Annotated in this window: 60 protein-coding genes and 1 tRNA gene (2 of these 61 cut by a window edge); 26 read left to right on the forward strand and 35 right to left on the reverse strand. The window is 68.2% G+C overall.

Annotated features, from left to right (window positions below):
- The 3 genes in view from ACZZZF_RS05930 to ACZZZF_RS05940 are tightly spaced (at most 36 nt apart) and all read left to right on the forward strand, a layout consistent with a single transcriptional unit that may run on beyond the window.
- A protein-coding gene (locus tag ACZZZF_RS05930) for a cysteine desulfurase family protein (protein WP_463497509.1) crosses the window boundary here: on the forward strand, nt 1-745 show its 3' portion. The gene continues 395 nt to the left of window position 1, outside the view; the window shows 745 of its 1,140 coding nt (coding positions 396-1,140); its start codon lies off the left edge, out of view; it ends in the stop codon at nt 743-745.
- A 36-nt stretch (nt 746-781) separates the two neighbouring features.
- Nucleotides 782-1,729 (forward strand): glycosyltransferase family 2 protein, encoded by a 948-nt coding sequence (locus tag ACZZZF_RS05935; protein WP_187249376.1) that lies wholly within the window; start codon nt 782-784, stop codon nt 1,727-1,729.
- 20 nt (nt 1,730-1,749) lie between these two features.
- Nucleotides 1,750-2,523 (forward strand): SDR family NAD(P)-dependent oxidoreductase, encoded by a 774-nt coding sequence (locus ACZZZF_RS05940; protein WP_463497512.1) that lies wholly within the window; start codon nt 1,750-1,752, stop codon nt 2,521-2,523.
- Nucleotides 2,524-2,530: 7 nt separating this feature from the next.
- On the opposite strand, the gene ACZZZF_RS05945 is transcribed toward ACZZZF_RS05940, so the two are convergent.
- On the reverse strand, nt 2,531-4,576 hold the full coding sequence (locus ACZZZF_RS05945; RefSeq protein ID WP_053099050.1) for an ABC transporter ATP-binding protein: 2,046 nt from the start codon (nt 4,574-4,576) through the stop codon (nt 2,531-2,533).
- Nucleotides 4,577-4,747: 171 nt separating this feature from the next.
- Here ACZZZF_RS05945 and ACZZZF_RS05950 point away from each other — a divergent pair, with 171 nt between their 5' ends.
- The gene (locus tag ACZZZF_RS05950; protein ID WP_053095548.1) at nt 4,748-6,226 is read left to right on the forward strand and encodes an MDR family MFS transporter; all 1,479 of its coding nucleotides are present in this window, start codon (nt 4,748-4,750) and stop codon (nt 6,224-6,226) included.
- Nucleotides 6,227-6,252: 26 nt separating this feature from the next.
- Here ACZZZF_RS05950 and ACZZZF_RS05955 read toward each other — a convergent pair whose 3' ends face one another.
- Complete coding sequence (locus ACZZZF_RS05955; RefSeq protein WP_164481686.1) at nt 6,253-6,396, reverse strand: hypothetical protein; 144 nt, start codon at nt 6,394-6,396, stop codon at nt 6,253-6,255.
- 95 nt (nt 6,397-6,491) lie between these two features.
- On the opposite strand from ACZZZF_RS05955, the gene ACZZZF_RS05960 reads away from it, so the two are divergent.
- Complete coding sequence (locus tag ACZZZF_RS05960; protein ID WP_187249373.1) at nt 6,492-7,073, forward strand: 1-acyl-sn-glycerol-3-phosphate acyltransferase; 582 nt, start codon at nt 6,492-6,494, stop codon at nt 7,071-7,073.
- A gap of 10 nt (nt 7,074-7,083) precedes the next feature.
- Here ACZZZF_RS05960 and ACZZZF_RS05965 read toward each other — a convergent pair whose 3' ends face one another.
- Nucleotides 7,084-7,305 carry a hypothetical protein gene (locus tag ACZZZF_RS05965; protein ID WP_053095546.1) on the reverse strand — a complete coding sequence of 74 codons (222 nt, stop codon included), beginning with the start codon at nt 7,303-7,305 and terminating at the stop codon, nt 7,084-7,086.
- Nucleotides 7,306-7,374: 69 nt separating this feature from the next.
- On the opposite strand from ACZZZF_RS05965, the gene ACZZZF_RS05970 reads away from it, so the two are divergent.
- Nucleotides 7,375-7,908 carry a DUF6328 family protein gene (locus tag ACZZZF_RS05970; protein ID WP_056278016.1) on the forward strand — a complete coding sequence of 178 codons (534 nt, stop codon included), beginning with the start codon at nt 7,375-7,377 and terminating at the stop codon, nt 7,906-7,908.
- Nucleotides 7,909-7,917: 9 nt separating this feature from the next.
- On the opposite strand, the gene ACZZZF_RS05975 is transcribed toward ACZZZF_RS05970, so the two are convergent.
- Nucleotides 7,918-8,472 (reverse strand): Dps family protein, encoded by a 555-nt coding sequence (locus tag ACZZZF_RS05975; protein WP_053095544.1) that lies wholly within the window; start codon nt 8,470-8,472, stop codon nt 7,918-7,920.
- Nucleotides 8,473-8,568: 96 nt separating this feature from the next.
- Between ACZZZF_RS05975 and ACZZZF_RS05980 the strand changes: the two genes are divergently transcribed.
- From ACZZZF_RS05980 to ACZZZF_RS05990, 3 genes are all read left to right on the forward strand, one after another.
- Nucleotides 8,569-9,078 carry a GNAT family N-acetyltransferase gene (locus ACZZZF_RS05980; RefSeq protein ID WP_372984305.1) on the forward strand — a complete coding sequence of 170 codons (510 nt, stop codon included), beginning with the start codon at nt 8,569-8,571 and terminating at the stop codon, nt 9,076-9,078.
- Between the two features lie 104 nt (nt 9,079-9,182).
- On the forward strand, nt 9,183-9,482 hold the full coding sequence (locus ACZZZF_RS05985) for a Fe-S cluster assembly protein HesB (protein WP_053095543.1): 300 nt from the start codon (nt 9,183-9,185) through the stop codon (nt 9,480-9,482).
- 132 nt (nt 9,483-9,614) lie between these two features.
- The gene (locus ACZZZF_RS05990) at nt 9,615-9,959 is read left to right on the forward strand and encodes a LysR family transcriptional regulator (RefSeq protein WP_053099048.1); all 345 of its coding nucleotides are present in this window, start codon (nt 9,615-9,617) and stop codon (nt 9,957-9,959) included.
- A 3-nt stretch (nt 9,960-9,962) separates the two neighbouring features.
- Here ACZZZF_RS05990 and ACZZZF_RS05995 read toward each other — a convergent pair whose 3' ends face one another.
- From ACZZZF_RS05995 to ACZZZF_RS06010, 4 genes are read right to left on the reverse strand one after another with little or no spacing between them, the layout of a single operon-like run.
- Nucleotides 9,963-11,627 (reverse strand): ABC-F family ATP-binding cassette domain-containing protein, encoded by a 1,665-nt coding sequence (locus ACZZZF_RS05995; protein ID WP_463497515.1) that lies wholly within the window; start codon nt 11,625-11,627, stop codon nt 9,963-9,965.
- A 55-nt stretch (nt 11,628-11,682) separates the two neighbouring features.
- A complete protein-coding gene (locus ACZZZF_RS06000) occupies nt 11,683-11,931 on the reverse strand; it encodes a DUF4190 domain-containing protein (RefSeq protein WP_295101958.1) in 249 nt (82 codons plus the stop codon).
- A 26-nt stretch (nt 11,932-11,957) separates the two neighbouring features.
- Nucleotides 11,958-12,494: an isochorismatase family protein gene (locus ACZZZF_RS06005; protein WP_463497518.1), complete on the reverse strand. Its 537-nt coding sequence runs from the start codon at nt 12,492-12,494 to the stop codon at nt 11,958-11,960.
- Between the two features lie 5 nt (nt 12,495-12,499).
- Nucleotides 12,500-13,063 carry an alpha/beta fold hydrolase gene (locus ACZZZF_RS06010; RefSeq protein WP_053095540.1) on the reverse strand — a complete coding sequence of 188 codons (564 nt, stop codon included), beginning with the start codon at nt 13,061-13,063 and terminating at the stop codon, nt 12,500-12,502.
- A 232-nt stretch (nt 13,064-13,295) separates the two neighbouring features.
- Between ACZZZF_RS06010 and ACZZZF_RS06015 the strand changes: the two genes are divergently transcribed.
- Nucleotides 13,296-14,402: a N(5)-(carboxyethyl)ornithine synthase gene (locus tag ACZZZF_RS06015; RefSeq protein ID WP_463499923.1), complete on the forward strand. Its 1,107-nt coding sequence runs from the start codon at nt 13,296-13,298 to the stop codon at nt 14,400-14,402.
- Nucleotides 14,403-14,408: 6 nt separating this feature from the next.
- On the opposite strand, the gene ACZZZF_RS06020 is transcribed toward ACZZZF_RS06015, so the two are convergent.
- Nucleotides 14,409-16,181, reverse strand: a complete 1,773-nt coding sequence (locus tag ACZZZF_RS06020) for a GNAT family N-acetyltransferase (protein ID WP_463497521.1) — start codon at nt 16,179-16,181, stop codon at nt 14,409-14,411.
- Nucleotides 16,182-16,265: 84 nt separating this feature from the next.
- Between ACZZZF_RS06020 and ACZZZF_RS06025 the strand changes: the two genes are divergently transcribed.
- Both ACZZZF_RS06025 and ACZZZF_RS06030 read left to right on the forward strand, forming a co-directional pair.
- On the forward strand, nt 16,266-17,045 hold the full coding sequence (locus ACZZZF_RS06025; RefSeq protein ID WP_463497524.1) for an alpha/beta fold hydrolase: 780 nt from the start codon (nt 16,266-16,268) through the stop codon (nt 17,043-17,045).
- Nucleotides 17,046-17,151: 106 nt separating this feature from the next.
- Complete coding sequence (locus ACZZZF_RS06030; protein ID WP_463497527.1) at nt 17,152-17,484, forward strand: hypothetical protein; 333 nt, start codon at nt 17,152-17,154, stop codon at nt 17,482-17,484.
- Between the two features lie 63 nt (nt 17,485-17,547).
- On the opposite strand, the gene ychF is transcribed toward ACZZZF_RS06030, so the two are convergent.
- Nucleotides 17,548-18,621, reverse strand: a complete 1,074-nt coding sequence (gene ychF, locus ACZZZF_RS06035) for a redox-regulated ATPase YchF (protein WP_056277996.1) — start codon at nt 18,619-18,621, stop codon at nt 17,548-17,550.
- A 50-nt stretch (nt 18,622-18,671) separates the two neighbouring features.
- Nucleotides 18,672-19,421 (reverse strand): class I SAM-dependent methyltransferase, encoded by a 750-nt coding sequence (locus tag ACZZZF_RS06040; protein ID WP_463497530.1) that lies wholly within the window; start codon nt 19,419-19,421, stop codon nt 18,672-18,674.
- 59 nt (nt 19,422-19,480) lie between these two features.
- Between ACZZZF_RS06040 and ACZZZF_RS06045 the strand changes: the two genes are divergently transcribed.
- Together ACZZZF_RS06045 and ACZZZF_RS06050 are read left to right on the forward strand one after the other, a co-directional pair.
- Nucleotides 19,481-20,074: an exonuclease domain-containing protein gene (locus ACZZZF_RS06045; RefSeq protein WP_056277988.1), complete on the forward strand. Its 594-nt coding sequence runs from the start codon at nt 19,481-19,483 to the stop codon at nt 20,072-20,074.
- A 44-nt stretch (nt 20,075-20,118) separates the two neighbouring features.
- A complete protein-coding gene (locus ACZZZF_RS06050; protein WP_363522353.1) occupies nt 20,119-21,468 on the forward strand; it encodes a DNA recombination protein RmuC in 1,350 nt (449 codons plus the stop codon).
- A 2-nt stretch (nt 21,469-21,470) separates the two neighbouring features.
- Here ACZZZF_RS06050 and ACZZZF_RS06055 read toward each other — a convergent pair whose 3' ends face one another.
- Together ACZZZF_RS06055 and glpX are read right to left on the reverse strand one after the other, a co-directional pair.
- Complete coding sequence (locus tag ACZZZF_RS06055; RefSeq protein ID WP_463497533.1) at nt 21,471-21,767, reverse strand: hypothetical protein; 297 nt, start codon at nt 21,765-21,767, stop codon at nt 21,471-21,473.
- Between the two features lie 170 nt (nt 21,768-21,937).
- On the reverse strand, nt 21,938-22,924 hold the full coding sequence (gene glpX, locus ACZZZF_RS06060; protein WP_053095530.1) for a class II fructose-bisphosphatase: 987 nt from the start codon (nt 22,922-22,924) through the stop codon (nt 21,938-21,940).
- A 183-nt stretch (nt 22,925-23,107) separates the two neighbouring features.
- Here glpX and fbaA point away from each other — a divergent pair, with 183 nt between their 5' ends.
- A complete protein-coding gene (fbaA, locus tag ACZZZF_RS06065) occupies nt 23,108-24,136 on the forward strand; it encodes a class II fructose-bisphosphate aldolase (RefSeq protein ID WP_053095529.1) in 1,029 nt (342 codons plus the stop codon).
- A 62-nt stretch (nt 24,137-24,198) separates the two neighbouring features.
- On the opposite strand, the gene ACZZZF_RS06070 is transcribed toward fbaA, so the two are convergent.
- From ACZZZF_RS06070 to ACZZZF_RS06080, 3 genes are all read right to left on the reverse strand, one after another.
- Complete coding sequence (locus ACZZZF_RS06070) at nt 24,199-24,738, reverse strand: DUF6264 family protein (protein ID WP_463497536.1); 540 nt, start codon at nt 24,736-24,738, stop codon at nt 24,199-24,201.
- 276 nt (nt 24,739-25,014) lie between these two features.
- Nucleotides 25,015-25,806 (reverse strand): IclR family transcriptional regulator, encoded by a 792-nt coding sequence (locus ACZZZF_RS06075; RefSeq protein WP_053095527.1) that lies wholly within the window; start codon nt 25,804-25,806, stop codon nt 25,015-25,017.
- Between the two features lie 2 nt (nt 25,807-25,808).
- The gene (locus ACZZZF_RS06080) at nt 25,809-26,852 is read right to left on the reverse strand and encodes a 4-hydroxy-3-methylbut-2-enyl diphosphate reductase (RefSeq protein ID WP_053099044.1); all 1,044 of its coding nucleotides are present in this window, start codon (nt 26,850-26,852) and stop codon (nt 25,809-25,811) included.
- A gap of 90 nt (nt 26,853-26,942) precedes the next feature.
- Between ACZZZF_RS06080 and xseA the strand changes: the two genes are divergently transcribed.
- Genes xseA through ACZZZF_RS06105 form a run of 5 tightly spaced genes read left to right on the forward strand, consistent with a single transcriptional unit; the run spans nt 26,943 to nt 31,248 of the window.
- Entirely contained in the window at nt 26,943-28,235 is a 1,293-nt protein-coding gene (xseA, locus tag ACZZZF_RS06085; protein ID WP_372984296.1) for an exodeoxyribonuclease VII large subunit, read from the forward strand.
- A 31-nt stretch (nt 28,236-28,266) separates the two neighbouring features.
- Nucleotides 28,267-28,506: an exodeoxyribonuclease VII small subunit gene (locus tag ACZZZF_RS06090; RefSeq protein ID WP_053095525.1), complete on the forward strand. Its 240-nt coding sequence runs from the start codon at nt 28,267-28,269 to the stop codon at nt 28,504-28,506.
- Entirely contained in the window at nt 28,503-29,141 is a 639-nt protein-coding gene (locus ACZZZF_RS06095; protein ID WP_053095524.1) for a DUF4245 family protein, read from the forward strand. The genes ACZZZF_RS06090 and ACZZZF_RS06095 overlap by 4 nt, the downstream gene beginning before the upstream one ends.
- 5 nt (nt 29,142-29,146) lie before the next feature.
- Nucleotides 29,147-29,836, forward strand: a complete 690-nt coding sequence (locus ACZZZF_RS06100; protein WP_053095523.1) for a carbonic anhydrase — start codon at nt 29,147-29,149, stop codon at nt 29,834-29,836.
- The gene (locus tag ACZZZF_RS06105) at nt 29,833-31,248 is read left to right on the forward strand and encodes a class II fumarate hydratase (RefSeq protein WP_463497538.1); all 1,416 of its coding nucleotides are present in this window, start codon (nt 29,833-29,835) and stop codon (nt 31,246-31,248) included. Before ACZZZF_RS06100 ends, ACZZZF_RS06105 begins: the two co-directional genes overlap by 4 nt.
- Nucleotides 31,249-31,316: 68 nt before the next feature.
- On the opposite strand, the gene ACZZZF_RS06110 is transcribed toward ACZZZF_RS06105, so the two are convergent.
- The 4 genes from ACZZZF_RS06110 to ACZZZF_RS06125 all read right to left on the reverse strand — a co-directional run bounded on the left by ACZZZF_RS06110 (nt 31,317) and on the right by ACZZZF_RS06125 (nt 36,257).
- Entirely contained in the window at nt 31,317-31,523 is a 207-nt protein-coding gene (locus ACZZZF_RS06110; RefSeq protein WP_463497540.1) for a YbdD/YjiX family protein, read from the reverse strand.
- On the reverse strand, nt 31,523-33,754 hold the full coding sequence (locus ACZZZF_RS06115) for a carbon starvation CstA family protein (protein WP_072590977.1): 2,232 nt from the start codon (nt 33,752-33,754) through the stop codon (nt 31,523-31,525). Before ACZZZF_RS06115 ends, ACZZZF_RS06110 begins: the two co-directional genes overlap by 1 nt.
- A 143-nt stretch (nt 33,755-33,897) precedes the next feature.
- On the reverse strand, nt 33,898-35,280 hold the full coding sequence (locus tag ACZZZF_RS06120) for a PhoH family protein (RefSeq protein ID WP_372984294.1): 1,383 nt from the start codon (nt 35,278-35,280) through the stop codon (nt 33,898-33,900).
- A 197-nt stretch (nt 35,281-35,477) separates the two neighbouring features.
- Nucleotides 35,478-36,257, reverse strand: a complete 780-nt coding sequence (locus ACZZZF_RS06125) for an isoprenyl transferase (protein WP_056277965.1) — start codon at nt 36,255-36,257, stop codon at nt 35,478-35,480.
- A gap of 102 nt (nt 36,258-36,359) precedes the next feature.
- On the opposite strand from ACZZZF_RS06125, the gene trhA reads away from it, so the two are divergent.
- Nucleotides 36,360-37,088: a PAQR family membrane homeostasis protein TrhA gene (gene trhA, locus ACZZZF_RS06130; RefSeq protein WP_072590976.1), complete on the forward strand. Its 729-nt coding sequence runs from the start codon at nt 36,360-36,362 to the stop codon at nt 37,086-37,088.
- A 16-nt stretch (nt 37,089-37,104) separates the two neighbouring features.
- Here trhA and ACZZZF_RS06135 read toward each other — a convergent pair whose 3' ends face one another.
- Nucleotides 37,105-37,389 carry a hypothetical protein gene (locus ACZZZF_RS06135; protein ID WP_053095516.1) on the reverse strand — a complete coding sequence of 95 codons (285 nt, stop codon included), beginning with the start codon at nt 37,387-37,389 and terminating at the stop codon, nt 37,105-37,107.
- Between the two features lie 69 nt (nt 37,390-37,458).
- Between ACZZZF_RS06135 and ACZZZF_RS06140 the strand changes: the two genes are divergently transcribed.
- Complete coding sequence (locus ACZZZF_RS06140; RefSeq protein ID WP_053095515.1) at nt 37,459-37,845, forward strand: DUF4307 domain-containing protein; 387 nt, start codon at nt 37,459-37,461, stop codon at nt 37,843-37,845.
- A 96-nt stretch (nt 37,846-37,941) separates the two neighbouring features.
- Nucleotides 37,942-38,430, forward strand: a complete 489-nt coding sequence (gene greA, locus ACZZZF_RS06145) for a transcription elongation factor GreA (RefSeq protein ID WP_053095514.1) — start codon at nt 37,942-37,944, stop codon at nt 38,428-38,430.
- 76 nt (nt 38,431-38,506) lie between these two features.
- Here greA and ilvA read toward each other — a convergent pair whose 3' ends face one another.
- Together ilvA and ACZZZF_RS06155 are read right to left on the reverse strand one after the other, a co-directional pair.
- Nucleotides 38,507-39,736: a threonine ammonia-lyase gene (gene ilvA, locus ACZZZF_RS06150; protein ID WP_053095513.1), complete on the reverse strand. Its 1,230-nt coding sequence runs from the start codon at nt 39,734-39,736 to the stop codon at nt 38,507-38,509.
- Nucleotides 39,733-40,929, reverse strand: coding sequence for an AI-2E family transporter (locus ACZZZF_RS06155; protein WP_082297766.1), 1,197 nt, complete (start codon nt 40,927-40,929; stop codon nt 39,733-39,735). Before ACZZZF_RS06155 ends, ilvA begins: the two co-directional genes overlap by 4 nt.
- A gap of 79 nt (nt 40,930-41,008) precedes the next feature.
- Here ACZZZF_RS06155 and ACZZZF_RS06160 point away from each other — a divergent pair, with 79 nt between their 5' ends.
- Nucleotides 41,009-42,271 carry a winged helix-turn-helix domain-containing protein gene (locus tag ACZZZF_RS06160; RefSeq protein WP_056277957.1) on the forward strand — a complete coding sequence of 421 codons (1,263 nt, stop codon included), beginning with the start codon at nt 41,009-41,011 and terminating at the stop codon, nt 42,269-42,271.
- Nucleotides 42,268-42,753, forward strand: coding sequence for a hypothetical protein (locus ACZZZF_RS06165; protein WP_463497542.1), 486 nt, complete (start codon nt 42,268-42,270; stop codon nt 42,751-42,753). Before ACZZZF_RS06160 ends, ACZZZF_RS06165 begins: the two co-directional genes overlap by 4 nt.
- Before the next feature lie 90 nt (nt 42,754-42,843).
- On the opposite strand, the gene ACZZZF_RS06170 is transcribed toward ACZZZF_RS06165, so the two are convergent.
- The 3 genes from ACZZZF_RS06170 to ACZZZF_RS06180 all read right to left on the reverse strand — a co-directional run bounded on the left by ACZZZF_RS06170 (nt 42,844) and on the right by ACZZZF_RS06180 (nt 46,055).
- Nucleotides 42,844-43,410, reverse strand: coding sequence for a LemA family protein (locus ACZZZF_RS06170; protein ID WP_042542063.1), 567 nt, complete (start codon nt 43,408-43,410; stop codon nt 42,844-42,846).
- Between the two features lie 87 nt (nt 43,411-43,497).
- Nucleotides 43,498-44,811, reverse strand: coding sequence for a D-arabinono-1,4-lactone oxidase (locus ACZZZF_RS06175; protein ID WP_463497543.1), 1,314 nt, complete (start codon nt 44,809-44,811; stop codon nt 43,498-43,500).
- Nucleotides 44,808-46,055, reverse strand: coding sequence for a type III PLP-dependent enzyme domain-containing protein (locus ACZZZF_RS06180; protein ID WP_463497545.1), 1,248 nt, complete (start codon nt 46,053-46,055; stop codon nt 44,808-44,810). Before ACZZZF_RS06180 ends, ACZZZF_RS06175 begins: the two co-directional genes overlap by 4 nt.
- A gap of 324 nt (nt 46,056-46,379) precedes the next feature.
- Here ACZZZF_RS06180 and ACZZZF_RS06185 point away from each other — a divergent pair.
- Nucleotides 46,380-46,452, forward strand: a tRNA-Leu gene (locus ACZZZF_RS06185).
- Between the two features lie 11 nt (nt 46,453-46,463).
- Here the strand turns inward: ACZZZF_RS06185 and ACZZZF_RS06190 are convergent.
- From ACZZZF_RS06190 to ACZZZF_RS06230, 9 genes are all read right to left on the reverse strand, one after another.
- Nucleotides 46,464-47,174 (reverse strand): DedA family protein, encoded by a 711-nt coding sequence (locus tag ACZZZF_RS06190; protein ID WP_056277947.1) that lies wholly within the window; start codon nt 47,172-47,174, stop codon nt 46,464-46,466.
- Nucleotides 47,171-47,986, reverse strand: coding sequence for a hypothetical protein (locus ACZZZF_RS06195; protein ID WP_053095507.1), 816 nt, complete (start codon nt 47,984-47,986; stop codon nt 47,171-47,173). The genes ACZZZF_RS06190 and ACZZZF_RS06195 overlap by 4 nt, the downstream gene beginning before the upstream one ends.
- Nucleotides 47,987-48,272: 286 nt before the next feature.
- On the reverse strand, nt 48,273-49,742 hold the full coding sequence (locus ACZZZF_RS06200; protein ID WP_463497548.1) for an NAD(P)/FAD-dependent oxidoreductase: 1,470 nt from the start codon (nt 49,740-49,742) through the stop codon (nt 48,273-48,275).
- 39 nt (nt 49,743-49,781) lie between these two features.
- Nucleotides 49,782-51,074 (reverse strand): S8 family serine peptidase, encoded by a 1,293-nt coding sequence (locus ACZZZF_RS06205; protein WP_053095506.1) that lies wholly within the window; start codon nt 51,072-51,074, stop codon nt 49,782-49,784.
- On the reverse strand, nt 51,071-51,613 hold the full coding sequence (locus tag ACZZZF_RS06210) for a DUF501 domain-containing protein (protein ID WP_053095505.1): 543 nt from the start codon (nt 51,611-51,613) through the stop codon (nt 51,071-51,073). The genes ACZZZF_RS06205 and ACZZZF_RS06210 overlap by 4 nt, the downstream gene beginning before the upstream one ends.
- A gap of 68 nt (nt 51,614-51,681) precedes the next feature.
- Nucleotides 51,682-52,104 carry an FtsB family cell division protein gene (locus tag ACZZZF_RS06215; protein WP_285363096.1) on the reverse strand — a complete coding sequence of 141 codons (423 nt, stop codon included), beginning with the start codon at nt 52,102-52,104 and terminating at the stop codon, nt 51,682-51,684.
- Between the two features lie 193 nt (nt 52,105-52,297).
- A complete protein-coding gene (gene eno, locus ACZZZF_RS06220) occupies nt 52,298-53,578 on the reverse strand; it encodes a phosphopyruvate hydratase (protein WP_053095504.1) in 1,281 nt (426 codons plus the stop codon).
- A 99-nt stretch (nt 53,579-53,677) separates the two neighbouring features.
- Complete coding sequence (locus ACZZZF_RS06225; protein ID WP_072590968.1) at nt 53,678-54,337, reverse strand: O-methyltransferase; 660 nt, start codon at nt 54,335-54,337, stop codon at nt 53,678-53,680.
- A gap of 31 nt (nt 54,338-54,368) precedes the next feature.
- A protein-coding gene (locus tag ACZZZF_RS06230; protein WP_320491283.1) for a CPBP family intramembrane glutamic endopeptidase crosses the window boundary here: on the reverse strand, nt 54,369-54,420 show its 3' portion. 899 nt of this gene lie beyond the right edge of the window; 52 of the gene's 951 nt are visible here — the last part of the coding sequence; its start codon lies off the right edge, out of view; its stop codon occupies nt 54,369-54,371.

Below are 54,420 nucleotides of genomic sequence, written 5' to 3' on the forward strand. Positions count from 1 at the left end.
TCTGACCCAGGCCCTGCGCGATGACACCGCACTGGTCGCCCTCGGACACGCCAACAACGAGATCGGCACGGTCCAGGACGTCGCCTCCCTCGCAGCAGCCGCGAGGGAGGCAGGCGTCCCGGTGCATGTCGACGCCGTGCAGTCTGCGGGGTGGCTGCCGCTCAGCGCCCTCGGAGCGGATGCCGTCGCCATCGCCGGGCACAAGCTCGGAGCTCCGAAGGGGATCGGAGCGCTCGCCGTGCGAGGGCGCGTCGCGCTCGAGCCGCTCATGCACGGGGGCGGCCAGGAACGAGGACGCCGTTCGGGCACCGAGAACGTCGCGGGCGCGGTGGCCCTCGCGACAGCGCTGGAGCTCGCCGACGCGGAGCGCGAGGAGGCGAGCGCCCGGGTCGCTGAGTCGACGGGGCGCTTCATCGCCGCGGTGCACGCACTCGTGCCGCAGGCGGCCCTCACCGGCGACCCCGTGGCACGGCTGCCCGGCACGGCGAGCTTCACGTTCGCCGGAGTCAGCGGGGAGGCTGTCCTGCTCGAGCTCGAGCGTCGGGGAGTGGTGTCGTCGAGCGGCTCTGCCTGCGCCGCCGGAAGCGACGAGCCCTCGCATGTGCTTCTCGCATGCGGGATCTCCCCCGCGGTCGCGCAGACCTCTGTGCGGTTCACCTTCGGACGCGAGGCGCTCCCGCACGACCTGGCCGAACGGCTCGCCGGGCTGGTCGCCGAATCGGTGCGCGCGGTCACCCACCCCTGAACGACGAGCCCGACCGGCCGGCCATAGACTCGGCTCGTGACCGCCTCCGCCCCGATCGTGACCCTGATCGTCCCCGGCCGCGACATCGGCGCCTTCGCTCCTGCCGCACTCGAGTCGCTGCGCTCGCAGACCGAGACGCGGTGGAACGCGATCCTCATCGACGACGGATCCAGAGACGACACGGCGGAGATCTTCGCCGCGGCCGCCGCATCGGATCCACGGTTCCGGGCGGTGCAGCACGAGGCGTCCCGAGGCCTGGGTGCCGCGCGGAACGTCGGCATCGACCTCGTCGACACTCCCCTGATCGGCTTCCTCGACGCAGACGACGAACTCACGCCCTCGGCCCTCGAACGACTCGTCGGGACGCTCGCCGAGACCGGCAGCGATTTCGTCGCCGGCGCCTACGTGCGGTCGCGCTTCGACGGCGAGCGCTACGTCGCGGGGCGCGTGCAGCCGTGGGTGTCGGCAGCGACGTCGCCCGAACGACTCGCCACCACGATCGCGGAGCACCCTCGAGCGAGCGCGAACATCGTGGCTTGGTCGAAGGTCAGCCGCACCGAGTTCTGGAACGACCTGAGGTTCCCCGAGGGCGTCGCCTACGAGGATCAGGTGGTCGCCCAGCTGATGTACACACGGGCGCGCAGCTTCGATGTCATCCCCGACACCGTGGTGCGCTGGCGCCTGCGCGCGGACGGCACCTCGATCACGCAGGGGCGTGCGAAGCTCCCCGTGCTGCGCGACTATCTCACGGCTTTGCGCGGAGGAATCCGCGTGCTGCACGAGGCGGGGGCACAGGCCGCCGTCACTGCCCGTCTCGAGCTGATCCTGGCCATGGACATTCCGCCGCTGCTCGAGATCGCGCGCACGCACACCGAACCGGACTACTCAGACGAGGTCGACGCGTTCGTCGCCGAGATCGAAGCACTCCCCGAGCACGCCGCCGCCCGCCCCGATCCCGCCCTCACCGCCGCGCTGGCGTGGTGAGACGCGCACTCTGGAGACCGATGAACCAGTACCTCGCCGACCTCTTCTCGCTCGAGGGTCGCACCGCCGTCGTCACCGGTGGCAGCTCGGGTATCGGACGCGGCATCGCGACGGCACTCGCGAGCGCAGGCGCCTCGACCGTGATCGTGGCGCGCGGTGAAGCGCGGATTGCCGAGACCGTGGCGGAGCTCACCCGCGCCGGATGCCGGGCGGCAGGAGTCGTCGGAGACCTCGGCACGCGGGAAGGAATCCGAGCCCTCGCTGAAGCGGCCGTCGTGCCGTTCGGCGAGCCGGACATCCTGGTGAACTCCGCAGGGATCAACATCCGCCCGCCGTTCTCCGAGATCACCGAGGACGACTGGGACGCGACGATGACCGTGAACGCGCTCGCCCCTTTCCTGCTCGGCCAGCGCTATGCCACCGGCATGGCCGAGCGGGGCTACGGGCGCCTGATCCACATCAGCTCCCAGCAGGCGCATCGCGCGTTCGTCGGCAGCGGCGTCTACGGCGCCTCGAAGGGAGCCGTGGAGTCGCTGATGCGCTCGGAGGCCGAGGCATGGGGAAGCACCGGAGTCACGAGCAACAGTCTCGTCCCGGGGTTCGTGCTCACCCCGCTCAACGCCCGGCTGCAGGAGGACCCCGAGCAGATCGCCGCCCTCGCCGCACGGACCATGATCGGACGCAACGGACTGCCGTCGGATTTCGCGGCCGCGGCCGTGTTCCTCGCCGGCGCCGGCTCGAGCTACGTCACCGGGCAGTCGCTGTTCATCGACGGCGGCCTGTCGGTGCACTGAGCACGTCTCACCCCTCGGCCGGGTAGACCCGCTCGTCGGCACGGGACACGTCGAGCAGCGGAACCGGAGCGGTGAGCGCGTCGACCGCATCCGCCCCGGCGGAATCCTCCGGAGCCCGGTCGGCCCGACGGTGGGCGAGGGCAGCGCGCACGCCTCCCGAGACGGCCGTCTCGACGGCCCTCTCCGTATCGAGCACACGCGAAGCGGCCACCTGCTGCGCGGCGAGCTCGGCATAGAGACCGCCCCGCGCGAGGAGCTCGGCGTGAGTGCCCGACTCCACGATCAGGCCGGCTTCGACGACATGGATGACGTCGGCCCCCATGATCGTCGAGAGTCGATGCGCGATCGTCAGCGTCGTGCGCCCCTTGGCCGCTTCGTCCAACGCCTCCTGCACGACGCGCTCCGACACCGTGTCGAGAGCGGACGTCGCTTCGTCGAGCAGCAGCACGGGCGGATCCTTCAATAGCACTCGGGCGATCGCGATGCGCTGCTTCTCACCGCCCGAGAGACGGTATCCCCGTTCTCCGACCACGGTGTCATAGCCGTCTTCGAACCCGCTGATGATGTGATGGATGTTCGCTGCGGTGCAGGCGGCGATCATCTCCTCGTCCGTCGCGTCGGGTCTGGCGTACAGCAGGTTCTCGCGGATCGTCGCGTGGAACAGGTACGTCTCCTGCGAGACGATGCCGACCTGGTCGATGATCGACTCCTGCGTGAGGGTCTTCACGTCCGCTCCCGCGAACAGCACCGCGCCGCCATGCGCCTCGTACAGTCTCGGCGCCAGATACAGCACCGTCGTCTTGCCCGCACCCGAGGGACCGACGAATGCGACGTGCTGACCGGGCTCGGCCACGAAGGAGACGCCCTGCAGGGTGGGGCGAGCATCGGGTGCCGCGTCCGGATAGCGGAAGACGACGTCGGCGAACTCGATCCGTCCCCGTGGCCCCGGCGCTTCAGCGACCGTGATCGCATCCGGGGCGTCCTGGATCTCGGGCACCAGGTCGAGGTACTCGAAGATGCGCGCGAACAGCGCAGACGACGTCTGGAGGTCGAGCGACACCCGCATGAGGCCCATCAGCGGCTGCAGCAGACGGGCCTGGACGGTCGTGAAGGCGACGACGGTTCCCGCGGTGATCGCGCCGGTGCCACCGGCGATCAGGTAGCCCGAGACGAGGTAGATGACCGCGGGGACGCTCGCCATCAGCACCTGGACGACCGCGAAGAAGCCCTGCCCGCTCATCGCCCGCCGTACCTGCAGCCTCACCTGGTTGCGGTTCTCGGCCTGGTATCGCTGCGATTCGGTGCGCTGTCGGTTGAACGCCTTCGACAGGAGCATCCCCGACACGCTCAGAGTCTCCTGCGTGATGGAGGTGAGCTCGGACAGCGACTCCTGGGTCTCGCCGGCGATGCGCGCACGGACCTGCCCCACGCGTCGCTGCACGATGATGAGGAACGGCATGAGCACGACAGCGATCAGCGTGAGCCGCCAATCGATCAGGATCATCGCGACGAGGGAGGCGATGACCGTCACGACATTGCCGAGGATGCTGGTCACGGTGTTGGTCAGGACGCCCGAGACGCCGCCGACGTCGTTCTGCAGACGCGACTGGATGACGCCGGTCTTCGTCCGGGTGAAGAATCCGAGCTCCATGGCTTGCAGATGCTCGAACAGCCGGACCCGCAGATCGCCCGTGACGCTGTTGCCGACGGTCGAGGTGAGCCAGGTCTGCGCGACGCCGAGGACGGCGGAGAGGAGGAAGAGCCCGACCATCGCCGAGACCAGCCAGATCAGGAGCTGCAGCTGGGGGCCACCGCCGTCGACGGGGAAGAGCGCGTCGTCGAAGATGCGCTGCACGATCAGCGGCGGGATGACGGCGATGGCGGCGCCGATCACGACCAATACGCCGGTCCAGAAGATGCGCCAGCGGTACGGACGGAACAGCGCGATCACCCTGGATCCGAGCCCGCTGATGCGCGGTGCCTCGGCGTTGAGCCGACGCTGTGCGCTCTCGTCCACACCGCGGAATCCCCCGCGTCCACCACCCATGCTCATGTCGCCAGCGTAGTCAGCACGCATGACCCCGGGACGCGCTCAGCGCGGGCGTCCGTCCGCTGAGAGCGGATTCAGAGGGATCCGGAATGAAATGTCCGAACCTGTGGTTACGCTGAGTGGTCCCCGCGCACTCGCGCGATCTCCCCCTCTCTTCAGTGCCTTGGAGGCCGTATGTCTGCCGTCGACACCGGGTCGATCACCACGCCCCCTCCCGCGCGCAGCGGCGAGATCGCCCGCAGCGACATGCGCGTGATCTGGCTCCTGCTCGTCGCCGCGTTCGTCGCGATCCTCAACGAGACCACGATGGGCATCGCGATCCCCCATCTGAACGTCGATCTGGGCATCCCGCCCGAGCTCGGCCAGTGGCTGACGAGCGCATTCATGCTCACCATGGCGGTCGTCATCCCGACGACCGGGTTCATCCTGCAGCGCTTCACGACCCGTCAGGTCTTCATCGCCGCGATGATCTCGTTCTCGCTCGGAACCCTGGTCGCCCTCGTGGCGCCCGGATTCGAGATCCTCCTCGCCGGCCGCGTCATCCAGGCCGCCGGCACGGGCATCATGATGCCGCTCCTCATGACCACCATCATGAACGTCGTCCCCGCCCAGTCGCGCGGACGCATGATGGGGCGCGTCGGACTCGTCATCTCGCTCGCTCCCGCGATCGGACCGACGCTCGCCGGTGCGGTCCTCGAGACGCTCCACTGGCGTGCGCTGTTCGCGATCATCCTGCCCATCGCGCTCGTCTCGCTGCTCATCGGCGTCAAGTGGATGACCAACCTGGGTGAGACCCGCGTGGTCCCCCTCGATGTCGTCTCCATCCCGCTCGCCGCTCTCGGATTCGGCGGCATCGTCTTCGGTCTCAGCCAGTTCGGCGGCGAAGGCGGATCCGGCGAGACCGCCGGTGTCGTCGCTCTCGTCGTGGGTGCCGTCGCACTCGCGCTGTTCGTGTGGCGCCAGCTGGTGCTGCAGCGGGTCGACGACGCACTGCTCGACCTGCGCGTGTTCCGCTCGGCGAACTTCACGTTCTCGGTCGTCATCATGACGATCCTCGCGCTGTCGATGTTCGGGACGCTGACTCTTCTGCCGCAGTACCTGCAGAACGTCGCCGGCCTCAACGCCCTCGAGTCCGGCCTCATCCTCCTTCCCGGTTCGGTGCTGATGGGTCTGCTCGGCCCCATCATGGGTCGGGTGTACGACGCACGCGGCACTCGCCCGCTGCTGATCCCCGGAACGATCCTGGTGTCGGCCGCGCTGTTCTACTACTCGACCGTCGGCGAGCACACCGTGTGGTGGGTCCTCATCATCGTGCAGGCGGCCATGTCGGTCGGACTCGCGATGTCGTTCACGCCGTTGTTCTCCGCGTCGCTCGGGTCGCTGCAGCGTTCGCTGTACTCACACGGCTCCGCTGTGCTGAACACCCTCCAGCAGGTCGGTGGCGCGGCGGGCGTGGCGGTGCTGACGGTGACGTACTCCGCCATCCTGCACGCCGGAGAAGCCGAAGGGCTCCCCACGGCGGTCGCCGGTGCGCCGGGTGCCCGCATGGCATTCCTCATCGCCGCGATCATCTCGCTGGCTGCGGTGGCGCTGAGCCCCTTCGTCCGCAAGCCGGCAGACGATGTCTCCGGCGGAGCGCACGGCGGGCACTGATCGTCCCGCTGCGGCGGCGTCTCCTGCTACTGCGTCTTCGGCGCAGGGAAGTGGCAGACGCCGCCGCTGCAGTACCCGGCGGCGTCGTCATCAAGCAGGTTCGGAGTTCCGGTCAGCGGCTGAAGCACGGTCGGTGCGTCCTGCTCGGCGGAGTCCTGTGTCTTGGCCATCATTCGATCGTACGCCTGTGGCGACGGCATGGCGCGGAAATGCGGCGGCGGCCGGGGGCGGCTGATCATCAGACGTTCTGCCCTACGGTGGACGAGTGCTCAAACGACTCCTCGCCCGCTTCTTCTGGGCAGTCAGCCGCTGGACCCTCACCGCCGAGGCCACTCCTCAGAGACCCACCATCCTCATCGGTGCGCCGCACACGTCCAACTGGGACTTCGTGCTCATGCTGGCGATCGCGTGGAGACTGGGCATCGAGGTGCACTGGCTCGGCAAGAACAGCCTGTTCCGCGGGTGGCGGGGTCCGATCATGCGTCGTCTCGGCGGCATCGCCGTCGACCGCGCCGACCCGGCGCGGGTCGTCAACGACGTCGTGGAGCAGGTCCATTCCGGCGGCGTCTTCGGCCTCGTGATCACGCCCGACGGCACTCGCGGGGGCAACGAGTACTGGAAGTCCGGCTTCTATCGGATCGCACGAGAGACCGGGATGCCGGTGACTCTCGGTTTCGTCGACCGCACCACGATGACCACCGGACTCGGCCCCACGATCGAGCTGACGGGGGACGTCGCCGCTGACATGGACAGGATCCGGGCGTTCTACGCAGACAAGGCCGGTCTCCGTCCCGAACGCCGCACCGTGCCGCGGCTGCGCGAGGAGCACGCGAACGGCGACAGCTGACAACGCCGTCTCAGGCCGAGTCCTCCTGCTCGATCTCCGACCGGGCCTCGGAACGGGCGTACTCCAGATCGTCGTCGGACAGCGTCTCGGCCATGCCGACCACAGCCCCGGTGATCGTCCTGATCTCATCCCGCGTTCGCTCGCCGAGGTGCGGCGCGGTATCTCCGAGCACCTCGACTCGCGCCTCGAGCGACAGCCCGGGCCACCACTCGCGGATCGGTGGAAGCGTCATCCCCTGCTCCTCGAGTGCATCTGCGCAAGAGTCTGGACAGACTCCGAGCGGTGCCGCAAAACTGACTGCATGGAACCCGACCACCGATCTGCACCGTCGAGCGAGCTCGACGACCGACGAGACGGACGCGACGAGACTCGGAACGAGCGCGCCGACCGCAACTGGGAGGAGCTCCTGCAGGAGCTGCGAGTGATGCAGACCGGTACGCAGATCCTCACCGGATTCCTGCTGGCCGTCGCCTTCACTCCCCGCTTCGAGGACATGGACGAGGTCCAGAGGGATCTGTACGTGGTGCTGGTGGCACTCGCCGCGCTGGCGACGATCCTGGCGCTCGCGCCGGTGGGCATGCACCGGGCGCTGTTCGGTCGCCGCCGCAAACCCGAACTCGTCCGGGTGGCCGCTCGGATCGTGAAGATCGACCTCGTGGCGATCTCCGCACTGACGATCGGTGTGACCACCCTCATCATCGACTTCACCGTCGATCGCGCCGCCGGGCTCATCGCGCTCGTCTCCTCACTGGTCGCCGTCCTCCTCCTCTGGCTCGTCCTCCCGCGCCTGGTCCGGCGAGAGGCCGAACGTACGCGGGAGGACGAACGAGAGTGAGACGTCAGCTCAGCTGGTCGCGGGAGTGCGGTTCTCGGCACTCACCATCCACGCGAACTGCTCCAGGCTCTCGAGCACCGCGTGCAGGATGTCGGCCGACGTGGGGTCTTCCTCGTCGACGGCATCGTGCACGTCGCGGATCGTCCCGATCGTCGCCTCGAGGCGCGCGGTGATGAGGTCGATCGTGTCGGTCGTCGAGACCTCGCCCATCGGGAACGCGGGAAGAGAGGTCGATTCCGCGATCGTGTCCGTGCGTCCGTCGGGCACCGCGTGCAGTGCCCGCATCCGCTCGGCGACCGTGTCGCTGAACGTGCGCGCGGCGTCGATGATCTCGTCGAGCTGACGGTGGGTGTCCCGGAAGTTGCGTCCGACGACGTTCCAGTGTGCCTGCTTGCCCTGCAGTGAGAGCTCGATCAGGTCGACCAGCACGAGCTGCAGGTTCGCGGCGAGGGTGGGCGACGCCGTGAATCCCTTCTCGGCGTTCTGCCTTCTCGTCGTCTTCGCTCCGCGCTTGGATGCGGTGCCGGTCTTGGACGCGCTCTTGGACGTGCTCTTCTCAGCCATGAGTCCTCCTGGGGTTGGAAACTGCGAGATTAGCTCCGCTCGCGGCCCGTATCGAGGGGGTTGACAGTCCCCCCGGTCTCATCAGATCGTGGCGCAGTGACGAAATCAGAGAGAGCACAGACCGAGATCGACGACCACGCATCGGATGTGGTGATCGGCCCGACCTCGGAGTCGGATGCGGGTGAGGTGCTCACCCTGCAACGCGCGGCGTTCGTGTCGGAGGCGCAGATCTACGGCAGCGCCGATATGCCCCCGCTGACCCAGACGCTCCCCGAAGTGGAGGCCGAGCTGCGTTCCAGCAGCGGCCTCGCGGCGCGGAAGGACGGACGGCTGGTCGGGGTCATCCGGTTCGTCGAGGACGACGGCGTGCTGCTGATCGGCAGGATCGCGATCGCGCCCGACATGCAGGGAGAGGGCATCGGGCGCACGCTGCTCGACGCGGCCGAACGCGCGTCGAGCGCGGATGTGGCCGAGCTCTTCACCGGCAGTCTGAGCGAGGCCAACATCCGCCTGTACGAGTCATGCGGATACGAGGAGGCCGAGCGCGTGCCGCAGGGCGACGGAACCGAGCAGGTGTTCCTGAGAAAACCTCTGCATCAGGTGTGAGACCCCTCTGAACGGGCGCGTCGGGTTGAATCGTCCCGCCGAGTGCGGAATCGTGGCCCGTCACGCCGCACCCGCGTCGTGACCGCAACCGGAAGGAGAGTCTTGTGCTCACCCTCACCGATAACGCCACCGCAATCGTGAACACCCTCGTCAGCCGTCAGACCGACGCTGACGACGCCGGGCTTCGCATCCACTCCACGCCCGCCCCTGGACCGGATGGGGGTGCGCGCCTCGCCGTCCTCGTGACGCCGGACCCGGAACCCGACGACCAGGTCGTCGAGGTGTCGGGCACCCGACTCTTCCTCGATGAGACCGCCGCAGCCGCGCTCGATGACAAGGTGCTCGACGCCGGCGTCGATGACGAGGGGTCCGTGTCCTTCGCCGTGCTTCCGCAGGTCTCCTGAGGAGATCCGCCACCGGATGCCGCGGCTCATCGAGCCGCGGCATCCGTGCGTCTGGGACTGCCGCGCATCCGCCTCGCGTAGGTTAGACGGAGACCCGTGATCGTCGCGGATCCAGAAGGACCGTTCCCCCGCATGAAGCTGGCATTGCTCCGTCGCTACGTCGTCCTCGCTGAGACGCTGCACTTCCCCCGAGCCGCCTCCCAGCTGGGCATTCCCCTGGCCTCCCTGTACACCTCTCTCGACAAGCTCGAGGACGAGGTCGGACACACGCTGATCAATCGCGAAGGGACGCCGCGACTCACGAACGTGGGAGAGCTGTTCCTCGCTGAAGCGCAGGCGACCGTGGCCGCCGCGCCCCCGCCCGCGCCGAAGACGGCGGGCCCGGCGGGCGGCAAGGCCAAGGCGTCCAAGGGCAAAGGTCGCGCGCCCATCGTGAAGGGTCAGCCGAAGCCCTACAAGAAGCGTCAGGGTCGCTGAGCCTCAGCGTTCGGTGACCTGGCCGCTCTCGACGGACCACCGCCGATCGGTCTGGACAGCCTCCAGCATCCGTCGGTCGTGCGTGACCAGCAGCAGAGTTCCGGTGTACGACTGGAGCGCCTGCTCGAGCTGTTCGATCGCCGGCAGGTCGAGGTGGTTGGTCGGCTCGTCGAGGACGAGCAGATTGACTCCCCGCGCCTGCAGCAGCGCCAGTGCCGCCCGCGTGCGTTCACCCGGTGACAGGGCTTCGACGGAACGCGTGACGTGGTCTGCCCTCAGACCGAACTTCGCCAGCAGAGTGCGCACCTCGGCCGACGACATCTCGGGCACGAGAGCCTCGAACGCATCGGCGAGCGCAGAATCGCCGATCAGCAGCGACCGAGCCTGGTCGATCTCGCCGATCTGCACGCTGCTCCCGAGCGCCGCGGTCCCCTCGACGGGTTGCTGTCGTCCGAGGAGCCCACGGAGCAGAGTCGACTTGCCGGCGCCGTTGGGACCGGTGATTCCGATGCGGTCGCCGACGTCCACCTGCAGAGACAGCGGCCCCAGCGTGAACGCGCCCTGCTGGAAGACCGCCCCGTTGAGTGTCGAGACCACGCTGCTCGATCGGGGCGCAGAGCCGATCGTGAACTCCAGCTGCCATTCCTTGCGCGGCTCCTCGACCTCGTCCAGTCGTGCGATCCGGCTCTCCATCTGACGCACCTTCTGCGCCTGCTTCTCACTCGACTCCGTCGACGCCTTGCGCCTGATCTTGTCGTTGTCCGGAGCCTTCTTCATCGCGTTCCGGACGCCCTGGCTCGACCATTCTCGCTGGGTGCGCGCCCGCGCGACGAGGTCCGCCTTCTTGTCGGCGAACTCGTCGTACTTCTCCCGCAGGTGCCGACGCACGACGGCGCGTTCCTCGATGTAGGCGTCGTAGCCGCCCCCGTAGAGACGATTCGATCCCTGGGCGAGATCGAGTTCGAGCACGCGGGTGACGCTGCGAGCCAGGAACTCGCGGTCGTGGCTGACGAGAACGACGCCGCCGCGGAGACCGCGTACGAACGCCTCGAGGCGCTCCAGCCCATCGAGGTCGAGGTCGTTGGTCGGCTCGTCGAGGAAGACGATGTCGAACCGCGACAGCAGCAGTGCGGCGAGTCCGACGCGAGCCGCCTGGCCGCCGGACAGGCCGGTCATGAGCGCGTCCTCCGCGACGCCGCTCGTGCTCGGGAGTCCGAGGTCGGCGAGCACCGCAGGGATGCGCTCCTCGAGATCGGCGGCACCGCTCGCGAGCCACCGATCGAGCGCCTGAGAATAGGTGTCGGCGGGGTCCGTGCCCGCCGGGGCGAGCGTGGGATCGCCGAGCGCCGCTGCAGCGGCATCCATCCCACTCGTCGCCGTCGCGCAGCCCGTGCGGCGCGCGATGTATCCCGCCACCGTCTCGCCGTCGACGCGCTCATGCTCCTGAGGCAGCCAGCCGACGAAAGCGTCGGTGGGCGCGAGCGAGATCGACCCGCCCATCGGCGCATCCACACCGGCGAGCAGGCGGAGCAGAGTCGATTTCCCCGCGCCGTTCGCGCCTACCACGCCGATGACGTCACCGGGAGCGACGGTCAGGTCGAGGCCCTCGAAGAGGATGCGGTGGCCGTAGCCGCCTGCCAGGTTCTGGGCGACGAGGGTGGCGGTCATCAGACCAGTCTGTCAGGCTCACGGCTGGTCCACGCCCGCCCCGGCCCGGTGACCGTCAGGCCACGGCGCGGAAGAAGAGCGAGAACCAGAGGATGAAGAAGGCGACCTGAGCGAGCGTGCCGAGGATGCCGATCACCATCGCCCACCGAGCGAGGCCCCGGCCGGACTCGGTGTTCTCGGGAGCGTCCAGCTGTCGGCGCGCGAAGATCGACAGGATCACACCCGCAAGAGGGATCACGAACGCAGCGATGAAGCCCACCAGGGCGAGCAGGTTCGTCTTGGCCTGAGCTGCATACTGGGTCACGAGATCAATATAGGGCGCGACTCTCGTCAGAGCGCGACCTGATCATGCGTCGCGATCGCGAACTCCTGCCCGGGATACCGCAGTCCCGAGAAGTACATGTTCGTGTGCGCGACGATCTGCTCACCTGAGATCGGCACGCCGTCCCACTCCGTGTCGACCGTCGTGTGCGCGTCACTCACGAGGGTCACGTCATAGCCTTCCGCCGCCGCGCGCTGCATCGTGGTGCGTACGCAGAAGTCGGACTGCGCGCCGGTGATCACCAGTCGTGTCGCGCCGAGGGCGTCCAGGGTCTCGCGCAGGTTCGTGTCGGCGAAGGAGTCGCGGTAGCTCTTGCGAACCAACGGCTCTCCTTCGTCCCGCCGCAGCGGCGCGGCGAGCTCCCACTCGGGTGTGCCCACTCCGACGGGGTCGTGGTGGACCCAGACCACGGGAACCCCACCGTCGCGAGCGCGCTCGACGAGGCTTGCGGCACGCGCGAGCACACCGTGCTCGTCGAAGCATCCCGGCATCACGCCGGCCTGCAGGTCGATCGCGAGGACGACAGTGCGGCCAGATGATGGCATCCGAGTCAGTCCCAGTCCAGGTATTCCTCGATGATCACGCCGGTCTCGATCGGGTGGTGCATCGGGAACAGGTGGTCGCCGGCGATCGTCTTGATGCTGGAACGGTCGGGCATCGTGGCCTGCAACGCCTCGGCAGTGGCGGCGGGGGTGTCGGTGTCTTCGGTTCCCTGCACGATCAGCACGGGGATCGCCGGTGCGACGGCGATGTCGACGTCCTCGACGCCGAGCAGCAGCAGACCGTTTGCCCGGTCGCTGTGCGCTGCCACGAGGGCGCGTGCGATCGTCCCGCCGAAGCCGTGACCGCCGACCCAGGTGTCCTCGATTCCGACGTGATCGATCACGTCGATGACGTCGTCGACGCGCTCGTCGAGCGAGGCATCGGATGCCGCGCGGTGGCCGATCCGCAGCACATGGAAACCCGCCTCTTCGGCGAGATAGTGCGCGGCGACGCCCAGCACGTCCGCGGCGAGTCCCTGCTCCTGGATCAGAACCAGCTTGACCGGACCGTCTCCCTCATCCACGAAGGGGATCGCGCGGCCCTCTGGCTCGAAGATCTGGGTATCGGTCATGGGCGCGCGGCTCCTCGTTCGGATGTCAGGGATCGCTTTCCAGCGTAGTCGAGCCCGTCGGCGGAGATCGGCCCCGCCCCACCTCAGGCGCGCAGGGGCGTAGAGTCAGGCCAGGAGCTGACTCTGGTTCCCCGAAGATGGGAACCCGTTGTCAGACACGACACGCTCGTCCGTCCATACCCCGACCTCCGGCCCGGAGCTTCTGACCCTCGGCCTGCTGGCGAACTCCTCGATGGAGAACGAACGGCGCCTCCCGATCCATCCCCGCCATCTCGACCGCATCGACGCGGATGTGCGCGCTCGCATGATCGTCGAGCACGGGTACGGCGCCGACTTCCAGCTGGAGCCCGGCTATGTGGAGTCCCGCGTGGGCCGGGTCGCCGCGCGGTCTGACGTGCTCGCCTCCGCTGACGTGCTGCTGCTGCCCAAGCCGCAGCTCGCGGATGTCGCCGAGATCAGCGCTGGCGGCATTCTGTGGGGCTGGCCGCACTGCGTGCAGGACGTCGCTCTCACGCAGACCGCGATCGACAGCCGTCTCACGCTGATCGCCTTCGAGGCCATGAACCACTGGACCCCGCAGGGAGACATGAGCCTGCACGTCTTCCACAAGAACAACGAGCTGGCCGGCTACTGCTCGGTCATCCATGCGATGAGCCTCGTCGGCTCGACCGGGGACTACGGCCCGCGCCTGCGCGCAGTCGTCATCGGCTTCGGGGCGACGGCACGCGGCGCGGTGACGGCATTGAATGCTCACGGGGTGCACGACATCGAAGTCCTCACTCAGCGCGGGGCGGCCGCCGTGGGCTCCCCCATCCACAATTCGCACCTCACTCAGCTGAACACCGACGACGGACCCACGCACCTCAGCGAGGTCGAGACGGAGGGTGGCTCCGTGCTGCTCCCCGACTTCCTGGCGACGTACGACATCGTCGTGAACTGCACCCTGCAGGACGTCGCGGCGCCGTTGACGTATCTGCGCACCGAGGACCTGTCCCGTTTCGCCTCGGGCAGCCTGATCATCGATGTGTCGTGCGACGAGGGCATGGGCTTCGAGTGGGCGACCCCGACGACCTTCGACGAGCCGATGTTCGCGGTGGGTCAGGGCGTGAACTACTACGCCGTCGACCACAGCCCGTCGTATCTCTGGAACTCGGCCACGTGGGACATCAGCGAAGCTCTCCTGCCTTTCCTCCGCACTGTGCTCGAAGGCCCCGACGCGTGGGCCGAGAGCTCGACGCTCACACGCGCGATCGAGATCCGCGACGGAATGATCCAGAACCCGAGCATCCTGAGCTTCCAGGGACGATCGACGGATTACCCGTACGCCCTGGCGGTGTGACGCGCGCTAGATGCTCCGTTTGAGCCCGACGTGGGCCGTCTGGTAGCCGAGCCGGGTGTAGAACGCACGGGTGCGATCCCGAGCCTCGTCGGTGGTGATCTGTGACAGCGTCGCCCCCCGCGCACGACCGAACTCGTGCGCCCACTCCAGCATCGCCGCGCCCAGGCCCCGTGATCGCTCCGCCGTCGCGACACGCAGTCCCTCGATCTGCAGTCGGGTCGACCCGCCGCGAGAGAGCCCCGGGATGACGGTCAACTGCATGGTGGCGACGATGCGGTCGGCGCTGTCCCGGACGACCCCCAGGTAGTTGGATGCGTCGCGGATGACGGCGCGGAAGCCCGCCTCGTATCGGTCGAGTTCGACACTCTCACGGTCTGCACCGAATCGATCGTCCGACAGCAGCGCTGCGATCGCCTCGATGTCATCCCGGCTGGCCCGCTCGACACGGAAGGTTCGGCCGGCCACCTGCAGTCGTCCCCGCACCGAGGACCGCGCGTCGGCCTGCATCCTGGCTACGAGCAGGTCGAGCCATCCGCCGACATTGGTGCGAGCCTCTGCGGTGTCGGGATAGCGGCATCTCAGGTGCAGACCGGACTCGTCCAGGATGAACCACAGCATGACGCCGTCGGTGTCGGTTGCCGCGCTGACGTACTGGGCGTCGAGCCCGACGGAGTCGATCCGCACGGGCAGCCTGCGCAGATCCAGCCACGAGATCGCGAACATCCCTGGAGCCACCGGCATCCCACCCCACGGTGCGAGCACATCTGCGAGCGGCCACGCACCGAGTTGTACTGCTTCCTTGACGGCCGCTGCTGCAGCGTGCGGTTCGGCGAGCTCCGATTCGAGGACGGAATTCGTGATGAACCAGCCGACCGAGTCATGCCAGTCGTCCTCGAAGCGACTGTGCACGGGAAACACGGCTCGCAGCGCAGTACCCGCGACTTCGCGCGTCACCGCAGTCATCGCGACCACCGCAGATGCGAGCGTGGAGACGCCATCGTCACGGGCCTGCGCGGCGAATGCCGCGGCGTCGTCGACATCGAACACATCGCGCACTTCCACGCGCTCGCGATGCGGCTCGGGTGCGCCCAGCGACAGGGGGAACTGCGGCATCACACCGCCGCTGTCCGCGATGATCGCTTCCCATCGCCGCCGCACGTGGTCCGGTGCAGGGTCCTTGTCCAGCAGCGCCTGCGTGTGTTCGACGAATGCCGGCGCCGACCTCGGCGTCGACATCGGCTTCGCGCCCGCCGTGCCCGCGTCCAGCGCCGACAGCAGATCGCGCACGATCACGAGCATCGACCACATGTCGACGTGCGCGTGGTCCGCCGCGATCACGACCGTGAGCCCCGCAGCGGTCTCCAGTACGCACAGCCGATGGGACGGACGTCCGTACGGCGAGCACTCCGCGTCGAGGATGTCGCGCAGCGCGTCATTGACCGCCTGACCAGGGCCCACCTGATGCTCGACCCAGCTTCCGGGGCTGATCTCGATCTCGTGAAGCGTCGGATCGCCGTCCGCACCACGTGCGAAGGCCGATCGCAGCGTGCCATGTCGAGCGACGACAGCCAGCCACGCATCCGCGATCGATTCACGATCGGTCTGTGCGGGCAACCGGAACGACAGAGCCATCCAGGAGCCGGGTCGGTCACCCGCCCCGACATGCAGTCGCTGGTCGAACGACACGGGCAGGGGTCGTCCGAGCGCGGACGCGCTGACGTCGTACCCCCAGAGCCGTCCGAAGGGGAGGCGGAGGTGCGTGACGTTGGTCAGTCGCATGGGTAGCACCATATCGTCCGGATAACCTGATCACTCAACACGACTGCCCGAGCAGACTCGCTCAGTCATCGATCGAGGAGCCTGATGCCCACCTTCGAGGTACCCGGAGCCGAGCTGGCTGTCGCCCTGAGCGATGAAGGCGGGCACCCCGTCGTCCAGCTGCATGGCCTCACGTCGAGCCGGGCCCGCGACCGGGTGCTCAATCTCGACCTCGGTCGCGGACTGAGCGGAACTCGACTCCTGCGGTACGACGCACGCGGCCATGGCCGTTCGACCGGGCGGAAGGTTGCCGACGACTATCGCTGGCCGAACCTCGCGGATGATCTTCTGCGGTTGCTCGATCATTGGTTCCCCGGCGAGCGCGTTCACGGGGTCGGCCCCTCGATGGGTGCCGCGACCCTTCTGCACGCTGCGTCGCTCGAGCCGGACCGCTTCACCGGACTCACACTCATGGTGCCGCCCACCGGGTGGAAGACCAGACCCGCTCAAGCGGACATCTACCGAGCCGCGGCTGCGCTGATCGAAGCCGATGGTGTGGAGGCGTACCTCGCCGGCACGCGCGGATCGACGCCACCCCCGGCCACCGTCTCGGCCCCGGAGACATGGCCCGACGTCGCCGATGCCCTTCTGCCGTCGTTGCTTCGCGGTGCAGCGCTCAGCGACCTGCCCGCCCCTGAGATGGTCGCAGGGATCGATGTGCCGACGACGATATTGGCCTGGGTGGACGACCCCGGCCACCCGCTGTCGACCGCAGAATCCCTCGCCGAGCTGCTCCCGCACGCGACCCTGGCGGTCGCCCGCACTCCTGAAGATGTCGAAGCCTGGCCCGAGCTCTTGAGTCAGGATGTCGAGCGTCGCAGCTAGACCGGCTGTGCGCGCCGAGTTCGCTCGCGACTCCACAGCATGGCGATCATCGCCCGTCGCTGTCACGCTCGTATCCGCACCGACCGCGCAGTGATATCTTCATGCGGTGAGGCCAGAATTCGGGGATACCGCAGACGCGACTTTCGCCGTCACCCTCGTGGTGGACATGCCGATCACCAAGCTCCATGCGCTGGACGTCATCGCTTTCGCGGCCGACAGCGCCATCCGAGACGCCCGCACCGCGTCCCCTCGGGTACCGCTGTCGCCCGACGCCTGGGCAGAGGTGCAGATCCCACGCTTCGCCGATCCGCCGCCGATCGCCATCGACGTCTGCTCTGACGCAAGCGTCGAAGTCGCGAGCGCTGCCGCCGACCGCCTCACGGAGGCACTGATGCAGGTCGGCTGGACCGTGCGTGCTCGACGTAGCGACGAGATCTGATTCGCACCCCGCGGCTTCGTACGCGCCGGTGCCGATCTCCTCAGCACTCGGGCAGAACCTCGCTCAGTTGTTGAAACGGAACTCCACGACGTCGCCGTCCTGCATGACGTAGTCCTTGCCCTCGAGGCGCGCCTTGCCCTTGGAGCGGGCTTCGACGACGGACCCGGTCTCGACGAGGTCGTCGAACGAGACGATCTCAGCCTTGATGAAGCCCTTCTCGAAGTCGGTGTGGATGACTCCGGCGGCCTGCGGCGCCTTGGATCCCTTGGGGATCGTCCACGCGCGCGCCTCTTTCGGGCCAGCCGTGAGGTAGGTCTGCAGACCCAGAGTGTCGAAGCCGATGCGAGCGAGCTGGTCGAGACCGGACTCGTCCTGCCCGGTCGACGCGAGCAGCTCTGCGGCATCCTCGGGGTCGAGGTCGATCAGCTCGGACTCGATCTTGGCGTCGAGGAAGATGGCCTTCGCCGGGGCGACCAGCGCGGCGAGCTCCGCCTTGCGGGCGTCGTCGGTGAGCACGCCCTCGTCGACGTTGAAGACGAAGATGACCGGCTTGGCGGTGAGGAGCCCGAGCTCGCGGATCGGCGTCAGATCGATGCCCGCGACGGACAGCAGCACACCGCGCTCGAGCGCATCCTTCGCCGCGTTGGCGGTCTCGAGGACGACGGGCTCGATCTTCTTGCCGCGCACCTCCTTCTCGTACCGCGTGATCGCCTTGTCGACGGTCTCGAGGTCGGCCAGCATGAGCTCGGCGTTGATGGTCTCCATGTCGGATGCCGGATTGACCGCACCGTCCACGTGCACGACATCGTCATCCGCGAACCCGCGCACGACCTGGGCGATGGCATCCGCCTCGCGGATGTTCGCGAGGAACTTGTTGCCGAGTCCCTCTCCCTCGCTCGCGCCGCGCACGATGCCGGCGATGTCGACGAACGACACCGCGGCGGGCAGGATGCGCTCGCTGCCGAAGATCTCGGCGAGCTTGTCGAGACGAGGATCGGGCAGGTTCACCACCCCGACGTTCGGCTCGATCGTCGCGAACGGATAGTTCGCCGCGAGCACGTCGTTCTTGGTCAGAGCGTTGAAGAGGGTGGACTTGCCGACATTGGGCAGGCCGACGATTCCGATAGTGAGAGCCACGGGGGTCGAGTCTACCGGTCGGAGATGCGCAGCCCCTGCGGGTGTCGGCGTCAGGCTCGCATGGCGCGGAATGCGTGCGTCACGTAGGGCAGGTCGATCGTCCCCTCACCGTCGAGTCCGAGCTCGTCGAACAGCACGTCCATCTGCCGTGTGATCTCTGAGCGTTCGTCGTTCGACGCCGCGATCAGGTAGCTGCGCGAGCGCGCCATCTGATGCAGCTGCGTCCGGTTCATCGCCCGGGTCCACTCCCACTGCTGCTTCTCGATCCCCGTGAAGGGGGCGTCGATGCGCGGGCCGTCGGAGCCGGGTCCGTTGACCATGTCCTCCGCCGGACTGCTGTGCATGATGTCAGTGAGACGGCGCACCCAGTCCGCGCGTTCGTCGCGGATGTTCCAGATCAGCCCCAGCACTCCCCCGGTGCGGACGACTCGCCCGAGTTCGAGGGACGCCGCAGACGGCTCGACCCAGTGCCAGGCCTGACCCAGCACGGCGGCGTCGAGGCTGGCGTCGGGCAGCGGCATCCGTTCGGCTGTTCCCTGGAATGTCGGAACACCGGGAACGCTCCGCCGCAGTGTCGCGAGCATGGCGGCGTCCGGATCCACGGCGACGACCTCGGCATCCGGGGCCTGCGCGAGCACACGTGTGAGCTTTCCGGTGCCCGCGCCCACGTCGGCGATGCGACGGGAGCCGTGAGGCATCGGATCGAGCATCCACGACACGGCCTCGAAGGGATACTCGGGTCTTCCCGCCTCGTAGTTCGCGGCCTCGGCGCCGAAGGATGTCGCTCGGTCGGTACTCATGTCGCCAGCCTACGGCGCGTCATCCTGGAGCGTCTCGGATGCCGGGAGAGAGTGGGGATGTGCCACTGGATTTCACCGCAATCGACTTCGAGACGGCGAACTCCAGCCCCGCCTCGGCCTGCTCCGTCGGCCTCGTACGGGTGCGCGACGGCAGGATCGTCGCCACCGCCGGATGGTTGATCCGCCCGCCCGCCGGTCACGACGAGTTCCAGGAGTGGAACACCAAGATCCACGGCATCCGCGCCCACGACGTGATCGACGCGGCCACCTGGGCCGATCAGTTCGACCGCCTGTGCGCCTTCGCCGGCGCCGACGTGCTCGTGGCGCACAACGCGGGCTTCGACCTCAATGTGCTCCGCCGGGCTTCCGAGGCCACCGGCGGCGACTGCCCGCCGTATCGCTCGCTGTGCAGCCTGCAGGTGGCTCGCAAGACCTACGACATCGAGTCGTACCGACTCCCGAAGGCCGCAGAGGCTGCGGGCTTCACCGGCTTCTCGCACCATGACGCGCTCGCGGACGCGCTCGCGTGCGCCCACATCATCATCGACGCCGCTCGCCGACACGGCGCGTCCGACGTCTTCTCCCTGGCGGATGCATTGTCGCTGCGAGTGACCGAGCCGGTCCTCGCCACCCCGGAGCGCGCGGTCGCCTGAGTCGCACCGGACGAATGTCCGTGGCCGAGCGCATCATGGAGCACATGGATGCTCTCACGCTCGTTCTTCTCCTGGTCGCGCTCGCGGCCGGCGCCGCCGTGGGGTGGTTCCTCCGCGGATCGCGCGGAGCAGCAGACCTCGCTCGCGCCGAGGCCGAGCTCGCCGCAGCTCGAGACGATCGCGACCGACAGTACGACCTGTATCGGGATGCCGTCGAGCACGCGAGGCTCGAGCAGCGCGCCGAGGCGCAGCGGGTGCAGCAGCAGAATGCGGTGCTCACCGCTCTCGCTCCCGTGCGCGAGAGTCTCCAGCAGATGCAGCAGAAGGTCTCGGCGATCGAGCAGGAGCGTCATGCGCAGTTCGGATCGCTCGCGGAGCAGCTCAGGCGCGCGCAGGAGTCCGACGAGGCGTTGCGCTCGACGACCGAGTCGCTCGCCGGAGCACTGCGCTCGACCGCCACACGAGGGGTCTGGGGTGAGACGCAGCTGCGACGGGTCGTCGAGGCCGCAGGGCTGATCCGACACGTCGACTTCGATCTGCAGTCCAGCATCTCGTCGGACCGGGGTCAGGGACGGCCCGACATGGTGATCCGTCTCGCCGGCGGCACATCGATCGCGGTCGACGCCAAGGTTCCGCTCGATGCCTACCTCGAGGCATCGGCACTGCCGATCGGGGACGCGCATGAGACACAGCGTCGCTCCCACATGCAGAAGCACGTGAAGGCCGTTCGCGCGCACGTGGACGCACTCGCGAAGAAGGCGTACTGGACGGGCCTCGACGCCAGTCCTGAGTTCGTCATCTGCTTCCTGCCGAGCGAGTCGCTGCTCGCCGCAGCCATCGACGAAGACCCGACGCTGCTGGACTACGCATTCACGAAGAAGGTGGCGCTCGCGTCCCCGGTGAATCTGTGGGCCGTGCTCAAGACCGTGGCCTACAGCTGGACGCAGCAAGAGGTGTCGACCGAGGCGCGCGCACTGCTGAATCTCGGCACCCAGCTCTACGACCGACTCGGCGTCCTCGCGGGGCACGCCGACGATCTGCGCCGCGCACTCGAGCGCACGGTCGACAGCTACAACAGATTCGCGGGTTCGCTCGAGAGCCGTGTGCTCGTGACGGCCAGGCAGTTCCCCGGAATCAGCGCGTCAACGCTCGACTCCGCCCCACCGGCGATCACCGCGCAGACGCGACGCTTCACCTCGGCAGAGCTCATGAGCGGCTCCGGTGCGGAGATCGGCTCCGAGCTCCGCATCCCCCATGCTGCTGACGATGCGTCCGCTGCGCCGGGTACGTCGATCCAGGCCGATGTCGGAGACGTTCGCGGCCGGGTCAGCGACGAATCGGCGAACGCGGATTCAGCATCCCGACCGGTCGAGGCGGAAGAGCCCCGCCGCTGAGATCAGGCGACGCCCGGTACGCCGCTGAGCAGCAGGATCACGAGGCCGCTGGTCACGACGAAAGCTCCGACCATCCACCAGGAGCTGATCTCGTGCCCCTCGTCGAGGCGCTTGCGGAACAGCACGTCCGCACGTCGAGCGGGATCTGAGACAGCCGTCTTGACGACAGGCGCCGCCGGAGTCGCGATCGGCAGAGGCACTCCGGCCTCGTCGACGTTGATCCGCATGATCCGGCCGGTCGGCGTCGTCACGATCTTGGTCGGCGCGCCCTGGGAACCATTCGTGTGCTGCGTTGTCATCGGTCTGCCCTCCTGTGCCTGCGGTGCCTGGCGGCTCCGTCGACGGCGACAAATCCAGTGTCAATTGTCACACGAACGCACGAGAAAGCTCGGCTCAGCACCGCACAGGCGGTACCGGGTCGGTAACGATGAGGGGCCCGTTCCCGACTCGCGCTCTCAGGTCACGGCAGTCAGAGCCACTTCGAGACGAGGTGCTCCGAGGCGATCCGGCGAAGGGTTCCCGAGGCACCGCGCAGCACGACGCTCTCGGTGTAGATGTAGCCGCCCTCGCGTCGGACGCCGGCCACCAGCTGGCCGTCCGTGACGCCGGTGGCGACGAAGATCGTGTTGTCCCCGCGCACGAGATCGTCGGCCTCGTAGACCTTGTCCATGTCGAGGCCGGCGTCGATTCCGCGCTGGCGCTCATCGTCGTCGCGAGGCCAGAGCCGCCCCTGGATGTGACCGCCGAGAGCCTTGATCGCACACGCCGTCACGATTCCCTCGGGGCTGCCGCCCACCCCGACGCACATGTCGGTTCGGGCCGCGTGACGCGCCGCGTTGATCCCGCCGGCGACGTCGCCGTCGCTCATGAGTCGCGTCCCGGCACCGGCATCCCGGATCTCCTGGATCAGCTGCTCGTGACGCGGACGGTTCAGCACCGAGACGACGATCTCGTCCACCGGCTTGCCGAGAGCCCCCGCGAGCTTGCGGATGTTCTCGCCGATCGGCAGGCGGATGTCGACCACTCCGACACCGGCAGGGCCCGTGACGAGCTTGTCCATATAGAAGACGCTGGACGCGTCGAGCATCGATCCGCGATCGGAGACGGCGATGACCGAGAGCGCATTCTGACGTCCTGCTGCGGTCAGCGAGGTGCCATCGATCGGGTCGACCGCGATGTCGCACTCCGGGCCGCTGCCGGTGCCGACCTCTTCGCCGTTGAAGAGCATCGGAGCATTGTCCTTCTCGCCCTCACCGATGACCACTCGCCCCTGAAAGGCCACTGTCCCGAGGAAGGCACGCATCGCATCGACGGCGGCGCCGTCCGCCGCCTCCTTCGCGCCACGACCGATGAACGGAACGGCGCGGATGGCGGCTGCTTCAGTGGCCCGCACCAGCTCCATCGCGAGGTTTCGATCGGGACGAAGGGGGCTGAGATCCGCTGTAAGACTAACCATGCGGTCAGCCTAACCAGCGTGAACGTCTGAAACGGCAGTTTTCGGTCGAGTGACGACGAAGGAATCCCGATTCTTAACACACGGGTAGGAGGGCGTGCTCGCCCCGTCGCCGCCGACAGCATCCGGCAGTCAGCCCCGATAGAGTGACTGCTGTCCCGGCTTCCCCAAATCGCAGGAGTTCTCATGCCCGTCGCCACCCCGGATCAGTACGCCGAAATGCTCGACCGCGCGAAGGCCGGCGGCTTCGCGTACCCGGCTTTCAACGTCTCGAGCTCGCAGACCATCAACTCCGTCCTCCAGGGCCTGACCGAGGCAGGTTCCGACGGAATCATCCAGGTCACCACCGGCGGCGCCGACTACTTCGCCGGCCACACGGTCAAGGCCCGCGCGACCGGCGCACTCGCCTTCGCGCGCTTCGCGACCGAGGTCGCGAAGAACTACCCGATCACCGTCGCGCTGCACACCGACCACTGCCCGAAGGATGCTCTCGCCGGCTTCGTCGAGCCGCTGATCTCCGCCTCCGAAGACGAGGTCAAGGCGGGACGCAACCCGATCTTCCAGTCCCACATGTGGGACGGCTCGGCCGTGCCGCTCGCGGAGAACATCGAGATCGCCAAGGATCTCCTGCCCCGCATGAAGAACATCAACGCCATCCTCGAGGTCGAGATCGGCGTCGTCGGCGGCGAGGAAGACGGTGTGGCGCACGAGGGATCCAACGATGCCCTCTACACGACGTTCGCGGACGTCGACCAGGCCGTACAGGCGCTCGGTCTCGGCGAGCAGGGGCGCTACATCGCAGCCCTCACGTTCGGCAACGTCCACGGCGTCTACAAGCCGGGCGGAGTGAAGCTGCGTCCCGAGCTCCTCGGAGAGATCCAGCAGCAGGTCGCCGCGAAGTACAACACCGGCGCGAAGCCGCTCGACCTCGTCTTCCACGGCGGTTCTGGTTCGACCGATGAGGAGATCGCCCTCGCGGTGGCCAACGGCGTCATCAAGATGAACATCGACACCGACACGCAGTACGCCTACACGCGTGCCATCGCGGACTACATGTTCAAGAACTACGACGGTGTGCTCAAGGTCGACGGCGAGGTCGGCAACAAGAAGCAGTATGACCCGCGCGCCTGGGGCAAGATCGCGGAGACGGCCATGGCCGCTCGCGTCGTCGAGTCCACGCGCCAGCTCGGCTCGTACGGCCAGTCCCAGAGCTGATCCAGCCTGACAACGCAGATGCCCCCGACCGAACGGCCGGGGGCATCTCCTGTTTCACGGGGTCATCCACCCGCCGTCTTGGCGACGAAGTCGATGAACGCCGGGTCGTTCATCAGCGGAATCGCGGCACACACCGACGCCACGAGCAGAGTCACCGCCGCACCGACCAGCGGAACCCACCACGAGAGCTTGCCGGCGCGCAGGCGGCGGATCGACAGGAAAGCGGTGAGCGACCAGCCCACGGCGAGCACGATCGCCGCGATGGTGCCCCAGATCCGGCCCTCAGCGAAGTTGGTGAACTCGCCGTCCACGCCGAGCACCGTCATCATCTGATTCATCGCGGTGGAGAAGTCGAGGTACGACAGTCCTGTCATCACGACATTGATCAGCCCGTAGGCGAGCAGTGCGATGGTCACGAAGCGATCGACGGGACGCGGACGAGCCGCTGCCGATGCGGACGGGACTCGGTCACCGGGAGCGGGCGCGTTCTCGGTCCCGCTCATATCCACAGCCGGCACCTCGCCCAGCGGCGGCAGCCCTGCTGCCCTCCGCTGCTCTTCGAGGGTCGCGATTTCGCCGTACTGAGGACGCTGATCGGTCATTCGGCCATGGTATCCGCCCGGTCTCTGCACGACTCACAGACTGCGGGCGTCAAAAGAATGGCGGCCCCGGAGGAGTGGGGACTCCTCGGGGCCGCGGAGTCGGAACGCTGGGGACGCTCGTCATCCAAGTGGGGTGAGGAACGCTGGGGACATTCCTCCACCTGTAGCGCCGATTGCACAGACGACTACACCTCACATGTTAGGAAAGCGCGTGCCCGAGCACCAGAGGCACTTCTTCAGATAGTGAAGAGCATCAGAGGGGCGACGCGTGCTGCGTCAGATCGGCGTCGCCAGACGGGCTGCGCCGCCGCCCAGAGCGTCCGCCCCCAACTGCATGGACAACCGCCTCGCCACGAGCTTGAGCTTCCCGACCAGGCCGCGATCGAAGCGCGGGTGTCCCACCGGAAGCGAGACGGCGAGTGAGGCTCTGACGCTCGGGGCGATCACGGGAACGGCGATGCAGGTGTTGCCGATGGCATACTCCTCGCGGTCCACGGCGAATCCCGGAGAGCGGTCGAGCTCCGCGATCAGCGCACGCCGGTCACTGATCGTGCGAGACGTGAGTTCCTCCAGCGGATGCCGCGAGAGATAGTCGTCACGCTCCTCTCCGCTCAGATCGCTGAGGATCTGCTTGCCGAGCGCCGTGGCATGCGCGCTCGAATCCAGACCCACCCACAGATCGAGCCGAGGACTGCGCGGGGCATCCACGATGTCGATGAGGTGCACTTCGCCGTCCTGATAGCGGGACAGGTATGCGGAAGCACCCACCTCGTCGGCGGTCTGACGCAGGGCCATGCGGACGTGCGCGAAGAACACGCCCCCGGCGTCGGACTGCAGCCGGAAGGCGGGGAAGTTCTCGCCGAGGACCAGACCGTCGGGCTCGCTCACGAGATACCCCTCATGCACCAGTGTGCGCACGAGGTTGTAGGTCGTGCCCGGGGTGAGGCCGGTTCGCATGGCGAGAGTCTTGACCGGCACCGGGCGCGGAGAGTTCGCGACCATGTCGACGAGTCGGAGCGCGCGCTGCACCGAGCCGATCAGCGTCGGCGCCGCCTCTGTGGCGGCCACCGTCAGGCGTTCCCGCTGGAGGAACGGCCTCCCAGCGCACGCGCGTCTCGCTGACCCGCGGCATCCTGTCGCAGCTCCTTGGGCAGGGAGAACATGAGGTCCTCCTCCGCCGTCTTGACCTCTTCGACGTCGCGGTAACCCGCTCCGTCGAGTGCGTCGAGGACCTCGCGAACCAGCACCTCGGGCACGGAGGCGCCGGAGGTGACACCGACCGTCGCAACGCCGTCGAGCCACTCCTGCTTGACCTCTTCGGCGTAGTCCACGCGATAGGCGGCCTTCGCGCCGTATTCGAGCGCGACCTCGACGAGGCGCACCGAATTCGACGAGTTCGAGGAACCGACGACGATCACGAGGTCGGCGTTCGCCGCGACCTTCTTGATGGCGACCTGGCGGTTCTGCGTGGCGTAGCAGATGTCATCGGACGGCGGATTGTGCATCTCGGGGAACCGGGCCCGCAGTCGGTTCACGGTCTCCATGGTCTCGTCGACCGAGAGCGTGGTCTGCGAGAGCCAGACCACCTTCGAGGGGTCCTTCACCTGCACGGTGTCGGCTTCGGCGGGCGAGTTCACGATGGTCACATGCTCGGGAGCCTCTCCCGCGGTGCCCTCGACCTCTTCGTGCCCCTCGTGACCGATGAGCAGGATCTCGAAATCGTCGCGGGCGAAACGCACTGCCTCGCGGTGAACCTTGGTGACCAGCGGGCAGGTCGCGTCGATGGCGTGCAGGCCGCGGTCCGACGCCGCCTCGACGACCGCGGGCGAGACTCCGTGCGCACTGAAGACGACGTGAGCGCCCTCGGGAACCTCGTCGACCTCCTCGACGAAGATCGCGCCCTTCTCCTCGAGCTCGGTGACGACGTGGATGTTGTGCACGATCTGCTTGCGCACGTAGACCGGCGCGCCGTAGCGCTCGAGCGCCTTCTCGACGGCGACCACAGCCCGGTCGACGCCGGCGCAGTATCCGCGCGGAGCGGCGAGCAGAACACGCTTGTTCCCGACGACCGGGTTATCCTGAAGCCGCCCGGCCGCCCCACGTACTCGGGGGATGCGCGGCAGAGGCAGATGAACGGCAGTCGAGGTCACCCTTGAATTCTACCGCCGAGAACCTGAGCAGGAGCGGGAAGGGGCACCGAGCGCATGACGGTCTTCGAAGCATCGACGCGTCCTGGCGAGACTCCGCCGGCGGATGCGGTCGCCCCGCGCGACTCCTCGGCCGACGCACCGACCTCGGTCGCACGCCTGAACGCGACGATCCGCGACTTCGTGGCGCGCTGGAACACGGTGTGGGTCGAAGGCGAGATCACCTCCTGGAACGTGCGCGGGGGCAACATCTTCGCCCGGCTCAAGGACACCCGCTCCGACGCGCAGATCTCCATCAGGATCTGGTCGAGTGTGCGCCCGCGGATCCCCGGTGATCTGGCTGTCGGCGACCATGTCGTCGCCGCCGTCAAGGCCGACTACTTCGTCAAGGCCGGCGATTTCAGCTTCGCCGTCTCGGCGATGAAGCACGTGGGCCTCGGCGATCAGCTGGAGAAGCTGGAGAAGCTGCGACTGCAGCTGCGCCAGGAGGGCCTGTTCGACGCGTCGCGCAAGAAGCGCCTCCCGTTCCTCCCGCACGTGATCGGCCTGATCACGGGAGAGAAGTCGGATGCCGAGAAGGACGTGCACCGCAACGCCGAGTTGCGTTGGCCCCAGGTGCGCTTCCGCACGGAGTATGCGGCTGTTCAGGGCGACCGGTGCGTCCCCGAGACCCTCGCCGCTCTGGCACGACTGGACGCCGACCCGGATGTCGACGTGATCGTCATCGCCCGCGGCGGCGGCGATCCGCAGACGCTGCTCGGATTCAGTGACGAACGACTCGTCCGGGCTGTGGCCGCGGCAACGACTCCGATCGTCAGCGCGATCGGACACGAGAACGATCATCCGCTTCTGGACGACGTGGCCGACCTGCGCGCATCGACTCCGACGGATGCCGCGAAGCGCGTCGTACCCGACGTCAGCGAGCAGCGGGCGCTGATCGCGCAGCTGCGATCCCGAGCCACGACCCGACTGACGCAGCGGCTGTCGCACGACATCGCGCAGCTCGAGCAGCTGCGGTCCCGTCCCTCGCTGCGCTCCCCCGACCCGATCATCGAGTCGCGTTCTCAGGACGTGTGGCTGCTGCTCTCGCGGGGACGCGACACGATCACCCGTCAGCACGATGCGGCCGGCCGTGCGACGAGCGAGCTGCGAGCCTCACTGCGGGCGCTCTCGCCCGCGGCCACGCTGTCGCGCGGCTATGCGATCGCCCATCTCGAGGGCGGAGTGATCCTCCGCGACGCCGCCGACGCTCCGGCCGGCAGCAGCCTGACGATCACGGTCGACCGCGGCTCCGTCGCGGCCCGTTCCGAGGGCGAGATCCCGGAAGCACCGGTGCCCCGCTCCGGATGAGCGGGTCCCGCGCACCGCGTAGGATGGAGGCGTGAGTGCGCCGAACGACACCCCTGTGGACACGCTGTCATTCGAGGCCGCTCGCGATGAGCTCGTGAAGGTCGTCTCCGAGCTCGAACAGGGCGCTCCGACCCTCGAGCAGTCGCTCGCTCTCTGGGAGCGCGGCGAGGCCCTGGCGGCCCGCTGCGAGGAATGGCTGCTCGGCGCCAAGCGTCGCCTCGAGGCCGCCCGTGCCACGTCGACCGGTGCCGCCGACGGAGACGACTCATGAGCAAGCCCGCTCCCATCGTCGCCGAACTGGGCCGGCCGGAGACCCCCGAAGAGACGGCGGCCCGCAAGGCCGCGTCGAGCAAGGCCTATCGCTCGAGCCAGACGGTGCGCAGCCTGGTGGCCGCTCTGATCGTCACGCTGGCCATCGTCACGGTGATCGTGCTCGCAGTTCCCCGTGGCGAACCCGCGACCGCCCAGAAGATCGACGTGGTCGGCGTAGCCGCGGACGTGGAGTCCACCATGGATCGCCCGGTGATCGTGCCCGACCTGGCCGACTTCTGGAGAGTCAACACGGCCGAGCTTACGAGCGGCGCGACGACGGTCTGGGATGTCACCCTCGCCCCGTCAGCCGAGGATGAGCGCGGATTCATCAAGCTGGCACAGGCCTTCGATGCTGACGCAGCCTGGGCCCCGCAGCGCCTCAACGGAACCGCGCCGACGGACACGACGTCGATCGGCGGGCTGGAGTGGGACGTCTACGACCTCGGCGATGCCGGTGCGAAGCAGAACATCACCTATGCGATCGGCACCCAGGCGGGTGACGACTACCTGCTGCTCTACGGCTCACGCTCCGCCGACTCCACCGCCGAGCTCGCCGAGTCCCTCGTCCCCCAGATCCGCGACCTCTCGGAGTAGCCCTCATGACAGACACGCTCACGCCCGCCGCCGCCTGGAAGCAGATGCAGGAGGGCAACCAGCGATTCGTCGATGACGCCCCGCGGCACCCGAATCAGGATGTCGCCCGACGCAAGCACCTGGCTGCGGCGCAGCATCCTGTCGCCACCCTGTTCGGATGCTCCGACTCCCGGCTGGCCGCGGAGATCATCTTCGACCTGGGGCTCGGCGACCTGTTCGTCGTCCGCAATGCCGGTCAGGTGATCGGCGAGTCGATCGTCGCGAGCCTCGAGTACGCGGTCGCGGTGCTGAACGTCCCCCTGATCGTCGTGCTCGCACACGACTCGTGCGGTGCTGTGCGCGCCGCCATCGACGGCACCGCGATCGACGCGGCGCCGCTGCCGCCGCACATCTGGAAGCTCATCGCACCGATCGTGCCTGCGGCCCGGAAGGTGCTCGTCGAGAGCGGCGGGACCACGGTCGCCGAGATCGACGCCGACCTGGTCGGCCAGGAGCACCTGCGCAACACGGTCCGCGACCTGCTGCAGTCGTCCGAGGTGATCTCCCACGCCGTCGCCGAGGGTCGTCTGGGCATCGTCGGCGCCAACTACCGTCTGGCCGAGGGAACCGCGATTCCCGTCATCACGGTCGGACTCGACACAGACGGAAACGACACCGAGGGGCACAGCCCCGCAACCAAGGAGGGTTCGGAATGACCGACCAGCACAGCGGCGCAGACGCGCAGGGCTACCGCATCGAGCACGACACGATGGGCGAGGTGCGGGTTCCCGTGAACGCGCTCTACGGCGCACAGACGCAGCGCGCCGTCGAGAACTTCCCGATCTCGGGCAAGGGCCTCGAATCCACGCAGATCGCCGCCCTCGCGCGCATCAAGAAGGCCGCCGCGCTCGCGAACAAGGAGCTGGGCACGCTCGATGGGGCCATCGCGGACGCGATCGCCCAGGCCGCCGACGAGGTCGCATCCGGTGCACATGACGGCGAGTTCCCCGTCGACACCTACCAGACGGGCTCCGGCACGTCGTCGAACATGAACATGAACGAGGTGCTCGCGACGCTCGCGACGCGCATCCTCGGTGCGGATGTGCACCCGAACGACCATGTGAACGCCTCGCAGTCGTCGAACGACGTGTTCCCGACCTCGGTGCACATCGCGGTCACGCAGGCGCTCATCGACACCCTCATCCCCGCGCTCGACCACCTCGCCGTCGCCTTCGAGGCGAAGGCCGAGCTGTGGAAGGACGCGGTGAAGTCGGGTCGCACGCACCTCATGGACGCCACGCCCGTCACCCTGGGCCAGGAGTTCGGCGGCTACGCCCGTCAGATGCGCCTCGGCATCGAGCGCGTGCAGTCGGCGCTCCCCCGCGTCGCCGAGGTCCCGCTCGGCGGCACCGCCACCGGCACCGGCATCAACACCCCGCTCGGATTCCCGCAGAAGGTCATCGAGCTCCTCGCAGCCGAGACCGAGCTTCCGATCACCGAGGCCAAGGATCACTTCGAGGCACAGGCCAACCGCGACGGTCTCGTCGAGGCGTCCGGTGCGCTGCGCACGATCGCCGTCTCGCTGACCAAGATCAACAACGACCTGCGCTGGATGGGCTCCGGCCCCAACACCGGACTCGGCGAACTGCACATCCCCGACCTGCAGCCGGGTTCCTCGATCATGCCCGGAAAGGTGAACCCGGTCGTCCCCGAGGCCGTGCTGATGGTGTGCGCACGAGTGATCGGCAACGACGCGACCGTCGCCTGGGCCGGAGCATCCGGCTCGTTCGAGCTCAACGTCGCGATCCCGGTCATGGGCACCGCCGTCCTCGAGTCGATCCGTCTGCTCGCCAACGCCTCGCGCGTGCTCGCCGACAAGACCGTCGACGGACTGCAGGCGAACCTCGACCGCGCGGCGGCTTTCGCCGGAATGAGCCCGTCGATCGTCACCCCGCTCAACAAGCTCATCGGCTACGAGGCTGCGGCGAAGATCGCCAAGCACTCGGTCGCGAAGGGCGTCACGGTGCGCGACGCCGTGATCGACCTCGGCTATGTCGAGCGCGGAGACCTGACGCTCGAGCAGCTCGACGAGAAGCTCGACCTGCTGTCGATGACCCACCCGGGTTGATCACCGGATACTGACACGACGGATGCCGCAGGGACTCGTTCCCTGCGGCATCCGTCGTCTCCGCCCCCTCAGCAGCAGCGGGCTCCGGGGTCGGCATCCTGCTGGGCGTAGTGCGCCCGCCAGAACTCGCGTTCGGTGAGCGGCTCTCGCTCGGGATGCCGCTCCCGTTCGTGCGCGACGTAGGCCGTGTACCGCGACTGCCCTGTCACGCCGTTCACGTACCAGGCGACGGAGTGCCAGATCCTGCGCGCCGCGTCGGTCACCGCCGCAGACATCAGTGCCCCCTCGTCGGCTGGGCGGACGAGGGCAGCGCGTTCCACTCCTTCTCGACCGCGCGCTCCTCCGGTGAGGCGATGAGTCCTGCCGGAGCGAACCGACGCGACGGCACCTCCGGGTCCTCGTGATCGATGATCGGCCCGGGTCGCACCGCCTGGATGACCTTGACGATCGAGATCGTGATGACGATCACAGACAGCACCAGGAAAGTCACCGACAGGATGCCCTGGATCATCGTGTTGCGCACCACCGCCTCCATCGCGGCGACGCTCGTCGCCGTGCCGAACGACGTCTCGCCCGCAGCGAGCGCGTCGCGGAAGGCGACGTGATTGGCGAAGTACCCGACCTGCGGCACGCTCGAGAAGATCTTCTGCAGCGACGCCGTGACGGTGACGACCGTCACGAATGCCAGCGGCAGAGCGACCACCCAGAGAACCGTGAACGTGCGCCTGCGGGCGACGATGGTGAGCACAACGGCGAGCGCGATGGCCGCCAGCAGCTGATTGGCGATGCCGAACAACGGGAACAGGGTGTTGATGCCGCCGAGAGGGTCCGTGACGCCCATGATCAGCACCGCGCCCCAGCCCGCGACCATCACCGCCGTGCAGATCCAGGCCCCGGCCCGCCACGACGTGTCCTTGAAACGGGGGATGACGTTGCCGACCGAGTCCTGCAGCATGAATCGCGCGACACGGGTGCCGGCATCCACCGCGGTCAGGATGAACAGCGCCTCGAACATGATCGCGAAGTGATACCAGAACGCCATCATCCCGGTGCCGCCGATCCACTGCTGCATGATGTGCGCGAGGCCGAGAGCGAGGGTCGGCGCACCGCCGGTGCGGGAGACGATCGACTCCTCCCCCACAGCTTCGGCCGTGCTCGTGAGCATCTCGGGGGTCAGGTTCACACCCGTCAGCCCGAGGCTGTTGACGAACTGCACGGCGCCTTCGACGGTGCCGAGGGTCGCGGCCGGCGAGGAGTTCATCGCGAAGTACAGACCACGGTCGATCGAGATCGCGGCGACGAGCGCCATGATCGCGACGAACGACTCCATGAGCATGCCGCCGTAGCCGATGAAGCGGGTCTGCTTCTCCTTCTCGATCATCTTCGGCGTGGTGCCCGACGCGATGAGCGCATGGAATCCGCTCAGCGCCCCGCAGGCGATCGTCACGAACAGGAACGGGAAGAGGGACCCCGCCCAGACCGGCCCCGTCTCCCCCGCCGCGAATTCGCTGAAGGCCGGGACGGTGATCTCCGGCCGCACGAAGAGAATCGCGACGGCGAGTGCCACGATCACGCCGATCTTCATGAACGTCGAGAGGTAGTCGCGCGGAGCGAGCAGCATCCACACCGGCAGCACCGCGGCGATGAAGCCGTAGATGATGATCCCCCACGCGATCGTCGTGCGGTCGAGGGTGAAGACCGCCTGACCCCAGTCGGTCTCGGCGACCATTCCGCCGCCGATGATCGCCGCCATCAGCAGCACGAACCCGATGAGCGACACCTCGGTGATCTTGCCTGGTCGGATCCACCGGAGGTACGCACCCATGAACAGGGCGATCGGGATCGTCATGGCCACGGAGAACACGCCCCAGGGGCTCTCGCCGAGGGCATTCACCACGACGAGAGCGAGGATCGCCGTGATGATGATCATGATGAGGAGTGTGGCGACGATGGCCGCCGTGCCGCCGAATCGACCGAGCTCATCGCGGGCCATCTGGCCGAGAGAGCGCCCGCCCCGGCGCATCGAGAAGAACATCACGAGGTAGTCCTGCACGGCACCTGCCAGGACGACTCCGACGATGATCCAGATCGTGCCCGGCAGGTAGCCCATCTGCGCGGCGAGCACGGGTCCCACGAGAGGGCCGGCACCCGCGATCGCGGCGAAGTGGTGTCCGAACAGCACTCGACGGTCGGTCGCGACGTAGTCCTTGCCGTCCGCCTTGTACTCGGCGGGTGTCGCGCGTCGGTCGTTCGGCTTGACGAGGTTGCGCTCGATGAACTTCGAGTAGAAACGGTAGAAGACGAGATAGGTGCAGACCGCCGCGAACACGAACCAGATCGCGTTCACCGTCTCGCCTCTGACGATGGCGAGCATCGTCCAGGCGACACCGCCCAGTAGCGCGATCGCCGCCCAGAGGACGATCTTCAGCGGTGTCCAGCGCGGCTTCTCATCGACAGCCACCGGGGGAAGCGAGTGGTCTTCGACAGTCTTCGTTGTGTCACTCATGGTGCATCACTCCATCGTCTGCGTTCGGTGCCACGAGCGTAATCCGACGACCACGCCGACGGAAGCGAATCGCCGACGCATCCGCCGGAACATGCGACAGCGGATGCCGTGACACCACGGCATCCGCTGTCGGACCACTCAGGTCAGCTGAGTTCGCCCCCTTCGAGAAGCTCGGTCACCAGGGCGGCGATCGCGGAGCGCTCGGACCGCATCAGCGTCACGTGGGCGAACAGGTCATGCCCCTTGAGCGTCTCGATCACGCTGGCGATGCCGTCATGACGGCCGACACGGAGGTTGTCGCGCTGGCCGACGTCGTGGGTCAGGATCACGCGCGAGTTCTGCCCCATGCGGCTGAGGACGGTCAGCAGCACGTTGCGCTCGAGCGACTGCGCCTCGTCGACGATCACGAACGCGTCGTGCAGCGACCGACCGCGGATGTGCGTGAGCGGGAGCACCTCGAGAATGCCTCGTTCGACGACCTCCTCCATGACGTTGCCGGACACGACCGAACCGAGCGTGTCGAACACCGCCTGCCCCCACGGGCCCATCTTCTCGCCCTGATCTCCGGGCAGGTAGCCGAGCTCCTGGCCTCCGACGGCGAACAGCGGGCGGAAGACGATGATCTTCTTCTGCTGCTGTCGTTCGAGCACTGCCTCGAGGCCGGCGCAGAGAGCCAGGGCGGACTTTCCGGTGCCCGCGCGCCCGCCCAGCGAGACGATGCCGATGTCCGGGTCGGTGAGCAGGTCGATCGCGATCCGCTGCTCGGCGGACCGCCCGTGCATGCCGAAGATGTCGCGGTCGCCGCGGACGAGCTTGTACTCGCCGTCTCCCGTGATCCTGCCGAGTGCGGAACCGCGCTCGGAGTGGATGATGAGCCCGGTGTTCACCGGCAGGCCCCTCGCATCTTCGCTGATGCCCACCTCGCTCTCGTAGAGATCGCTGATCTCGTCACCGGACAGGTCGAGCGTGGTGATTCCGGTCCATCCCGAATCGACGGCCTGCTCGGCGAGGTACTCCTCGGCACGCAGACCGAGCGAGGCCGCCTTGACGCGCATCGGGAGGTCCTTCGAGACGATCGTGACGTCCTGACCGTCCTGCGCGAGGTTCATCGCGACCGAGAGGATGCGGGTGTCGTTGTCGCTCAGCCGGATGCCGGCCGGGAGCACAGAGGAGTCCGTGTTGGCCAGCTCGACCCGAAGCGTGCCGCCCTCGCCGACCTCGACGGGGAAGTCCAGCCGTCCGTGCTCGACGCGAAGGTCATCGAGGTGGCGAAGCGCCTGACGGGCGAAGTATCCGATCTCCGGGTCGTGCCGCTTGCCTTCGAGTTCGGTGATGACCACCACCGGAAGGACGACCGAGTGCTCGGCGAACCGGAAGAACGCCTGCGGATCGCTCAGCAGGACGGACGTGTCGAGCACATAGGTCCGAAGATCCTGATCAGGACCCTCCGCCCCCGCTCGCGTCGTCGTCTTACGGGTGGACTGCTGCGCGGTGCTGGTGGACTGCTGCGCTGTACGTGAGGTCACGACCCACTCCCGACCCGGGGAACTCCCGGTTATTCGAACGAGTCGACCAGGGGGTCACGAGTCGTCATCCTGAGGCCGACCCGACGGGCACCTTGCCCGATGCCTAGAAGCTACGACCAGCCGCCGACATTTGACGGACTCGACACGCCACGAGTTCGTTACGTGTTGGTTAACGCGGGGTGGCGTCGTCGTCGAGGTCAGCGGCCGAAGCGCCGGTCGCGGTCGGCGAAGTCGCGGATCGCGCGGAGGAAGTCGACCTGGCGCAGGTCCGGCCCGAGCGCCTCCACGAAGTAGAACTCGCTGTGGGCGCTCTGCCAGAGCAGGAAGTCGCTCAGACGCTGCTCGCCGCTCGTGCGGATGACGAGATCGGGGTCCGGCTGGCCGCCGGTGTACAGATGCTCCCCGATCATCTCGGGGGTCAGATGAGCGGCGAGGTCCTCGATCGTGCCGCCGGACGCCTGATGCGCCGTGACGATGCTGCGCACCGCATCGACGATCTCGTTGCGTCCGCCGTAGCCGACCGCGAGGTTGACGTGGAGGCCGGTGTGGTCGCGCGTGCGCTCCTGTGCGTCGTCCAGCACCTTCGCGAGCTCCGCGGGAAGGATGTCGGAGCGTCCGACGTGCTTCACACGCCAATTGCCCTCGCGCGACAGTGCCTCGGCGAGCTCGGCGATGATCTCGATCAGATCGGCGAGCTCGGCGGAGTCGCGCTTTCGCAGGTTGTCGCTCGACAGGAGATACAGCGACACGACCCGAACCCCGAGTTCATCGCACCAGCCGAGGAACTCGCGCATCTTGGCGGCACCCGCCCTGTGTCCCTCCGCGGGAGTCTCGTAGCCGAGCTGCCTGGCCCAGCGCCGATTGCCGTCGATCATCATGGCGACGTGATGGGGAACGGTCTCCGGATCGAGATGGCGGCGCAGCCGGCTGGTGTAGAGGCGGTACAGCGGCCCCCGCCCCTGACCATCGCGTGTCATCACCTCCCTACGCTATCGTGTCGGCGTCGGCGTCGGCGGACCCAGGGCCGACGCTCAGGATATGTACGCTCGCCTGCATGGGAGCCCGCATAGAGTGAAGGCGTGAGCACTCCCGACTCCTCGGTACCTGACGTCCCCCAGCTGCCCCTCCTGGAGGAGGCGGCGCACGACGCCGCCGTCGAGATCAAGCCGACCTGGCGCGGCTGGATCCACGCGGCCACGTTCCCCGTCGCGATCGTCGCCGGGGTGGTGCTGATCACCGTCGCGCAGGGCGGCGCGGCCAAGTGGGCCGCCGCCGTGTTCATGGCCACCTCGCTGCTGCTCTTCGGCAACTCCGCTCTCTATCACCGGATCGACTGGAGCCCGAAGGTCAAGGTGATCCTCAAGCGGATCGACCACGCGAACATCCTGCTGCTGATCGCCGGCACCTATACGCCGCTCGCCGTGCTCGCGCTGCCCCCTCAGAAGGGCGCCCTGCTGCTCGTGTTCGTGTGGAGCGGGGCGCTTCTCGGCATCCTGTTCCGGGTGTTCTGGATCAATGCTCCGCGGTGGCTGTACGTCGCCCTCTACCTGCTTCTGGGCTGGGCTGCGGTGATGTACCTCGCCGACCTCTTCGTCGCGAACGCCACGATGATGGTGCTCGTCATCGTCGGAGGGCTCCTCTATACGGGCGGCGCGGTCGTCTACGCGATCAAGAAGCCCAACCCGTGGCCCGGCCATTTCGGGTTCCACGAGATCTTCCACGTATGCACGGTGCTCGCTTTCCTGTGCCACTGGGTCGCGTGTCTGCTCATCGCCCTCGCACCGCTGTCCCCGTCACTCGGGGCCTGACCCGCCGAAGGCTCGGTCAGCGCTTCTCGGGGTCGTCGTCGCCCTCGCGCACGATCGGCAGGTCGGCATCCGTCTCGGTCGCCTCGTCAGCCGCCCGCGCGGCCTCTTCGGCGTCGAGCTCATCCCTGACCTCTTCGCGGTAGCGGACCCGACGGATGCGACGGTTCATGTCGAGGATCAGCAGGATCACCGCGATCAGGATGATCACGACGGCGGCGAAGCCGACGAATCCGGGCGTGACCAGCTCCGGTGCCACCGTCATCGTGGGCGTCGGCATCGGTGTCTCGGTCAGAGCGAGCATGGAGTCTGCCTTTCATGCGCAGGTCGCATAACCTGGAGTTACCAGCCTAACGACCGGAAGACCCACCCCGTGACGACCGCACAACAGCTCGACGACCGCTACGGTCGCACCCGCTCCCGCCGGGGGCCATGGATCGTCCTGATCGCCATCGCGGCACTTCTCGTCGGCGCGTTCGGCTGGATGATCGTCGCGGCGCAGATGAACGCGGTCGACTCCGACGATCTCGGCTTCGATCTGGTGGATGAGCACAGCGTCACCGTGCGCTTCCAGATCACCGGGGTGCAGGGCAAGGACGTGGCCTGCATCGTCGAGGCGCTGGACGAGGAGTTCGGGGTCGTCGGCTGGAAGGTCGTCGAGATCCCCGCCGGAGATGCCCATTCGCAGGCGCTCTCTGCCACGGTTCCCACCGTATCGAGCGCCACGACAGGTTTGGTGAACAGCTGCTGGGTCGCTTAGACTCGAGCCAGACAGATGACGCCCTGGCACCGTGCCGGGGCGTCTTGGCATATCCCCCGCGGAACGTCGCCGGGTACCTAACGAAGGAGCTTCGTCATGTCTACTGACGCTCAGGTTCCCTTCCTCACGCAGGAAGCGTATGACCGGCTCGTCGCCGAGCTCGAGCACCTCTCCACCACCGGTCGCGAAGAGATCGCCAAGCGCATCGAAGCGGCACGCGAAGAGGGGGACCTCAAGGAGAACGGCGGGTACCACGCCGCCAAGGACGAGCAGGGCAAGCAGGAGGCGCGGATCCGCACCCTCGAGAACCTTCTCAAGACCGCCAAGGTCGGCGAGGCGCCCGCGAGCCGCGGCATCGTCGAGCCCGGCACGGTCGTGACCGCCGTGGTCGCCGGTGGCGAAGAGGTCTTCCTCCTCGGCAGCCGTGAGATCGCCGTGGGCAGCGACCTCGACGTGTACAGCGAGGCCAGCCCGCTCGGACAGGCGATCCTCGGACTCAAGGTCGGCGAGAAGTCCTCGTACGAGGCGCCGAACGGCCGCGCGATCTCGGTCGAGATCGTGAACGTCGAGACCTACACCGGCTGACGCGCTCCGATCACGCGCGCGTTCCGCGACGACAGAAGGCCCCGTCCGAATGGACGGGGCCTTCTGTCGTCGCGGGTCAGTCCGGAACGATCATCGGCTGGAAGCCGGCACGACGGAGGGTGTCGAGGGTGTGCTCGGAATGCTCGGTGCCCCGCGTCTCGACGCTGAGCTCGAGGAAGACCTCGCTGATCTGCAGCCCGTGCCCGTGACGGGTGTGCATCGCCTCGATCACGTTGGCGCCGGCCTCCGCGATCAGCTCGGACACCCGCGCCAGCTGACCGGGACGGTCGGGCAGCGGGATGCGGATCGTCAGGTACCGGCCGGATGCCGCCAGACCGTGAGAGACCACGCGCTGCAGCAGCAGCGGGTCGATGTTGCCACCGGAGACCACGGCCATGGTCTTGCCGCTGGCCTTCACCTTGCCGGCGAGGATCGCGGCGACTCCGACGGCACCCGCCGGCTCCGCGATCACCTTGGACTGCTCGAGCAGCACGAGGATGGCGCGTGCGAGGTCGTCGTCCGTCACCGTGACGACCTCGTCGACGAGGTCCTTGATGATCTCGAACGGGATGGCGCCGGGGCGCGCGACCAGGATGCCGTCAGCGATCGTGGGCTTCGTCTCGATGTCGACCGGGTATCCCGCTTCGAGCGAGGGAAGCATCGCCGCGGCGTTCTCGGCCTGGACGCCGATGATGCGGACGGTGCGGCCCATCTCGGCGGCCTTCGCCTTCACCGCAGCGGCGACACCGGCGATCAGGCCTCCCCCGCCGATCCCCAGCACGATCGTGTCGACGTCCGGAGCATCCTCGAGCAGCTCGAGTCCGAGCGTGCCCTGGCCGATGACGACATCGCGGTGGTCGAACGGATGGATGATCACCGCTCCCGTGCGCTCGGCGAACTCGGCGGCGAGCCGCAGCGACGTCGCGACCGTCTCTCCCTCGAGCACGACCTCGGCGCCGTAGCTCCTGGTCGCCAGCAGCTTGGGCACCGGGATGCCGATCGGCACGAAGATGGTCGCCGGGATTCCGAGGGTCTGCGCCGCGAGGGCGACGCCCTGCGCGTGATTGCCGGCGGAGGCCGCGACCACGCCGCGCGCGCGCTCTTCGGCACTCAGCTGGGAGAGGCGATATGCGGATCCCCGGATCTTGAAGGACCCCGTTCGCTGCAGGTTCTCCATCTTGAGCACGACCGGCGCTCCGAGGACATCCGACAGAGCGCGCGAAGGCAACGTCGGCGTCCGCGTGATCACCTCAGCCAGACTCTGAGCTGCCTTCTCGAACTCGTCCAGGCTGGGGACTGCGCTCATCGATTCCTCCGTCTCCGCTCGCGCGGAACTGTGCTCCAGATTAGGTCTGCGTTCGGGACGTCGCCGGTCTTCCACGACCCCGTGCTGACGGTCACCGCTGCGACGTTGACGAACGCTGCGAGAGGCACCGCGAACAGCGCTCCGGGGATGCCGCCGACCATCGAGCCGCCGGCGACGACGAGCACGACCGCGAGCGGGTGCACCTTCACCGCGGAGCCCATCAGGATCGGCTGCAGGATGTGCCCCTCGAGCTGCTGCACGCCGAGCACGACGGCCAGCATCGCCAGAGCGATCCACGGCCCGTTGTAGACGAGGGCAAGCAGGACCGCGATCGCGCCGGTCACGACCGCACCGACGATCGGCACGAAGGATCCGAGGAAGACGAGCACGGCGACCGGTATCGCCAGCGGGACGCCGAGCAGAGCGGCACCCACGCCGATGCCGACCGCGTCGATCGCGGCCACCAGCAGCTGCGTGCGAGCGTAGTTGACGATCGTCGCGAAGCCGTTGCTCGCGGCCGCGTCGGCGGCAGGTCGCGCCGCGCGCGGGAACAGGCGCAGCGTCCAGCGCCAGATCCCCCGACCGTCGGCGAGCAGGCAGATCAGGATGAACAGTGAGAGGACCGCCCCGGTCACCACATGCGCGGCGGTCGTGCCGACCGCGAGAGCCCCGTTGAGGAGCGTCTGCGTCTGCTCGTTGATGATGCCGAGGCCCTGATCGATGTAGTCCTGGATCTGCGTCTCACTCAGGTGCAGCGGTCCGTTGAGAAGGAACTGCCGGAACTCCTCGATCGCCTGGGAACTCCGCGCCTGCACGTCGGGCAGCTGGGCGCGGACCTGCCAGATGACGAGCCAGAGCAGCAGGGAGACGATCGCGAGCGTGCCGATGATCGACAGCGCCACTGCCAGCCAGCGCGGGAACCGGTGGCGCAGCATCCACTGGAATCCCGGCCACAGCAGAGCCGTGATGAGGATGCCGACCATGAGCGGGATCACGAGGAGCTTCAGCTCGATCACGAGCCAGATGAATCCGGCCACCACCGCTGCGATCAGCAGGATGCGCCAGGAATATGCGGCCGTGATGCGGAGTCCTCGCGGGACGGCTTCATCGGCCTCGGTGGTCACCGTGCGATCCGGCGAGACCGGGCGCGGACGGAAGAGGTCTCTCAGCCGTGGACGCAGCTCTTCGCTCATCGCCCAAGTCTACGGCGCGGGCGCCGCGCGTCCGGACGTACGAGGCCCGGATGTCGGCGCTCGGAGATACCCTGACGAGGTGACCGAGACCCTCAGCTCCGCCCAGGCCCGTCGCATCGCGCTGGCCGCGCAGGGTTTCTCCCGCGCACGCCCCGCATCGGTGTCGGCCCGGCACATCCACCGGGTGATGGATCGGCTGGGCGTGCTGCAGATCGACTCGGTCAACGTGTTCGCGAGGTCGCACTACATGCCGCTGTTCTCGCGTCTGGGAGCCTACGATCCGGCGCTGTTCGATCGGGTGTTCCACTCCCGGACCACCCACTACGTCGAGTACATGGCTCATGAGGCGACGTTCATCCCCATCGAGGATTGGCCGCTGTGGCGATTCCGGATGGATCACTTCCGCGCTCGATGGGCGGCGGCCGACTCGTGGATGAGCCTGAACACGCGGACGCTGCGCTGGGTGCAGGACGAGCTCAGGGCGCGGGGCCCACTGCGACCGGCGGATCTCCGAGAAGATGCGCCCCGCGAGCGCGGCACATGGTGGGACTGGGATGACGTCAAGCTCGCGCTCGAGCATCTGTGGCGCACCGGGGACGTCGCGATCAGCGGTCGGAAGGGTTTCGAGCGCAGCTACGCTCTCGCCGAGCAGGTGATCCCCGACGCCATCCTGTCGCGCCACGTGCCGCGGGACGATGCGATCCGCGAGCTCACACGTCGGGCGGCGCGCTCGTCGGGAGTCGCGACGCAGTCGGATCTCGCCGACTACCACCGCATCCGCGATCGCGCGGCGGTCTCGCAGTCGATCGCCGATCTGGTCGACACGGGCGAGCTGCTCCCGGTGTCGGTGCGGGGCTGGGACCGCGGTGGGCGCCCGCTCCCGAGCTGGCGACATCGGGATGCCGTGCTGCCGCGCCGCATCGACGCGTCAGCGCTGCTGACACCGTTCGATCCCGTCGTCTGGTTCCGCGACAGAGCGCTGCGCGCCTTCGAGCTCGACTACCGGATCGAGATCTACGTCCCCGCCGACAAGCGGCGATACGGCTACTACTCGCTGCCCGTGCTCGTCGGCGACCGGATCGTGGCCCGCGTCGATCTGAAGGCCGACCGCGCGACGTCGACGCTTCAGGTGCAGTCGGCCTGGTGGGAGCCTCAGGCCAGGCCTGACGCCGACGCTGAGCGGATCGCCGCAGAGCTGGCGCTCGCAGCGGAATGGCAGGGCCTCGCGCATGTCTCGGTCTCGCGGTGGGGCACCGCGGCAGAGGCTCTTCACGCCGCACTCTCGGTTCGCCCGGACACGTCCGTGCGTCGCCATGTGCACGCGAGAGAGGTGCCCTCGTGAATCGCCGCAGGGCATGGGCGATCGGCGGCGTCGCTGCCGCTCTCGTCGTCGTGGTGGCGGCATCATGGCTGTGGCTGTCATCCGGCGATGTGTCCCCTGCTGCCGATCCCCCGGCGACGAGCAGCGCACCGACGCCTGAGATCGATGTGCGCACGACCGCACAGCAGGCGCTGGACGACCACCTCGAGGAGTGCACGTCTGCGGAGGTCTCCGGTGACGCCGTTCCCGACGGATGCGGGATCAGGATCCCGTGGGGCACCGAGTTCGCCTCGGTCGACGACGTCCGGTTCCGCATAGAGCAGCTGCCGGTCCTGGAGCTCACGGACGGTGGATTCGTCGCCGACGGGGGCGTCCTCGTCGCCACCGTATCTGGCACAGGTCAGGACGGCAGTCCGAGGACCGAGACGTATCGCACGGACTCCTGGACGCTCCGCGGTGGCGTGACCGTCGAGGGTGACGCTGTGGAGCTCGACGTCTGGTGAGCGACGCTCAGGCCCCGCGATCGACTCGCCACGGGCGGCCGGACATGCAGAAGGCCCGATGCGCTGGTGCGCATCGGGCCTTGTGACACATCAGAACTGCACGCGTGGCGGCTCGGAGATCGCGCCGCTGTCGGCGACCTCGAAGAACTCGCGCTCGGTGAATCCGAGTCCCTTGGCGAAGAGATTGTTGGGGAAGACCTTGATCTTGGTGTTCAGCTCGCGGACCCCGCCGTTGTAGAAGCGGCGCGCAGCCTGGATCTTGTCCTCGGTGTCGACGAGGGCCTGCTGCACCTGAAGGAAGTTCTGGCTCGCCTGCAGCTGCGGATAGGCCTCGGCGACCGCGAACAGGCTGCGGAGCGCCTGCTGCAGATGACCTTCGGCGATGCCCGCCTCGCCGGGGCTGCCGGCAGACAGCGTCTCCGCTCGCGCACGCGTGACGTTCTCGAACACCGCCTTCTCGTGCGAGGCGTAGCCCTTCACCGTCTCGATGAGGTTGGGTATCAGATCCGCTCTGCGCTTCAGCTGAACCGTGATGCCGCTCCAGGCCTCGTCGACGCGGACGTTGAGCTGCACCAGCGAGTTGTAGGTCGCCCAGAGGTAGATTCCGATGAGCAGAATCACACCGACGACGATCAGTACCGGCACGAGCCATTCCATCAGAGGCCCACCCTTCCTCGTGTTTGTCTCATCCTATCGGCGCAGCCTGCGCGTCGACTGGGTGTGCGACGGTCAGCTGCAGCCCCGTCATGCGCCGAGAACGCGATCCAGGTATCGGTTCGTGAATCGGCGATCCGGGTCGAGCCGGTCGCGCACGGCGGTGAAGTCGTCGAACCGCGGATAGCGCTCTCGCAGCTGCTCGGCGGTCAGCGTGTGCAGCTTGCCCCAGTGGGGCCGTCCGCCGTGCTCGAGCATGATCTGCTCCACGGCCTCGAAGTACACCGAAGGATCGGCGCGCCAGTAGCGGTGGACCGCGATGTACCCCGTGGCCCTGCCGTACGCCGTCGACAGCCACCTGTCGTCGCCCGCCGCGAAGCGCACCTCGATCGGGAATTCGATGCGCCATCCTCGTCGCTCGATGAGCTCGCGCACAGCGCGGAAGGCCGGCACGACGTTCTCGACGGGCAGCGCGTACTCCATCTCGCGGAACCGCACCGTGCGGCTCTGTGTCAGGACGCGGTGCGACAGCTCGGTGTAGCGCCGGTCGCCCGTGAGCTTCACCGCGAGCCTGTTGAACGGCGGAGTGATGACGGGCGCCACCTGCCCGGCGGCGCATACCGCCCGGTACACGCCGTTCGAGAGCAGGGTCTCATCGATCCAGCGCCCTACGACGGGGAGAGGCTGCCGCCGTGTCGACTCCGGCAGTCTCGTCTGTCTCTTCGTCAGAGCGATGTCCGTGTGCGGGAACCAGTAGAACTCGAAATGGTCCGATTCCTCGATCCGACTGTGCAGGGTCTCGAGAACGTCGTCGAGAGGCGCTGGCTCGTCGACTGCCTCCATGAGGAGGTTCGGCACGCACTGCAGCGTGATGTCGACCAGGATCCCGAGCGCGCCGAGCCCCAGTGTGACCGCGGGCAGCAGATCGGTGTTCTGCCTCTCGTCCACTCTCAGGAACTCGCCGGCTGCGGTCACCATAGTCGCCGCGACGACCTGTGTGGCGAGTCCCCCGAACCCGGACCCGGTGCCATGCGTCCCTGTCGAGATCGCGCCGGAGATGGACTGACGGTCGATGTCGCCGAGGTTCTCCATGGCGAGACCGAACGGCGCAAGCAGTGAGGGGATGCGGTGCAGCCGGGTTCCCGCGAGCAGGGTCGCGCGGCCGGTGGACGCGTCGGCCGATACGAGTCCTTGCATGTCGTCGAGTTCCAGGAGCACCCCGGGGGCGACGGCGATGCCCGTGAAGCTGTGCCCCGCTCCGACCGCCTTCACGGTGAGACCTTGCGACACAGCCGCCCGGACGGCGCGCTGCACCCCTTCCGGCGTGCGCGGGCGCTCGACGCGGAGCGGCTTCACCTGCGCCGACCGCCCCCAGTTCTGCCAGGTTCCGCCGATCCGGGTCACAGGAACGCCTTCCCCTCGCCGCGATACGTGGGAAGCTCGTCGACGATCTCGTCGCCGGAGACGAGCTGGTAGCTGTCGATGCGCTCGGCAGGCTCGCCGCTCTTCGCGTGGCGGAACCAGACCCGATCGCCCACTCCGAGGTGCTGGGCTTCTCGCCCCTGCAGCGGTGTCTGCACCTCGCCCGCGGCCTCGCGCGACAGAGTGCGCAATCCCTGCGGCCAGACAGGCGACGGCTGTCGCGACGCCACGGCGGGGCCCGAGGCGATCCATCCGCCACCGAGCACGGTCGCGATGTCGGCGGCCGGCCGCCGCACCACGTCGAACGCGAACGCGGACGCCGGTGCCGGGCGGAAGGATCGATACCCGTCGAAGAGGTGCCCTCCGAGCAGTCCGCTGCCGGCACTCGCCTCGGTCAGCGATTCATCGCTGCCGGTGAACTCGAGGGAGCCGGTCCCTCCGCCGTTGAGGAACTCGAGAGAGGCGATCTCCGAGAGTGCGCCGACGATCGCGGCTCGTCGGTCTCGCAGCTCTGACCGCGAGCGCGCCTGCATCAGACGGATCACCGGCGCGTCCGGACCCGCGTTGTCGCCCTGCCCGGCGATCTGGGCCTCGTACATCTGCAGGCCGACGAGCGTGAAGCCGGGGCGGCGGACGATCGTGCGAGCGAAGGCCGCCACCTCTCCCGGAGTGAACAGCGCGGACCTGCGGACGCCGATATGACCGAGCGCCGCCGATCGCAGTGAGGCGTCCGCGTCGATCGCGACACGGATATCGGGGCGATGGCCGGCAGGCGCGACGCTGTCGACGATGTCGAGATGCGCCGGGTCGTCGACCATGAGCGTGATGCGCCGCACCGCCTCTTCTGATTCGAAGAGCTGCGCGAGTCCCGCGCGATCGACCGTCGGGTAGCCGATCACGATGTCGTCATGGGTCTCGGCGAGCCAGAGCGCTTCGGCGAGGGTGAACGCGAGAATCCCCCGGTAGCCGGGAAGCTGCAGCACCGCGTCGAGCACCGAGCGCACGCGCACCGACTTCGAGGCGACGCGGATCGGCAGTCCGCCCGCACGGACCAGCAGATCCAGGGCGTTGTGCCGGAGCGCTTCTCTGTCGATCACCGCCACGGGAGCAGAGAGGTGGCCGGTCGCCGCAGACAGGCGCGGCCAGTACCGTGACGGGTCGTGCCACTCGGGGGAGACTGCGTTTCGTCCCTGATCGGGGCTCATATCGGCGATGAGGTCGAGCACTCCCCCACCCTATGTCCAGCGCGGACGCGGATTCATGCTTTCTGAGATCGAGTCGCAGCGCAGTCGTACGGCCACGTCCGGAATCCCGGTACTTTAGCCGCAGTGCTCGTAATGAACATCCACGGTCGCCGTCTCTATCACTGAGGCCGTCATTCGTGGCGGCTCACCGGCCGTGCCCGGCCGGTTGCCGGGGGGTAGCGATGCTGTCTCAGCAGCATCACAGGGAGACGGGCGCTGGGACGCCCGTCTCCCTTCGCCCTGTCCGTGCGGGATGCGGCGCCGGAGCGGCCGATATACCCGTGTAATCTGAGCCAGTCACATGGAGCCCCCGTAGCCCAATGGCAGAGGCAGGCGACTTAAAATCGCTTCAGTCTGGGTTCGAGTCCCAGCGGGGGCACAGCGCGCTTCTCAGCCATCCGCGCGTCCATCTGCCGCGCCGCGGGTCTGTCCGTTCGCGGATGCCGACCCGCGCGCCTCACGGATTCGGCGCAGGACCAGCACACCGACGGCGATCGCCAGCGCTGAATACACGGCGTAGTCGAGATACCCGAGCAGGTGCTCGAGCTGCTCGTGCTGGGTTCCCAGCAGGGCACCCACCCCGATGAGCAGAGTGTTCCAGAGGCCGCTGCCCACGATGGTGTAGACGCTGAATCGCGCCAGGTTCATCCGCGTGGCACCCGCAGGGATCGAGATCAGGCTGCGGACTCCGGGGACCATCCGCCCCACGAGCACCGTCCACCCTCCGCTTCGCTGGAACCAGGCCACTCCCCGGTCCAGATCGCCGCGGCTGACCAGCTTGGTGGCCGCGAGAAGCCGCACGGCCCGCTCGATGCCGATGGCCGCCCCGAGCCAGTAGAGCAGGAGCGCTCCGATCCATGAGGCGAGGGTGCTCCACACGATCAGCCAGCCGAGCGTGAGGTCGCCGCTCTGACTCAGGTACCCGGCGAACGGCAGGATCACCTCGCTCGGAATGGGCGGGACGAGCACCTCGAGGAACACCAGCACGCCCACGCCGATGTCGCCGAGCTGGGTGAGGACGTCGGCGGCGAACCCGGTGAGGCCGGAGAATCCGTGATCCGACGGCGATGACTCGGCGGCCGCCATGATCGCGCCGCTCATCGGCCGAACAGATCGCCGATTCCGGGGATGCCGAGGTCGCCGAGCCGCTGACCCCATTCGCTCGCGGTGTCGCCGAGGCCCGAGACGGTCTCACCGGCCGATCCGAGAACACCCTCAGCGGCTCCCGCTAGCTCCTCTCCGCCGAGTCCGCTCGCGATCGCCTCGACGTCGACACCCTGCGCGAGCGCGTCGAAGTCGACACCGAGCCCGGCCGCCTGCTCGAGAAGGGGGGCGGCGACGGCACTGCCGACGGCGCCGACCGCCACGATGCCCAACGCGCCCACGGCGGCGCCGCCGACGGCACCGGCAGCGCCGAACCCGCGCACCCGCGACAGGATGCCGCGCATGCGTCCGGGGTGCGCCGCCTCGGAGCGCCCGGCCGCGCGTGCGAGATCCTCCGGCGAGGACGAGGTCGGGCGTTCGCCGGGCGCGAGCTCCGTGTTCATGCGCTCCTGCACCTGCGCGCGCTGCGCCGGCGTCAGCCGCGCGAACGCCTCGCGATGGATCTGCTCGACGCGGTGCGGATCGGCGGTCTCGAGCAGGTAGTCGTATCGTGCGATCGCGGCCCGGTCGGCGTCCGACCCCGATCCGGCTGCACGGGAGGCGGAGGCGGCACCGGCAGGAGGCGGAGAGTACGGGTCACGCGACGTCCGGTGCACCGGCGGAGGAGAGTATCGATCATTTTCCGGGTGACGCCGTCCGGGCGCGGGAGGCGTCTGCCCCCGCGAGCCGTCGCGATCCGTGCGGGATCCGCTCTCGTCGAGATCGAGGGCGCGAGCGGCCATCCCGAGCAGTCGGTTGAGTTTTCCCATGGTGACGATTCCTTCGTGGTGTGGACGACCACGGGTCTCGACAGCGGTGCGGTGAGGGGTCCTTGGCCGTCCCCGGATACGGACGCCAGGTCTCCTCCACCCTCACGGGCCGGTGGGCCGGGACACGACCTCGTATCCGTAATGACGACACCACCGCAGACGGGAGTACTCCCCTTGCGCTGCCGACGGTAGCAAGCGCGCCTATGAACGGGGTGCGAGACACGCCCCGTCGGCGGAGACGACGAACGCCCCGACTCCGGAGGAATCGGGGCGTTCGAGGAGAGGACTACTTGGCGGCAGCCGTCTCGGCGGTCTTCTTGGCGGCCGGCTTCTTGGCACCGGTCTTCTGGCCGGCGGGCTTCTCGTCAGCAGCCTTGTCGACGGCGGTCGCCTGCGCGGCCGGAGCCGTGACGGCGGGAGCCGGCGCATCGGCGGCCGGACGCGGGCGAGCGGCGAACTCCTCGAAGACATAGCGCGGGTTCTGGACCGTCTCGAGGTTCACCAGGTCGCGACCGAGCCACAGGTTGTTCCACCAGCCCCACACCACGCGGAACTTGCGCTCCCACGTGGGCATCGCGAGGCCGTGGTATCCACGGTGGGCGACCCAGGCGACGAACCCCTTGAGGGCGATCTTGCCGGACTGGAAGACACCGTTGTAGAGCCCGAGGCCCGCGACGGCGCCGAGGTTCTTGTGGAAGTACTCCTTCGGGTCCTCGCCACGCAGCACGGCGACGATGTTCTTCGCGAGGAGCTTCGCCTGACGGACGGCGTGCTGGGCGTTCGGCACGCAGAAGCCGCCGACGCCACCACCGGACAGGTCGGGGACGGCAGAGACGTCACCGGCGGCCCAGGCCCCGGGAACGAAGGCCTCGGGGGTGCCGACACGGAGGTCTGCACGGGTCTGGATGCGGCCGCGCTCCTCGATCGGGAGGTCGCCACCGCGCACCACCGTCGGGTTCGCCATGACACCGGCGGTCCAGACGATCAGATCGGTGGGGATGACCTCACCCGTCGACAGCTCGACGTTGCCGTCGACCGCGCTGGTGAGCTGCGTGTCGAGGTGCACGTTGGCGCCGCGCTTCGCGAGGTCCTTGAGCACCCACTCGCTCGTCTGCAGCGAGACCTCGGGCATGATGCGCCCCATCGCCTCGATCAGGTGGAAGTGGGTGTCGTCGAAGGTCAGCTGTGGGTACTTGCTGACCAGCGACGAGGCGAGCGAGCGCAGCTCGGCGAACACCTCGATGCCGGCGAAGCCACCGCCGACGACGACGACGGAGAGCAGGCGATCACGCGCGGGGCCCGCAGGCAGCGACGCCGCCTTGTCGAAGTTCGACATCAGGCGGTCACGGATCGCGACGGCCTCCTCGATCGTCTTCAGGCCGATCGCGTTGTCTGCGATGCCCGGGATCGGGAAGGTGCGCGAGACGGCACCCGCGGTCACCACGATCTGGTCGTACGCGAACTCGTACGGCTCGCCCACGGGAGGCATGATCGTCGCGACCTTCTCGGCGTGGTTGATTCCGGTCACCTTGGCGGTGAGCACGTTCGTGCGCTTGAGGTGACGACGGTGGGCGACCACCGAGTGTCGGGCTTCGATCGAGCCGGCGGCCACCTCGGGGAGGAACGGCTGGTACGTCATGTACGGCAGCGGGTCGACCATGGTGACGTCTGCTTCACCCTTGCGAAGGTGCTTCTCCAGCTTCCACGCCGTGTAGAAGCCTGCATAGCCTCCACCGACGATCAGAATCTTGGGCACAGTGCTGTTCTGAGGCACAGGGGGACAACTCCTCGGGAGTCAGGAATGTGGCGTGCGTGCGCGCGCCGATCGGATGCGCCGGGCAGCTGCGGTGACGCCAAGCGCTATCAGGATACCAGGGACTGTGAGCGCGATGAGCGGCAGGGTACCGTAGCGCAGCGATTCAGCGCTGGGAAGCAGCGGTGAACCGGCTTCTGTCGGCGCGTCCGCATCCGGCAGAGGCGGCACCTCGACCGGCGCGGCGGTGGGTTCCGGCTGCGGGACCGTCTCCGCCCGACGGAACAGGCGGACCCACTCGGCGAGGTCTCCCATGGGGTTCTCGGAGACCTTGGGCACGTCCCCGCTGATCGCCGCCTCGGCATCCACCAGACCGTAGCCGTAGAGGGGGTCGGGAGGATCCGCCATGCCGGGGACCTCGATCGCCGTCTTGATGATGCGGTTGATGACGTTGGCGGCATCGAGCTCGGGATGCGCGGACCGGACGAGGGCCGCGATGCCCGCGACGATGGGCGCCGCACCGCTGGTGCCGCTCCAGGGCACGACCGTGCCGTCCGCCGAGACACCTCGCAGGCCCTCGCTGGGTGCCGCGATGCCGATGGTGATCCCCTGCGTCGAGGCCTCGATGCTCGCCGTGCCCGTCTGATCGACTCCGCCGACCGTGAGCACGCCGGGGATCGTCGCGGGGGCGCCGATGATGTCGGTGCCGCTCCCCCGATTGCCCGCCGCGACCACGACCACGACGTCGTTCTCGAAGGCGTAGAGGAACGCGTCGTCCCAACTCTTGTCCCAGTCCAGCGTGTTCGTGGTGAACGAGAGGTTGATGATGTCCGCCCCGTGATCGACCGCCCAGCGCATCGCCTTCGCCACCTGCTCGGTGAACGGCACGGCGGCAGCTGCGCCGAACCCCACGGAGATCGAGAGCAGATCGGCTTCGGGGGCGACGCCGATCATGCCCTTGCCGTCGGCCGCGCCGCGCCCGGCGGCGAGGGACGCGACCCACGAGCCGTGATTGCCGTCGATGGCACCCACCGGGGTGCGCCCGTCGGGTGTCCCGGTGCCGGACACGTCCGTGCCGCCGACGACGGCCCCGTCGAACACTCCCGGGACCTTGGCGATCCCGGTGTCGATGACGGCGATGGTCACTCCGTCGCCGCGGGTGGTCTGCCAGGCGTCTCGGATCCCGGCGCCATCGAGCCAGTATTCGGCGGCGCGCACCGGATCGGCGGGATCATCGGGCACCGGCGGCGGCGTCGCCGCTGCGCCGAGGAGCAGGACGGATGCCACGATCGTCGCCACCGCGACGCCGTTGCGCAGCATCCGCGGCGGCCTCATTCGGTCGACGCCTCGACGTCGCGCAGCGCCGCACCCGGGGCGTCGCACCGGCACTTCTCGGGAGACCACGTCGAACGCTCGAGCGCCACGTCGCCGATCGGGTTCACGCCGGGGCCCGCCGCGAGAGCGTGACCGGCCAGAGCGTGCAGGCACTTGACGCGCGTGGGCATGCCGCCGGCCGAGATGCCGTCGATCTCGGTGACCTCGCCGAACTGCGCACGGTCGGCGAGGTAGGCCTCGTGCGCCGCGAGGTAGGCCGCCGCGACCCCGTCGTCCTCGGCGAGGAGCGCCGCGAGCTCCGGCATGACCTGAGTGGCCTCGAGAGTCGACATGGCCGCAGTCGCGGCAGGGTGGGTGAGGTAGTAGAAGGTGGGGAACGGCGTTCCGTCCGGCAGCCTCGGCGTGGTGGCGACGACCGTGGGGTTGCCGCACACGCAACGGGCTGCGATGCCGACGACGCCGCGCGCGGTTCTCCCCAACTGGGCCGACACCACGGCGAGTTCGGCGGTCGTGGGGGCGGGGAATGGCGGCGTGGTCACCCGACCAGCGTACGGGAGCCGACCGGGAGGATGCTCGGAGCACACGCCCCGTGCGGCGGCGGCGCGGGTCAGCGGGCGACTGCGGCCGTGTCGCTGAGTCCGGCGGACGTCAGAGTGCGCAGGAGCTGCGGCATCCAGTCGGAGGGCGTCTCTTCGAGCGTGTCGCTGACCGGGCCCTGCTGCTGCGGAAGCGCGGCGGGGTCGAGGTCGTTGTCGATCAGGTACACGACCTCGCCGGGCTTGACGTAATACAGGCGCTCACGCGCCTGGGTGGTGATGTACGCCGGGTCGTTCCAGCGTTCACGCTCTTTCTCGAGCGCGGCGATCTGGTCTTCGGAGACCTGGATCGACTGCTCCAGAGCCGAGATCTTCTGCCTCTGATCGATGAAGGTGCCGAGGGTCGGCACCAGCACCCATGCGCCGAGGACCACGAGAGACAGCATGATGACCGAGAAGGCCGACAGGCGGATGCCGGAGGCCCACTCGCGCACATCGACCCTGCGGTCCTGCGCGCCTCTGCTCGCCGCACCCCGGGGCGTCCGACCCGCGGTGCGCTGTGCGGGCGACGGCGGCGCTGAGGCGGGCCGGGTCGCCCCGGAGACGCCGAAGGAGGAGCCGGTCGTCGTGCCACGGCTCCTCCTCCGTTCGAGCCGCTCAGGCGGCTTCTGTCTGTCTCAGCTGTGTTCAGCCCTGGTAGCGCGGGAACGCGGAGCGGCCGGCGAAGACAGCCGCGTCGCCCAGCTCTTCCTCGATGCGCAGAAGCTGATTGTACTTCGCGACGCGCTCGCTGCGAGCAGGCGCACCCGCCTTGATCTGACCCGCGTTCGTCGCGACCACGAGGTCGGCGATCGTCGTGTCCTCGGTCTCACCCGAGCGGTGCGACAGCATGGCGGTGTAACCCGAGCGCTGCGCCAGGCTGACCGCGTCGAACGTCTCGGTGAGCGTTCCGATCTGGTTGACCTTCACGAGCAGCGAGTTGGCGACGCCGCGCTTGATGCCGTCAGCCAGACGCGTCGGGTTGGTGACGAACAGGTCGTCTCCGACGAGCTGGACCTTCGAGCCGAGAGCGTCGGTGAGGAGCTTCCAGTTGTCCCAGTCGTCCTCGGCGAGGGCGTCCTCGATCGTGACGATCGGGAAGTCGTTGACCAGACCCTGGTAGTACTCGATCAGCTCGGGGCCGGTCCAGTCCTTGTTGTCGAGGCGGTACACGCCGTCGCTGAAGAACTCGGTCGCTGCGACGTCGAGGCCGAGCGCGATCTCGGTGCCCGGCTTGAAGCCGGCCTTCTCGATCGCCTTGACGAGGAAGTCGAGACCCTCGCGGTTGCTGGGCAGGTCGGGGGCGAAGCCGCCCTCGTCGCCGAGGCCCGTCGCGTAGCCGGCGGCCTTCAGCTCGCCGCGCAGCACGTGGTAGGTCTCGACACCCCAGCGGAGCGCCTCGGAGTACGTCTCGGCGCCGATCGGCGCGAGGAAGAACTCCTGCATGTCGATGCCGTTGTCGGCGTGCTCGCCGCCGTTGATCACGTTGAAGAGCGGCACGGGCAGCACGTGCGCGTTGGGGCCGCCCAGGTAGCGGAACAGGGGCAGATCGGCCGAGTCGGCCGCGGCCTTCGCGACGGCGAGGCTGACGCCGAGGATCGCGTTGGCGCCGGTGCGCTGCTTGTTCTCGGTGCCGTCGGTCTCGATCAGGATCTCGTCGACGATGCGCTGCTCGCTCGCCTCGATGCCCTCGAGCGCCGGTCCGAGCTCGTCGATGATGGCGTCGACGGCCTTGAGCACGCCCTTGCCGCCATAACGGCTCTTGTCGCCGTCGCGCAGCTCGTACGCCTCGAATGCGCCGGTGGATGCACCCGACGGGACGGCTGCCCGCTGGACTACGCCGTCGTCGAGGAGCACCTCCACCTCAACGGTCGGGTTTCCGCGCGAGTCGAGAATCTCGCGTGCGCCTACAGCCTCGATCAGTGCCACTGATGTGCTCCTTGCTCAGAGAAAAGGTGTGTGGAGCGTCGTCGATCCGCGCCCAGTCTAGCCCGCCCGGCCCTCAGCACCCGGGTCGGGGCCGGAGGTTCACACGACGACAGCGAGCGCGACGCCGTCCCAGCCTTTGACACCGACCGTCTGCAGCGCGGTGGCGTCGAAGCGCGGGTCCTCGCCCAGCATCCGCAGTGCATCCCTGGTGCCGACGACCTTGGGGTCGGTCGCATCGTCGCGCACGATCTCACCCTCCCGTCCGATGTTGTCGAGCACGATCACGGTTCCGGGACGGCCCAGCTTCGCGGCCCAGTCGAGGTAGACCGTGTTCGACTCCTTGTCGGCGTCGATGAAGACCAGGTCGAAGCCGCCGACCAGCGTGGGGAGCACGTCGGCACCTCGGCCGATCCGGATGTCGACGCGGTCTCCGACGCCGGCGGCATCGATGCTCGCGCGGGCCACGGCGGCGTTGTCCGCTTCGGCCTCGACGGTGATCACCCGCCCCTCGGGACCCACCGCCCGTGCGAGCCAGATCGTCGAGTACCCGCCGAGCGTTCCGATCTCCAGCACGCGGCGAGCGCCGCTGATGCGGGCGAGGAGGTTGAGGAGCTTGCCGCCGACCGGCGCGACCTCGATCTCGGGAAGACCGGCATCGTGCTGAGCGGCCAGCGCCGCCTCCAGCTGCGGATCATGACCGACGAGGAGATCAGCGAGATAGGCGTCGGCATTCGACCAGGCGGCGGGAGTGGATTCCATGCCCTCAGCAAACCGTGAGCCCCGAAGAGCGTCAAGAGGGTTGCGGACCCCTCCCGGCTCGGGGAGCGGACAGCAGCCGCCCG

Source organism: Microbacterium sp. AC215, from assembly GCF_979258645.1.

Bases quoted from the DNA above. Each gene is read 5' to 3' on its own strand.
- ACZZZF_RS05940 (WP_463497512.1), top strand. From the start codon at position 1,750: ATGAACCAGTACCTCGCCGACCTCTTCTCGCTCGAGGGTCGCACCGCC.
- ACZZZF_RS05945 (WP_053099050.1), bottom strand. From the start codon at position 4,576: ATGAGCATGGGTGGTGGACGCGGGGGATTCCGCGGTGTGGACGAGAGC.
- ACZZZF_RS05950 (WP_053095548.1), top strand. From the start codon at position 4,748: ATGTCTGCCGTCGACACCGGGTCGATCACCACGCCCCCTCCCGCGCGC.
- ACZZZF_RS05955 (WP_164481686.1), bottom strand. From the start codon at position 6,396: ATGGCCAAGACACAGGACTCCGCCGAGCAGGACGCACCGACCGTGCTT.
- ACZZZF_RS05965 (WP_053095546.1), bottom strand. From the start codon at position 7,305: ATGACGCTTCCACCGATCCGCGAGTGGTGGCCCGGGCTGTCGCTCGAG.
- ACZZZF_RS05970 (WP_056278016.1), top strand. From the start codon at position 7,375: ATGGAACCCGACCACCGATCTGCACCGTCGAGCGAGCTCGACGACCGA.
- ACZZZF_RS05975 (WP_053095544.1), bottom strand. From the start codon at position 8,472: ATGGCTGAGAAGAGCACGTCCAAGAGCGCGTCCAAGACCGGCACCGCA.
- ACZZZF_RS05990 (WP_053099048.1), top strand. From the start codon at position 9,615: ATGAAGCTGGCATTGCTCCGTCGCTACGTCGTCCTCGCTGAGACGCTG.
- ACZZZF_RS05995 (WP_463497515.1), bottom strand. From the start codon at position 11,627: ATGACCGCCACCCTCGTCGCCCAGAACCTGGCAGGCGGCTACGGCCAC.
- ACZZZF_RS06005 (WP_463497518.1), bottom strand. From the start codon at position 12,494: ATGCCATCATCTGGCCGCACTGTCGTCCTCGCGATCGACCTGCAGGCC.
- ACZZZF_RS06010 (WP_053095540.1), bottom strand. From the start codon at position 13,063: ATGACCGATACCCAGATCTTCGAGCCAGAGGGCCGCGCGATCCCCTTC.
- ACZZZF_RS06015 (WP_463499923.1), top strand. From the start codon at position 13,296: ATGGAGAACGAACGGCGCCTCCCGATCCATCCCCGCCATCTCGACCGC.
- ACZZZF_RS06020 (WP_463497521.1), bottom strand. From the start codon at position 16,181: ATGCGACTGACCAACGTCACGCACCTCCGCCTCCCCTTCGGACGGCTC.
- ACZZZF_RS06025 (WP_463497524.1), top strand. From the start codon at position 16,266: ATGCCCACCTTCGAGGTACCCGGAGCCGAGCTGGCTGTCGCCCTGAGC.
- ACZZZF_RS06040 (WP_463497530.1), bottom strand. From the start codon at position 19,421: ATGAGTACCGACCGAGCGACATCCTTCGGCGCCGAGGCCGCGAACTAC.
- ACZZZF_RS06050 (WP_363522353.1), top strand. From the start codon at position 20,119: ATGGATGCTCTCACGCTCGTTCTTCTCCTGGTCGCGCTCGCGGCCGGC.
- ACZZZF_RS06055 (WP_463497533.1), bottom strand. From the start codon at position 21,767: ATGACAACGCAGCACACGAATGGTTCCCAGGGCGCGCCGACCAAGATC.
- glpX (WP_053095530.1), bottom strand. From the start codon at position 22,924: ATGGTTAGTCTTACAGCGGATCTCAGCCCCCTTCGTCCCGATCGAAAC.
- fbaA (WP_053095529.1), top strand. From the start codon at position 23,108: ATGCCCGTCGCCACCCCGGATCAGTACGCCGAAATGCTCGACCGCGCG.
- ACZZZF_RS06070 (WP_463497536.1), bottom strand. From the start codon at position 24,738: ATGACCGATCAGCGTCCTCAGTACGGCGAAATCGCGACCCTCGAAGAG.
- xseA (WP_372984296.1), top strand. From the start codon at position 26,943: ATGACGGTCTTCGAAGCATCGACGCGTCCTGGCGAGACTCCGCCGGCG.
- ACZZZF_RS06095 (WP_053095524.1), top strand. From the start codon at position 28,503: ATGAGCAAGCCCGCTCCCATCGTCGCCGAACTGGGCCGGCCGGAGACC.
- ACZZZF_RS06100 (WP_053095523.1), top strand. From the start codon at position 29,147: ATGACAGACACGCTCACGCCCGCCGCCGCCTGGAAGCAGATGCAGGAG.
- ACZZZF_RS06105 (WP_463497538.1), top strand. From the start codon at position 29,833: ATGACCGACCAGCACAGCGGCGCAGACGCGCAGGGCTACCGCATCGAG.
- ACZZZF_RS06110 (WP_463497540.1), bottom strand. From the start codon at position 31,523: ATGTCTGCGGCGGTGACCGACGCGGCGCGCAGGATCTGGCACTCCGTC.
- ACZZZF_RS06115 (WP_072590977.1), bottom strand. From the start codon at position 33,754: ATGAGTGACACAACGAAGACTGTCGAAGACCACTCGCTTCCCCCGGTG.
- ACZZZF_RS06125 (WP_056277965.1), bottom strand. From the start codon at position 36,257: ATGACACGCGATGGTCAGGGGCGGGGGCCGCTGTACCGCCTCTACACC.
- ACZZZF_RS06135 (WP_053095516.1), bottom strand. From the start codon at position 37,389: ATGCTCGCTCTGACCGAGACACCGATGCCGACGCCCACGATGACGGTG.
- greA (WP_053095514.1), top strand. From the start codon at position 37,942: ATGTCTACTGACGCTCAGGTTCCCTTCCTCACGCAGGAAGCGTATGAC.
- ilvA (WP_053095513.1), bottom strand. From the start codon at position 39,736: ATGAGCGCAGTCCCCAGCCTGGACGAGTTCGAGAAGGCAGCTCAGAGT.
- ACZZZF_RS06155 (WP_082297766.1), bottom strand. From the start codon at position 40,929: ATGAGCGAAGAGCTGCGTCCACGGCTGAGAGACCTCTTCCGTCCGCGC.
- ACZZZF_RS06170 (WP_042542063.1), bottom strand. From the start codon at position 43,410: ATGGAATGGCTCGTGCCGGTACTGATCGTCGTCGGTGTGATTCTGCTC.
- ACZZZF_RS06190 (WP_056277947.1), bottom strand. From the start codon at position 47,174: ATGAGCGGCGCGATCATGGCGGCCGCCGAGTCATCGCCGTCGGATCAC.
- ACZZZF_RS06195 (WP_053095507.1), bottom strand. From the start codon at position 47,986: ATGGGAAAACTCAACCGACTGCTCGGGATGGCCGCTCGCGCCCTCGAT.
- ACZZZF_RS06205 (WP_053095506.1), bottom strand. From the start codon at position 51,074: ATGAGGCCGCCGCGGATGCTGCGCAACGGCGTCGCGGTGGCGACGATC.
- ACZZZF_RS06225 (WP_072590968.1), bottom strand. From the start codon at position 54,337: ATGGAATCCACTCCCGCCGCCTGGTCGAATGCCGACGCCTATCTCGCT.